Annotated in this window: 54 protein-coding genes and 1 pseudogene (2 of these 55 cut by a window edge); 27 read left to right on the plus strand and 28 right to left on the minus strand. The window is 68.2% G+C overall.

Going from position 1 to position 54,160, the window contains the following annotated elements; all coding sequences use genetic code 11:
- The 5 genes in view from ACTWJ5_RS22625 to ACTWJ5_RS22645 are tightly spaced (at most 44 nt apart) and all read left to right on the plus strand, a layout consistent with a single transcriptional unit that may run on beyond the window.
- Positions 1–544: the 3' portion of a DUF4388 domain-containing protein gene (locus ACTWJ5_RS22625; RefSeq protein WP_249917318.1), read on the plus strand. Its footprint begins 62 nt before the window's first position; only the last 544 of its 606 coding nucleotides appear in the window; its start codon lies off the left edge, out of view; its stop codon occupies positions 542–544.
- Entirely contained in the window at positions 541–1,095 is a 555-nt protein-coding gene (locus tag ACTWJ5_RS22630) for a GTP-binding protein (RefSeq protein ID WP_249917319.1), read from the plus strand. Before ACTWJ5_RS22625 ends, ACTWJ5_RS22630 begins: the two co-directional genes overlap by 4 nt.
- Entirely contained in the window at positions 1,092–1,460 is a 369-nt protein-coding gene (locus tag ACTWJ5_RS22635; RefSeq protein ID WP_074977084.1) for a roadblock/LC7 domain-containing protein, read from the plus strand. Before ACTWJ5_RS22630 ends, ACTWJ5_RS22635 begins: the two co-directional genes overlap by 4 nt.
- 9 nt (positions 1,461–1,469) lie before the next feature.
- A complete protein-coding gene (locus ACTWJ5_RS22640) occupies positions 1,470–2,006 on the plus strand; it encodes a protoglobin domain-containing protein (protein WP_249917320.1) in 537 nt (178 codons plus the stop codon).
- Positions 2,007–2,050: 44 nt separating this feature from the next.
- Complete coding sequence (locus ACTWJ5_RS22645) at positions 2,051–2,425, plus strand: hypothetical protein (protein ID WP_249917321.1); 375 nt, start codon at positions 2,051–2,053, stop codon at positions 2,423–2,425.
- 640 nt (positions 2,426–3,065) lie between these two features.
- Here the strand turns inward: ACTWJ5_RS22645 and ACTWJ5_RS22650 are convergent.
- Positions 3,066–4,628 carry a sigma-54-dependent phenylalanine hydroxylase transcriptional regulator PhhR gene (locus ACTWJ5_RS22650; RefSeq protein ID WP_009621602.1) on the minus strand — a complete coding sequence of 521 codons (1,563 nt, stop codon included), beginning with the start codon at positions 4,626–4,628 and terminating at the stop codon, positions 3,066–3,068.
- A gap of 260 nt (positions 4,629–4,888) precedes the next feature.
- Here ACTWJ5_RS22650 and phhA point away from each other — a divergent pair, with 260 nt between their 5' ends.
- The 3 genes from phhA to ACTWJ5_RS22665 all read left to right on the plus strand — a co-directional run bounded on the left by phhA (position 4,889) and on the right by ACTWJ5_RS22665 (position 7,367).
- Positions 4,889–5,677, plus strand: coding sequence for a phenylalanine 4-monooxygenase (gene phhA / locus ACTWJ5_RS22655; RefSeq protein ID WP_116423591.1), 789 nt, complete (start codon positions 4,889–4,891; stop codon positions 5,675–5,677).
- A gap of 140 nt (positions 5,678–5,817) precedes the next feature.
- Entirely contained in the window at positions 5,818–6,174 is a 357-nt protein-coding gene (locus tag ACTWJ5_RS22660; protein ID WP_009621600.1) for a 4a-hydroxytetrahydrobiopterin dehydratase, read from the plus strand.
- The gene (locus ACTWJ5_RS22665; protein WP_253409908.1) at positions 6,171–7,367 is read left to right on the plus strand and encodes an amino acid aminotransferase; all 1,197 of its coding nucleotides are present in this window, start codon (positions 6,171–6,173) and stop codon (positions 7,365–7,367) included. Before ACTWJ5_RS22660 ends, ACTWJ5_RS22665 begins: the two co-directional genes overlap by 4 nt.
- A 55-nt stretch (positions 7,368–7,422) precedes the next feature.
- Here the strand turns inward: ACTWJ5_RS22665 and ACTWJ5_RS22670 are convergent, their stop codons facing one another.
- A complete protein-coding gene (locus ACTWJ5_RS22670; RefSeq protein WP_253409906.1) occupies positions 7,423–8,454 on the minus strand; it encodes an AraC family transcriptional regulator in 1,032 nt (343 codons plus the stop codon).
- 113 nt (positions 8,455–8,567) lie between these two features.
- On the opposite strand from ACTWJ5_RS22670, the gene ACTWJ5_RS22675 reads away from it, so the two are divergent.
- Positions 8,568–9,461, plus strand: a complete 894-nt coding sequence (locus ACTWJ5_RS22675; protein WP_444436599.1) for a TauD/TfdA dioxygenase family protein — start codon at positions 8,568–8,570, stop codon at positions 9,459–9,461.
- A 323-nt stretch (positions 9,462–9,784) separates the two neighbouring features.
- Here ACTWJ5_RS22675 and ACTWJ5_RS22680 read toward each other — a convergent pair whose 3' ends face one another.
- On the minus strand, positions 9,785–10,687 hold the full coding sequence (locus ACTWJ5_RS22680) for a LysR family transcriptional regulator (protein ID WP_444436600.1): 903 nt from the start codon (positions 10,685–10,687) through the stop codon (positions 9,785–9,787).
- A 108-nt stretch (positions 10,688–10,795) separates the two neighbouring features.
- Here ACTWJ5_RS22680 and ACTWJ5_RS22685 point away from each other — a divergent pair, with 108 nt between their 5' ends.
- Positions 10,796–11,866, plus strand: a complete 1,071-nt coding sequence (locus ACTWJ5_RS22685; RefSeq protein ID WP_074977102.1) for an AbrB family transcriptional regulator — start codon at positions 10,796–10,798, stop codon at positions 11,864–11,866.
- A gap of 39 nt (positions 11,867–11,905) precedes the next feature.
- On the opposite strand, the gene ACTWJ5_RS22690 is transcribed toward ACTWJ5_RS22685, so the two are convergent.
- On the minus strand, positions 11,906–12,460 hold the full coding sequence (locus ACTWJ5_RS22690) for a TetR/AcrR family transcriptional regulator C-terminal ligand-binding domain-containing protein (protein WP_444436601.1): 555 nt from the start codon (positions 12,458–12,460) through the stop codon (positions 11,906–11,908).
- A gap of 88 nt (positions 12,461–12,548) precedes the next feature.
- Here ACTWJ5_RS22690 and ACTWJ5_RS22695 point away from each other — a divergent pair, with 88 nt between their 5' ends.
- Positions 12,549–13,766: an MFS transporter gene (locus tag ACTWJ5_RS22695; protein WP_444436602.1), complete on the plus strand. Its 1,218-nt coding sequence runs from the start codon at positions 12,549–12,551 to the stop codon at positions 13,764–13,766.
- A gap of 78 nt (positions 13,767–13,844) precedes the next feature.
- Here the strand turns inward: ACTWJ5_RS22695 and arfB are convergent, their stop codons facing one another.
- The gene (gene arfB / locus ACTWJ5_RS22700; protein WP_009621591.1) at positions 13,845–14,258 is read right to left on the minus strand and encodes an alternative ribosome rescue aminoacyl-tRNA hydrolase ArfB; all 414 of its coding nucleotides are present in this window, start codon (positions 14,256–14,258) and stop codon (positions 13,845–13,847) included.
- 236 nt (positions 14,259–14,494) lie between these two features.
- Between arfB and ACTWJ5_RS22705 the strand changes: the two genes are divergently transcribed.
- Complete coding sequence (locus ACTWJ5_RS22705; protein ID WP_444436603.1) at positions 14,495–15,418, plus strand: nucleoside-binding protein; 924 nt, start codon at positions 14,495–14,497, stop codon at positions 15,416–15,418.
- 215 nt (positions 15,419–15,633) lie between these two features.
- Here ACTWJ5_RS22705 and ACTWJ5_RS22710 read toward each other — a convergent pair whose 3' ends face one another.
- Entirely contained in the window at positions 15,634–16,011 is a 378-nt protein-coding gene (locus ACTWJ5_RS22710; protein WP_116423583.1) for an MliC family protein, read from the minus strand.
- Positions 16,012–16,113: 102 nt separating this feature from the next.
- Positions 16,114–17,523 carry an amino acid permease gene (locus ACTWJ5_RS22715; RefSeq protein ID WP_116423582.1) on the minus strand — a complete coding sequence of 470 codons (1,410 nt, stop codon included), beginning with the start codon at positions 17,521–17,523 and terminating at the stop codon, positions 16,114–16,116.
- 341 nt (positions 17,524–17,864) lie between these two features.
- Here ACTWJ5_RS22715 and ACTWJ5_RS22720 point away from each other — a divergent pair, with 341 nt between their 5' ends.
- Positions 17,865–18,650, plus strand: coding sequence for an AraC family transcriptional regulator (locus ACTWJ5_RS22720; protein WP_444436604.1), 786 nt, complete (start codon positions 17,865–17,867; stop codon positions 18,648–18,650).
- A 96-nt stretch (positions 18,651–18,746) separates the two neighbouring features.
- On the opposite strand, the gene ACTWJ5_RS22725 is transcribed toward ACTWJ5_RS22720, so the two are convergent.
- Positions 18,747–19,037: a GIY-YIG nuclease family protein gene (locus ACTWJ5_RS22725; RefSeq protein WP_444436605.1), complete on the minus strand. Its 291-nt coding sequence runs from the start codon at positions 19,035–19,037 to the stop codon at positions 18,747–18,749.
- Positions 19,038–19,337: 300 nt separating this feature from the next.
- On the opposite strand from ACTWJ5_RS22725, the gene ACTWJ5_RS22730 reads away from it, so the two are divergent.
- Positions 19,338–19,511, plus strand: a complete 174-nt coding sequence (locus tag ACTWJ5_RS22730) for a DUF1427 family protein (protein ID WP_074977117.1) — start codon at positions 19,338–19,340, stop codon at positions 19,509–19,511.
- Positions 19,512–19,532: 21 nt separating this feature from the next.
- Entirely contained in the window at positions 19,533–20,489 is a 957-nt protein-coding gene (locus ACTWJ5_RS22735) for a quinone oxidoreductase family protein (protein WP_444436606.1), read from the plus strand.
- A gap of 8 nt (positions 20,490–20,497) precedes the next feature.
- Here the strand turns inward: ACTWJ5_RS22735 and ACTWJ5_RS22740 are convergent, their stop codons facing one another.
- The 6 genes from ACTWJ5_RS22740 to ACTWJ5_RS22765 all read right to left on the minus strand — a co-directional run bounded on the left by ACTWJ5_RS22740 (position 20,498) and on the right by ACTWJ5_RS22765 (position 26,890).
- Positions 20,498–21,283 (minus strand): TenA family transcriptional regulator, encoded by a 786-nt coding sequence (locus tag ACTWJ5_RS22740; RefSeq protein ID WP_444436607.1) that lies wholly within the window; start codon positions 21,281–21,283, stop codon positions 20,498–20,500.
- Positions 21,284–21,345: 62 nt separating this feature from the next.
- Positions 21,346–23,802: an EAL domain-containing protein gene (locus ACTWJ5_RS22745; RefSeq protein WP_444436608.1), complete on the minus strand. Its 2,457-nt coding sequence runs from the start codon at positions 23,800–23,802 to the stop codon at positions 21,346–21,348.
- Positions 23,803–24,331: 529 nt separating this feature from the next.
- Positions 24,332–24,934 carry a DsbA family protein gene (locus ACTWJ5_RS22750; protein WP_256515388.1) on the minus strand — a complete coding sequence of 201 codons (603 nt, stop codon included), beginning with the start codon at positions 24,932–24,934 and terminating at the stop codon, positions 24,332–24,334.
- 39 nt (positions 24,935–24,973) lie between these two features.
- Positions 24,974–25,915, minus strand: a complete 942-nt coding sequence (gene trhO / locus ACTWJ5_RS22755) for an oxygen-dependent tRNA uridine(34) hydroxylase TrhO (protein ID WP_444436609.1) — start codon at positions 25,913–25,915, stop codon at positions 24,974–24,976.
- Positions 25,916–26,025: 110 nt separating this feature from the next.
- On the minus strand, positions 26,026–26,331 hold the full coding sequence (locus ACTWJ5_RS22760) for a BolA family protein (RefSeq protein WP_444436610.1): 306 nt from the start codon (positions 26,329–26,331) through the stop codon (positions 26,026–26,028).
- Between the two features lie 13 nt (positions 26,332–26,344).
- Positions 26,345–26,890 (minus strand): DUF2059 domain-containing protein, encoded by a 546-nt coding sequence (locus ACTWJ5_RS22765; RefSeq protein WP_116423574.1) that lies wholly within the window; start codon positions 26,888–26,890, stop codon positions 26,345–26,347.
- A 152-nt stretch (positions 26,891–27,042) separates the two neighbouring features.
- Here ACTWJ5_RS22765 and ACTWJ5_RS22770 point away from each other — a divergent pair, with 152 nt between their 5' ends.
- The 4 genes from ACTWJ5_RS22770 to aqpZ all read left to right on the plus strand — a co-directional run bounded on the left by ACTWJ5_RS22770 (position 27,043) and on the right by aqpZ (position 31,001).
- Positions 27,043–28,056: a DUF2804 domain-containing protein gene (locus tag ACTWJ5_RS22770; protein ID WP_407072403.1), complete on the plus strand. Its 1,014-nt coding sequence runs from the start codon at positions 27,043–27,045 to the stop codon at positions 28,054–28,056.
- A gap of 97 nt (positions 28,057–28,153) precedes the next feature.
- Positions 28,154–29,548, plus strand: coding sequence for a class II fumarate hydratase (locus ACTWJ5_RS22775; RefSeq protein ID WP_444436611.1), 1,395 nt, complete (start codon positions 28,154–28,156; stop codon positions 29,546–29,548).
- Positions 29,541–30,164: an NAD(P)H-dependent oxidoreductase gene (locus ACTWJ5_RS22780; RefSeq protein ID WP_074977135.1), complete on the plus strand. Its 624-nt coding sequence runs from the start codon at positions 29,541–29,543 to the stop codon at positions 30,162–30,164. The genes ACTWJ5_RS22775 and ACTWJ5_RS22780 overlap by 8 nt, the downstream gene beginning before the upstream one ends.
- Before the next feature lie 150 nt (positions 30,165–30,314).
- Positions 30,315–31,001 carry an aquaporin Z gene (aqpZ, locus tag ACTWJ5_RS22785; RefSeq protein ID WP_444436612.1) on the plus strand — a complete coding sequence of 229 codons (687 nt, stop codon included), beginning with the start codon at positions 30,315–30,317 and terminating at the stop codon, positions 30,999–31,001.
- Positions 31,002–31,423: 422 nt separating this feature from the next.
- Here aqpZ and ACTWJ5_RS22790 read toward each other — a convergent pair whose 3' ends face one another.
- From ACTWJ5_RS22790 to ACTWJ5_RS22805, 4 genes are all read right to left on the minus strand, one after another.
- Positions 31,424–33,982 (minus strand): TonB-dependent hemoglobin/transferrin/lactoferrin family receptor, encoded by a 2,559-nt coding sequence (locus tag ACTWJ5_RS22790; RefSeq protein ID WP_444436613.1) that lies wholly within the window; start codon positions 33,980–33,982, stop codon positions 31,424–31,426.
- 110 nt (positions 33,983–34,092) lie between these two features.
- The gene (locus tag ACTWJ5_RS22795) at positions 34,093–35,034 is read right to left on the minus strand and encodes a FecR family protein (RefSeq protein ID WP_444436614.1); all 942 of its coding nucleotides are present in this window, start codon (positions 35,032–35,034) and stop codon (positions 34,093–34,095) included.
- Positions 35,031–35,555: an RNA polymerase sigma factor gene (locus ACTWJ5_RS22800; protein ID WP_444436615.1), complete on the minus strand. Its 525-nt coding sequence runs from the start codon at positions 35,553–35,555 to the stop codon at positions 35,031–35,033. The genes ACTWJ5_RS22795 and ACTWJ5_RS22800 overlap by 4 nt, the downstream gene beginning before the upstream one ends.
- Before the next feature lie 145 nt (positions 35,556–35,700).
- The gene (locus ACTWJ5_RS22805; RefSeq protein WP_253409914.1) at positions 35,701–36,663 is read right to left on the minus strand and encodes a DMT family transporter; all 963 of its coding nucleotides are present in this window, start codon (positions 36,661–36,663) and stop codon (positions 35,701–35,703) included.
- A 221-nt stretch (positions 36,664–36,884) separates the two neighbouring features.
- On the opposite strand from ACTWJ5_RS22805, the gene ACTWJ5_RS22810 reads away from it, so the two are divergent.
- Complete coding sequence (locus ACTWJ5_RS22810) at positions 36,885–37,844, plus strand: threonine dehydratase (protein ID WP_444436616.1); 960 nt, start codon at positions 36,885–36,887, stop codon at positions 37,842–37,844.
- Here ACTWJ5_RS22810 and soxR read toward each other — a convergent pair.
- Positions 37,817–38,299 (minus strand): redox-sensitive transcriptional activator SoxR, encoded by a 483-nt coding sequence (gene soxR, locus ACTWJ5_RS22815; RefSeq protein ID WP_009623517.1) that lies wholly within the window; start codon positions 38,297–38,299, stop codon positions 37,817–37,819. The two genes, ACTWJ5_RS22810 and soxR, sit on opposite strands and share 28 nt — an antisense overlap.
- A gap of 73 nt (positions 38,300–38,372) precedes the next feature.
- On the opposite strand from soxR, the gene ACTWJ5_RS22820 reads away from it, so the two are divergent.
- The gene (locus ACTWJ5_RS22820; protein WP_444436617.1) at positions 38,373–38,741 is read left to right on the plus strand and encodes an antibiotic biosynthesis monooxygenase family protein; all 369 of its coding nucleotides are present in this window, start codon (positions 38,373–38,375) and stop codon (positions 38,739–38,741) included.
- A gap of 283 nt (positions 38,742–39,024) precedes the next feature.
- Here ACTWJ5_RS22820 and ACTWJ5_RS22825 read toward each other — a convergent pair whose 3' ends face one another.
- The 6 genes and pseudogenes from ACTWJ5_RS22825 to ACTWJ5_RS22850 form a co-directional block, all read right to left on the minus strand.
- Entirely contained in the window at positions 39,025–40,632 is a 1,608-nt protein-coding gene (locus tag ACTWJ5_RS22825; RefSeq protein ID WP_444436618.1) for an ABC-F family ATP-binding cassette domain-containing protein, read from the minus strand.
- A gap of 176 nt (positions 40,633–40,808) precedes the next feature.
- Positions 40,809–40,904, minus strand: a pseudogene (locus ACTWJ5_RS22830) (DTW domain-containing protein); the annotation flags it as partial.
- Positions 40,905–41,078: 174 nt separating this feature from the next.
- Entirely contained in the window at positions 41,079–41,708 is a 630-nt protein-coding gene (locus ACTWJ5_RS22835) for a hypothetical protein (protein WP_135499910.1), read from the minus strand.
- A 1,398-nt stretch (positions 41,709–43,106) separates the two neighbouring features.
- Positions 43,107–43,538, minus strand: coding sequence for an acetyltransferase (locus tag ACTWJ5_RS22840; RefSeq protein ID WP_249917343.1), 432 nt, complete (start codon positions 43,536–43,538; stop codon positions 43,107–43,109).
- 108 nt (positions 43,539–43,646) lie between these two features.
- A complete protein-coding gene (locus ACTWJ5_RS22845; RefSeq protein WP_444436619.1) occupies positions 43,647–44,258 on the minus strand; it encodes a tRNA-uridine aminocarboxypropyltransferase in 612 nt (203 codons plus the stop codon).
- Entirely contained in the window at positions 44,255–45,151 is an 897-nt protein-coding gene (locus tag ACTWJ5_RS22850; RefSeq protein ID WP_064583865.1) for a LysR family transcriptional regulator, read from the minus strand. Before ACTWJ5_RS22850 ends, ACTWJ5_RS22845 begins: the two co-directional genes overlap by 4 nt.
- Positions 45,152–45,437: 286 nt before the next feature.
- Between ACTWJ5_RS22850 and speB the strand changes: the two genes are divergently transcribed.
- The 6 genes from speB to ACTWJ5_RS22880 all read left to right on the plus strand — a co-directional run bounded on the left by speB (position 45,438) and on the right by ACTWJ5_RS22880 (position 52,493).
- Entirely contained in the window at positions 45,438–46,397 is a 960-nt protein-coding gene (gene speB, locus ACTWJ5_RS22855) for an agmatinase (protein ID WP_074977157.1), read from the plus strand.
- A 10-nt stretch (positions 46,398–46,407) separates the two neighbouring features.
- On the plus strand, positions 46,408–46,812 hold the full coding sequence (locus ACTWJ5_RS22860) for a YybH family protein (protein WP_009623523.1): 405 nt from the start codon (positions 46,408–46,410) through the stop codon (positions 46,810–46,812).
- Between the two features lie 25 nt (positions 46,813–46,837).
- On the plus strand, positions 46,838–48,352 hold the full coding sequence (locus tag ACTWJ5_RS22865; RefSeq protein WP_444436620.1) for a purine-cytosine permease family protein: 1,515 nt from the start codon (positions 46,838–46,840) through the stop codon (positions 48,350–48,352).
- 139 nt (positions 48,353–48,491) lie between these two features.
- Complete coding sequence (locus ACTWJ5_RS22870; RefSeq protein WP_074977159.1) at positions 48,492–49,871, plus strand: sodium:solute symporter; 1,380 nt, start codon at positions 48,492–48,494, stop codon at positions 49,869–49,871.
- Between the two features lie 93 nt (positions 49,872–49,964).
- Positions 49,965–51,566 (plus strand): 5-guanidino-2-oxopentanoate decarboxylase, encoded by a 1,602-nt coding sequence (locus ACTWJ5_RS22875; protein WP_444436621.1) that lies wholly within the window; start codon positions 49,965–49,967, stop codon positions 51,564–51,566.
- Between the two features lie 201 nt (positions 51,567–51,767).
- A complete protein-coding gene (locus tag ACTWJ5_RS22880; protein WP_261748029.1) occupies positions 51,768–52,493 on the plus strand; it encodes an MBL fold metallo-hydrolase in 726 nt (241 codons plus the stop codon).
- A gap of 69 nt (positions 52,494–52,562) precedes the next feature.
- Here ACTWJ5_RS22880 and ACTWJ5_RS22885 read toward each other — a convergent pair whose 3' ends face one another.
- From ACTWJ5_RS22885 to ACTWJ5_RS22895, 3 genes are all read right to left on the minus strand, one after another.
- Positions 52,563–52,694 (minus strand): PA1414 family protein, encoded by a 132-nt coding sequence (locus ACTWJ5_RS22885; RefSeq protein WP_009623528.1) that lies wholly within the window; start codon positions 52,692–52,694, stop codon positions 52,563–52,565.
- 155 nt (positions 52,695–52,849) lie between these two features.
- Complete coding sequence (locus ACTWJ5_RS22890; RefSeq protein WP_253409865.1) at positions 52,850–53,782, minus strand: DMT family transporter; 933 nt, start codon at positions 53,780–53,782, stop codon at positions 52,850–52,852.
- A 184-nt stretch (positions 53,783–53,966) separates the two neighbouring features.
- Positions 53,967–54,160 carry the end of a polyamine ABC transporter substrate-binding protein gene (locus ACTWJ5_RS22895; protein ID WP_253409863.1) on the minus strand. It continues 907 nt past the right edge of the window, so 194 of the gene's 1,101 nt are visible here — the last part of the coding sequence; its start codon lies off the right edge, out of view; it ends in the stop codon at positions 53,967–53,969.

Genomic DNA, 54,160 nt, shown 5'->3' on the forward strand with positions numbered 1-54,160 from the left:
GCGCGCAGGCCAGCTGACGCTTGAAGAAGCGGACGGCAGGCGGCTCCGCCTGCGGCTGCAGAACGAACAGCTGCTCGGCCTGAGCCTCGAACAGCCGATCGGCGACCCGGGCGAGATCAAGCGCGTCCTGCAGTCGATCGGCAACGCCAGCTTTCACTTCGAACCCACTCCGCCCACGGAAGCGACACCCGGCCGGCATCTGCCCATCGACCAGGTGCTCGCCAGCCTGGCGCCGTCGTCCCGGGCGGAGCCGTCGGTGCATCCGGACACGCGCTTCGTGCTGATCCGCGGGCGCACAGTGACGCTGCCGGCCGAGCTCGACGCCTTCCTGGCCAGGGCCATGCCCCTGCTGACCGAGGGCTGCAGCGCGCGGCAACTGGCCCAGGCGCTGAACCTGGAAGTCCGCGAGACCTGCGCATTCCTGCAGCACCTGCGGGAGATCAAGAAAATCTGGCCGGTGCGCGCCCACGAGGGCGCCGGCGTATCGACCCGGCATGCCAATTCCACCCTCGCCAGCCGTCTGAAGAGGCTCTTCCGCCCATGAACCAGGACAGCGCACATCCGATCAAGGTCGTCGTCTCCGGGCCCGTGGGCTCGGGCAAGACCACCCTGATCCGCAACCTCTCGCAAATCCCCGTCGTCGACACCGAGGTGCCCAGCAGCGAAGCCATCGGCAAGGCGAACACCACGGTGGCGCTGGACTTCGGCCGGATCACCCTGGACGCCACCGACATCCATCTGTTCGGCACGCCCGGCCAGGAGCGCTTCAGCTTCATGTGGGAACTGCTCAGCGAAGGCGCCGACGGCCTGGTGCTGATGCTGGCCGCCGACCACCCGGAACAGTTCGGCCAGGCCCGCAGCATCCTCGAGGCGATCACCAGCGTGCAGCCGGTGCCCTTCATCGTCGCCCTCACCCACTGCGACGCCGACGACCAGGCCTGGGTGCCGGCCGAGGTCGCCGCCTACTTCGACCTGCAACCGCAGCGCGTCATCGCCACGGACGCCCGCGACCGGCAGAGCGCCTGCGATGTCCTGGTACAGCTGCTGGCCAACGACGCCCCATCACCCGACCCCCACCACGGAGAAACCCCATGACCCGACAAGAACGCCTGCAAGCCGAACTCGACCGCCTCCGGCAGTCGGTCCCCAGCATCCGCGGGGTGCTGCTCGGCAGCCTGGACGGCATGCCCATCGTCGACGCCATCAGCGACCATGGCATCGAGCCGGCGCGCATCGCAGCCATGGCCGCCGCCGCCCTGGGCGTGGGCCGGCGCATCGGCGAAACCCTCAAGAGCGGCGCGATGAAGGAGCTGAGCCTGCTGGCGGAGGACGGCCGGGTGTTCATCCACCTGGCCGGCGACAAGGCCTGCCTGGCGATCGTCGCCGCGCGCGACAGCAACGTGGGCCTGATCAACCTCGAAGTGGCGGACAGCCTCGCCACGCTCGACGGCATTCTCTGAGGAGCCCCCATGCACGCAGACCGCCTGTCCTGGGCCACCAAGGACGCCGCCATCGTTCATGAACTGATCGCCCTGCTGAACCTGTCCGACAGGGAATGCGCACTGCTCGCAGGCCTTGCCGAACAGGCGAAGGCCGCCAGCCCGGCGCTGATCGAGGACTTCTACCAACGCCTGCTGAGCCAGGAGGCCACCCGCGAGTTCATCACCGACCAGAAGCGCCTGGGGGAATCCCTGGCCACCTGGTTCTGCGAACTGTTCGGCGGCGTCTACGACGACACCTACGCGCTCAAGCGCCTGAACATCGGCCTGATCCACGTGCGCATCGGCCTGCCGGTGCGCTACCCGCTGGTCATGCTCGACCTGATCGCCCGCTACGGCGAAGAGGTGGCCGGCCAGGCCGGCGCCGAGGCGCTGACGGCCTTCCGCAAGGTCCTGGCGCTGGACGTGGCGACCTTCAACCAGGCCTACGAGAACAACCAGCTGCAGCACCTGGCCGACCTCACCGGCAACGAACGCCTGGCCCGCCGCCTGCTTTCCGGCAGCTGAGCCGGGCGCTACCCTTCGCGGATTCCCCCGACGGACCGCGAGACATGGCCGAGAAAGACCGCGACTGGTACTGGCAGAACCTGAAGAACCCCGGCCAGCCCGGCGAACCACCGCCGCGCCGGCGGCAGTGGCACCTACGCCGGGCGTTCAGGCATTTGCTGCAACTGGCCCTGCTGGTGGCGCTGGCGATCGGCGCCGGCGCCCTCTGGCAGAACCCTGCCAGCCGCCAGTGGGGCGAGGCGCGCTGGCACGCCCTGCTCGGCCGCCTGGGCCTGGAGCGCCCGGCCGACCAGGTCACGGCCCAGCCCATGAAGTACACCGACAGCTCACGGAGCCTGGCCGAGTGCATCAAGCCGGGGAACCTGATCGACGACGAGGTGCGCGCCTGCGTGAAGGGGCAGCGGGTAAAGACCTGGTGACATCATCCACCGGCGGGGGTCTATCGCGGACGAAGTCCGCTCCTACGCGATCCCCATCCACACCATTCCCATGTAGGAGCGCGCCCTGCGCGCGATTCGCGGGCAGGGTCCGCTCCTACAGGGAGGCACGGTGCAAAGAGGCAAACCGAGCGGATCTTATTCGCGATCCGGCTGGCGTGTGTCGGTGATCGCGGACGGAGTCCGCTCCTGCCATACCGGCGGGCACGGCTTCTCGTAGGATGGGTTGAGCTTGCGAAACCCATGCGGTTGTGGCGATGGGTATCGCTTCGCTCAACACCATCCTACGGCGGCACGGGACAACCCGTAGGGCGCACAACGCCTACGGCGTTATCCGCCGTTTGACCGACGTCACGGCCAACGGCGGATAACCGCGAACGGTTATCCGCCCTACGGTCGGGCACGGGTGTAGGAGCGGATTCATCCGCGATCGCGGACATGGCCCGCGACACCATGACGTCGAAGCAAAGGCCTGGATCGCCCTCTCCCCAACCCTCTCCCACAAGCGGGAGAGGGGGCTGTTCGGTGTGGGTGGATAGTCTGGAGTCAGCCGGGAATCCGGGTTCGCGAGCAAGCTCGCTCCTACAGGGGCGGACCCCGGACCAGGCGCGGAGCTCCGATGTCAGGACTCCCCGCCCTGCCCCAACCCATGCTGGCGCAGCTTGTTGGCGATGGTGGTGTGCGACACGCCCAGGCGCTTGCCCAGCAGGCGGCTGCTGGGGTGTTCGCGGTAGAGGCGCTCCAGCACCGCGCGTTCGAAGCGGCCGACGATGGCGTCGAGGCCGCCTTCCAGGGAGAAGTCGCCCAGCGGGTGCGGCGCGCCGTAGTCCGGCAGGCGGATATGCTCGACCTTGATGGTGCCGCCCTCGCACAGCGACACCGCCTGGAACAGCACGTTCTCCAGCTGGCGCACGTTGCCCGGCCAGTGGTAGCGGCCCAGGCGGTCCATGGCCTGGGGCGCCAGCTGCGGCAGCGGGCAGCCGATCTGCCGGCTGGCCTGGTCGAGGAAGTGCTCCACCAGCGGCGTCAGGCCGTCGAGGCATTCGCGCAGCGGCGGGATGTGCAGCGAGAGCACGTTGAGGCGGTGGTACAGGTCCTGGCGGAACTCGCCCTTGGCGCAGAGTTCGGACAGGTCGACCTGGGTGGCGCAGATCACCCGCACGTCCAGGTACACCTCCTCGTCGCTGCCCACCCGGCGGAAGCAGCCGTCCTGCAGGAAGCGCAGCAGCTTGGCCTGCAGGCGCGGGCTCATCTCGCCGACGCCGTCGAGGAACAGGGTGCCGCCGGCGGTCAGCTCCAGCAGGCCGAGCTTGCCTTCCGGGCGCGCGCCCTCGAAGGCGCCGGGGCCGTAGCCGAACAGCTCGGTCTCGGCCATGGATTCCGGCAGCCCGGCGCAGTTCAGCGCCATGAACGGCGCCTGGCCGCGCGGGCTGGCCAGGTGGCAGGCGCGGGCCAGCAGTTCCTTGCCGGTGCCGGTCTCGCCCTCGATCAGCAGCGGCGCGTCCAGCGGCGCCATGCGCCTGGCCTCGCGCACCACCGCGGCCATCACCCGCGAGCTCTGGAAGATGCTGTCGAAACCGCGCAGCTCATGCTTGCGCACGTTGTAGATGCGCTCGCCGACGCGGTCGGCGCGGTGCAGGGTGAGCACGGCGCCGGCCAGGGCCTCGCTTTCGTCGTGCTCGGATTGCAGCGGGGCGATGTCGGCGAGGAACACGTCGCCCTTGATCTTCACCCGCAGGCCGTTGATCCGCGCCTTGTTGGCGCGCACCAGTTCCGGCAGGTCGAGGTCCTCGGCGTAGCGCGCCAGGGGAATGCCCGGCACCTCGTCGACGCGCACCCCGAGCAACTGCGCGGCGGCGCGGTTGCCGGCGACGATCTGCCCGGCCATGTCGATGGACAGCACCGGGAAGTCCAGCGCCGCCAGCAGCGCGTTCAGCTCCAGATGGCGGCGCTCGCTGGGCATCAGGCCGACGCGCTTGACGCCGAACACCCCGGGAATGACCTCCAGCTTGGGCTTGAGCGACTGGAACTGCAGGTTGATCAGGTTCGGGCAGAGCAGGTAGATGGCGTTGCCCTGCTCGCCGCCGACCTCGCCGCGGTTGACGTTGATGCCGTAGTCGACCAGCAGGTTGAGGATGTCGCGCAGGATGCCGACGCGGTTCTGGCAGTGGACTTTGATACGCATGGCGAGCCCGGAGATTGTCGTTGTGCGGGGCGGTACCCGGCCGGATTTCGCCGGCGAGGCGGAAATTTCCGTCAAGAATATGTGACAGCGAACGCCAGCAGCAAGCCGATGACTCGCGATTCGGCGCGATTCGTAATCTTTTCTTTACGGTCGAAGGGGATTTGCAGCGCTCGCCCAAGGCCCATGGGGGCTGCATGGGCACGCCGACGCGGCTATTGATGAGGCATCAAAACAACAAAGGCCTCGAAGCCGGAGGACCCATGAAGACAACGCAGTACGTGGCCCGCCAACCTGACGAAGACGGTTTCATCCACTACCCCGAAACCGAGCACCAGGTCTGGAACACCCTGATCACCCGCCAGCTCAAGGTGATCGAAGGCCGCGCCTGCCAGGAATACCTGGACGGCATCGAGCAGCTCGCCCTGCCCCACGAGCGCATCCCGCAACTGGGCGAGATCAACAAGGTGCTCCAGGCCGCCACCGGCTGGCGCGTGGCCCGCGTCCCGGCGCTGATCCCGTTCCAGACCTTCTTCGCATTGCTGGCCAGCCAGCAGTTCCCGGTGGCCACCTTCATCCGCACACCGGAGGAGCTGGACTACCTGCAGGAGCCGGACATCTTCCACGAAATCTTCGGCCACTGCCCGCTGCTGACCAACCCCTGGTTCGCCGAGTTCACCCACACCTACGGCAAGCTCGGCCTGGCCGCCAGCAAGGAAGAACGCGTGTACCTGGCGCGGCTGTACTGGATGACCATCGAGTTCGGCCTGCTCGACACCCCGCAGGGCCGGCGCATCTACGGCGGCGGCATCCTCTCCTCGCCGAAGGAGACCGTCTACAGCCTCTCCGGCGAGCCCGAGCACCAGGCCTTCGACCCCGTGGAGGCCATGCGCACGCCCTACCGCATCGACATCCTGCAGCCGCTGTACTTCGTGCTGCCGGAACTCAAGCGCCTGTTCGAGTTGGCCCACCAGGACATCATGGCGCTGGTCCGCCAGGCCATGCAGCTGGGCCTGCACGCGCCCAAGTTCCCGCCGAAGCAGGCAGCCTGACCCCTACAGCCTGCCCGTTATCTTTTCGTAGGAGCGAGCTTGCTCGCGAACAAACGCAGTGCCATGCGGTTCGCAAGCAAGCTCGCCTCTACAGTCCTAAGATCAATGTCTTGCGTGACGAACCCTACAAGGAGAACCCCATGACCGCCCTCAACCAAGCCCATTGCGAAGCCTGCCGCGCCGACGCGCCCCACGTCTCCGACGAGGAACTGGCGACCCTGATCAAGCAGATTCCGGACTGGAACATCGAGGTGCGCGACGGCCATATGGAGCTGGAGCGCGTGTACCTGTTCAAGAACTTCCGCCACGCTCTGGCCTTCACCAATGCCGTCGGCGCCATCGCCGAGGAAGAAGGCCACCACCCGGACCTGCTCACCCAGTGGGGCAAGGTCACCGTCACCTGGTGGAGCCACGAGCTCAAGGGCCTGCACCGCAACGACTTCATCATGGCCGCGCGCACCGACGAGCTGGCCAAGGTCGCCGAAGGCCGCAAATGAACCACTTCGCCCCCATCCCGCGCGTGCCGGGCGACCCCATCCTGGGGCTGCTCGACGCCTACCGCGCCGACCCCAACCCGGCCAAGCTGGACCTGGGCGTGGGCGTCTACAAGGACGCCCAGGGCCTGACGCCGATCCCCCGCGCGGTGAAGCTGGCCGAGCAGCGCCTGGTGGAGCACGAGACCACCAAGAGCTACGTCGGCGGCCACGGCGATGCGCTGTTCGCCGCGCGCCTGTGCGAGCTGGTGCTGGGCAGCGACTCGCCGCTGCTGGCCAGCCAGCGCGCCGACGCCAGCCAGACGCCCGGCGGCACCGGCGCCCTGCGCCTGGCCGCGGACTTCATCGCCCGCTGCCTGCCCGGCCGCGGCATCTGGGTGAGCGACCCGACCTGGCCGATCCACGAGACGCTGTTCGCCGCGGCCGGCCTGAAGGTGCACCACTACCCCTACGTCGGCGCCGACAACCACCTCGACGTGGAAGGCATGCTCGCCACCCTGGAAAAGGTGCCCCACGGCGACGTGGTGCTGCTGCACGCCTGCTGCCACAACCCCAGCGGCTTCGACCTGGCCTACAACGACTGGCAGAAGGTGCTGGAAGTGGTGCGCCGCCGCGAGCTGCTGCCGCTGATCGACTTCGCCTACCAGGGCTTCGGCGACGGCCTGGAGGAGGATGCCCGCGCCGTGCGGCTGTTCGCCGAGAGCCTGCCGGAGCTGCTGGTGACCAGCTCCTGCTCGAAGAACTTCGGCCTCTATCGCGACCGCGTCGGTGCGCTGATCGTCTGCGCCGCCAACGCCGAGCAACTGGGCAACGTGCGCAGCCAGCTGGCCAACCTGGCGCGCAACCTCTGGTCCACGCCGCCGGCCCATGGCGCCGAGGTGGTGGCGAGCATCCTCGGCGATCCCGAGCTGAAGCAGGTCTGGCTGGAGGAAGTGACCGCCATGCGGACGCGCATCGCCGGGCTGCGCCTGGGCCTGGTCGAGGCGTTGCAGCCCCACGGCCTGGCCGAGCGCTTCGCGCACATCGCCATCCAGCGCGGCATGTTCTCCTACACCGGCCTGAGCCCGGACCAGGTGCGCCGCCTGCGCGAGGAGCACAGCGTGTACCTGGTCGGCAGCGGCCGCGCCAACGTCGCCGGGCTGGACGCCAACCGCCTGGACGACCTGGCCCGAGCCATCGCCGCGGTCTGCACCTGAAAGCGTTTTCCACCCTCGCTCGACCGGCCGCTGGCCGGTCTTTTTTTGCCCGCGCTCAGCGTGGCGACAGCGGCCCGGCCTGGCGCTTCCAGCGCCCCGGGGTGGTCCCGGTCCAACGCTGGAAGGCCCGGCAGAAGCTGGCCGCCTCGGCATAACCCAGGCACTGGGCGACGCCGTTCAGGTCCATGCGCGACTCCAGCAGCAGGCGCTCGGCCAGGCGCAGGCGGATGCCGTCGCTCAACGGCTGGAAGCGCTGCCCTTCGGCGGCCAGGCGGCGCTGCAGGGTACGTTCGGAAAGCCCCAGGCGCTGCGCCACCTCGCGGCAGCCCGGCAGGCTCGCGGCATCGCGCACCAGCAGGCGCTGCACCGCCCGCGCGGTGGGCGTGGCGGCCAGGGGTAGCGCCAGCTCCTCGCAGAGCTTCTCGCACAGTTGCTCGCCGCTGCTGCGGCTGTCCGGGTTGGCCTGCGGCAGGCTGGCCTCCAGGTCGGCACGGGCGAACAGCAGGGCATTGCGCGGGGCGCCGAAGCGCACCGGATACGGCCAGGCGCGGGCGTAGGCGTCGAGGTCGGCCGGCGCCTCGGCGCGCAGCTCCAGCGCCAGCGGCTGCACCGGGCGTTGCAGCAGTTCGCCGGCCAGTTGCAGGCAACCGGCGATGCCGCGTTCGACCACGAAGGCGCGGGCGTCCAACGGCAGCACCTGGTCGTCGAAGATCATCCAGTGCCCGCGCGGCTCGGCCTCGCGGCTCACCGGGCACAGCGTCAGGGCCAGGCTCTGGTAGCGGCCGAAGGTCTCGAAGGCTTCCCGCAGGCTGCGGCAGGCGAGCATGGTGAAGCCCAGCAGCCCCAGCGAGGTGAGGTGGTAGCGGCGCCCGGCGGCGAAGCCCAGGCCGGGGCGGGCGCCCTGCTGCAGCAGGTTGCGGATCACCGCCAGCTCCTGCCAGGCCTGGATCTGCGCATGGCGCCCGGCTAGCTCGCGCGGCTCGATGGCGCTGCCCACCAGGCAGGCCTCCGCGGCCAGGCCCTCGCTGCGGGCGCAGTCGAGCAGGTGGCGCACGCCGGTGATGTCACGGGTCTGTCGCCAGTCCATGGGGCCTCCTGCAAGTGGCGGGAATCATCAATTTCTGGCGCCGATCATCATGGCGCAAGTATGCCGCGGCGACCATCCTCAACAGGCCGACAACACCAACAAGAGGGCACCCCATGTTCGAGTTCTTCTACGCCTTGCCGAGCCAGAACCGCGCCGCCAGCTACCGCCACTTCCAGATCGTCCCGGCCACCGGCGCCATCGGCGCGGACGTCAGCGGCGTCGACCTGCGCAGCCTGGGCGAGGAAGGCTTCGCCGAACTGCGCCAGGCATTGCTGGCGCACAAGGTGCTGTTCATCCGCGGGCAGTCGCTGGGCGTCGAGGACCTGGAGGCGGTCACCCTGCGCCTCGGCGAATTCGGCCGCGAGCCCTACGTGCAGGGCCTGCCCGACCATCCCCACGTGGTGCGGGTGGTCAAGGAGGCCGACGAGAAGACGCCGGTGGTGTTCGGCGGCGCCTGGCACAGCGACTGGTCGTTCCAGGAACGCCCGCCGGCCTTCACCCTGCTCTACGGCCACGACATCCCGCCGTTCGGCGGCGACACCCTCTTCGCCAACCTGGCGCTGGCCTACGAATGGCTGTCGCCCAAGCTGCGCGCGCAACTGGAGAGCCTGGACGCCATCCACAGCCCGGAACGCGCCTACGGCGCCGAGGCCAAGCACAACGACCTGATGGAGAACATGGCGGTGCGCTACGGCAACGCCGACGGCGAAACCCGCTCGCACCCGCTGGTGACGCGCCACCCGGAGACCGGCAAGAAGATACTCTTCGTCAACCCGGCCTACACCAGCGGCATCAAGGGCCTGCGCCCGGCCGAAGCGCAGCCGCTGCTGGACTACCTCTACGGCATCGCCACCCAGCCGGCCTTCACCTGCCGCATGCGCTGGAGCCAGGGCACCCTGGCGATCTGGGACAACCGCAGCACCTGGCACTACCCGGTGTCGGACTACCACGGGATGCGGCGTGAGATGTATCGGACTACGGTGGTGGGCGAAGTGCCGAGTCGCTAAGAGACGGCTGCTTTGCTGCTTTTCGTAGGAGCGAGCTTGCTCGCGAACAGCGTTTACTGGCGGCAACTGTGTTTCAGATTGACTCCGCTCCCTCTCCCCAGCCCTCTCCCTGAAGGGAGAGGGGGCTTGTCCGTGCCGAGAGGAGGAATGGTTTCAACCGGAAACCTTCGGTGCTGCCGGCTGACTCAGGAATACCCACGCACACCGAACGGTCCCCTCTCCCTTCAGGGAGAGGGTTAGGGAGAGGGAACAGAGGTGGGCCCGGCAGCGGAGTCACCGGGGAGCTTGTTCGCGAGCAAGCTCGCTCCTACGAAAAGCCCAGCTCACTCCCCCGCAAACCTCTGCGCATGCTCCCGCAACATCCCCCGCAACAACTGCGCCGCCGGCGACAGATAGGCCCCCTCCCGCACCGCCAGCCCCATGGTCCGCGTCAAGGTGGTCTCCGCCAGCCTCACCTCGCGCAACTGGCTCATCCCATGCAGCCCGCCGTCCAGCGTTTCGCGGGCAACGAAGCTGAGCAGCCGGGTGCGGGCGATCAGGTTGGGCAGCATGGGAATGGCGTTGGTCTCGATCTGCACCCGCGGCGGCGGCAGGCCGTGGGCCTGGAAGGTGGCGTCCATCCAGCGCCGCGACGACACGCTGGGCGCCGGCAGCACCCAGCGGTAGCGGCACAGGTCGGCGATGGCCAGCGGGCCGTCGAACAGCGGGTGCTCGCGGCTGGCCACCACCACCACCTGGTCCTGCAGCAGCGGCTCGCTGAGCAGGTGCGCGTCGTCGAGGATGCGCGAGCAGATCGCCATGTCCAGGCGCCCGCCGCGCAGGGCCTCGCGCAGCACGTCGTCCTGGCCCAGGGACAGGCTGATGGTCACCTCCGGGGCGCGCCGCAACAGCTCCTCCACCAGCGGCGGCAGCAGGTACTCGGCCATGGTCGCGGCGCAGCCCAGGCGGATGTTGCCCACCAGGCCACTGGCGAAGTCGCGTACCTCGCGGCGCGTCTCCTCGATGTCCTGGCGCAGCTGGCGGGCGCGCTGCAGCATCAGCTCGCCGGCCGGGGTCAGGCGGATGCGCCGGCCCTCGCGCTGGAACAGGCTGGCGCCCAGGGACTGCTCCAGGCGCTGGATGCTCTTGGTCAGCGCCGGCTGGCTGCGCCCCAGGCGGTCCGCCGCGCGGCCCAGGTGGCCGAGCTCGGCGATGGTTTCGAAATAGGCGAGATCGCGCAGGTCCATGGCGGCCACCGATAGATTTCAGGAATGAATTCATGACTATTAGAAAATGGACTTGATGGATTGCGCTATCGATAATTTTCCCCGTTGTCCGCAGTCGGGAGCCTTCGCGTGTCCAGCCCTCAAGCCCAGAGCCTCAGCCGTATCCCCGCCAGCCTGCAGTGGCCGGCCCTGATCCTGGCGGCCGGCGGCGCCGGGCAGCTGCTAGCCTGGCTGGGCATCCCCGCCGCGCTGTTCCTCGGCCCCATGCTGGTGGCCATCGCCTTCGGTGTCGGCGGCGCCGGCATCCGCCTGCCGCGCCAGGCCTTCCGCCTCAGCCAGGGCTGCATCGGCCTGCTGGTGGCCCACGCCATCAACTGGTCGGTGCTGCAAGCCATGGCCGCGTCCTGGCCGCTGATGCTCTGCGCCACCCTGCTCACCCTGTTGCTCAGCGCCCTGGTCAGCTACGCCATGGTGCGCTTCGGCGGCATCCCCGGCAGCACCGCGGCCTGGGGCACCGCGCCCGGCGGCGCGGCGGCCATGGTGGCGATGGCCGAGTCCCACGGCGCCGATCCGCGGGTGGTGGCGACCATGCAGTACGTGCGGGTGGTCTGCGTGGTCATGGCCGGCGCCCTGGTCGGCCGCCTGCTGGGCCTGGAAGGCGGCGGCTCGGCGGCCCACAGCACGCCGCTGAACGACGCCGGCCACCTGCCCGACCTGGTCAACTGCCTGCTGCTGATCTTCGTCGGCGTCAGCCTGGGCGCGCGCCTGCCGGCCGGCCCGCTGCTGGTGCCGCTGGTGGCCGGCGCCACGCTGCAACTGGGCGGGCTGCTGCAGATCGCCCTGCCGCACTGGCTGCTGGTGCTGGCCTACGGGGTGATCGGCTGCTACATCGGCCTGCGCTTCGACCGCGCCAGCCTGGCCTACGTCGGCCGCCACCTGCCGGCCATGCTGGTCAGCGCCCTCGGCCTGATCCTCAGCTGCGCGCTCTTCGCCTGGGCCCTGGCGGCCGTCACCGGCATGGACTTCCTGTCCCTCTACCTGGCCACCAGCCCCGGCGGCCTGGACGCCATGGCGATCATCGCGGTGGATACCCACTCCGACGTCGGCCTGGTGCTGGCCATGCAGACCCTGCGGCTGTTCGTGGTGCTGTTCAGCGGCGTGTCCATCGCCCGCCTGGTGATCCGTCTTAGCCACGCCTGAAGCGCGGCGGTTCATGGCCGTCGCGCTGGAAAGCGCGCGCTAGAGGCCTTCGAGGGTGACGTCCAGCAGACGCTCGAGGTAGTCGGCGCCCAGTTCCTCGCTGGAGAACAGGATGCGGTAGACCAGTGGCGCCATCAGCCGGTCGACGATTCGGTCCACCGCTGGAAGCGCCTCGCCGCGTTTGGCTGCGCGGGCGAGGATGCATTCGAACTGGCCGAGGGCGATCTCCAGGCAGCGGCCGGAGCAGCCGCCGCCGGCGGCCAGCAGGTCGAGCACCACGGCGCGGCCGGGCACCGAGGCGGTTTCTTCCATGTACTGCTCGCCCCAGGCGCGCAGGTCGCCGCGCAGGCTGCCGGTGTCCGCCGGTTCAGCGTCCGGGCGGATGCGCTGCAGGGCGACGTCGCCCAGCAGTTCGTTGAGGTCGCCCCAGCGCCGGTAGATGGTCGAGGGCGTCACCCCGGCGCGGGCGGCTATCAGCGGCACCGTCAGCTCGCCGCGTTCGCGCTCCTCCAGCAGTTCCGTCACCGCCTTGTGCACCGAGGCCTGCACCCTCGCACTGCGGCCCCCCGGCCGCGCGCCCTGATTGATCGCCATAATCACCCTAACGCAAAGAATTTGCTTTTGTGTCGAAACAGGTCCAGCATCTCGCAAAAGCTAAATCTTAGCCTTTGCGAGGCCAACCATGACAGCCACCTTACCCAAAAGCACGAGCGAGCGCCGCCCCGGCCTGTCCCCGCGGGCTGCCAGCGGCCTGCTCGGCGCCATCCTCATGGGCTTTCTCGCCGCCGCCAGCGCACCCACCCCGCTATACGCGCTGTACCGCGAAACCTGGGGCTTCTCGCCCACGCTGCTGACGCTGGTGTTCAGCATCTACGCCGGCGGCCTGCTGCTGGCGCTGCTGGTGTTCGGCTCGCTGTCCGACCACCTCGGCCGCCGCCCGCTGATCCGCGCCGCGCTGCTCATCGAGTTGCTGGCGATGGCAGTGTTCCTGGCCGCGGGCTCGGTCCAGGCGCTGATCCTGGCGCGCCTGCTGCAGGGCTTCGCCACCGGCCTTGCCACCAGCGTGCTGGGCGCCGCCCTGCTGGACTTCGACCGCGAGCGCGGCCCGCTGGTCAACAGCATCGCGCCCATGCTCGGCCTGGCCCTGGGCGCCCTGGGCAGCAGCGCCCTGGTGCAGTTCGCCGGCGAGCCGCTGCACCTGGTGTACCGGGTGCTGTTCGGCCTGTTCGCGCTCGGCCTGGTGCTGCTGTGGCGCCTGCCGGAGAGCGTCAGCCCGCAGCCGGGCGCGCTGGCTTCGCTGCGCCCGCGCATCCGCATCCCGCCCCAGGCGCGCCGCGCCTTCTGGAGCGTGGCGCCGCTCAATGCCAGCCTCTGGGCCCTGGGCGGTTTCTACCTGTCGCTGGGGCCGAGCCTGGCGCGCCAGGTCAGCGGCCTGCAGGCGCCGCTCACCGGCGGCGTGCTGGTGTTCCTGCTGACCGCCTGCGGCGCCCTGGCGATCTTCGCCCTGCGCCACGGCGCGGCGCCGCTCATCCTGCGGCGCGGCGGCCTGGCCCTGGTCGGCGGCCTGCTGCTGACCCTGCTGGGCATCGACAGCGGCAGCGCCTGGCTGTTCTTCCTCGGCACCGCGGTGGCCGGGCTGGGCTTCGGCGGCAGCTTCCTCGGCGCCCTGCGCGCGGTGGTGCCGCTGGCCCATGCCCATGAGCGCGGCGGGTTGATGGCCGGCTTCTACGTGCTCAGCTACCTGGCCTTCAGCCTGCCGGCGGTGCTGGCGGGGGCGGCCACCCAGCGCTACGGCCTGGTCCCCACCACCAACGGCTATGCCGGCGTATTAATCCTGCTGGCCACGCTGGTGCTGCTGTCCAGTTGGCGCAGCGCCAGGGCCACGGCGCCGGTTATGTAGGATGGCGTTGAGCGCAGCGATACCCATCGATGGGAGTCGCTTCGCTCGTCCCATCCTACGCAGAGCCGGCAGCCCCTTTCAGTAATCCACCTTGCCGCGCCCGGCCTTGATCGCCCCGCGCTTGCTCTTGCCCTCCAGGCGGCGGGTCTTGGAGCCGAGGGTCGGCCGCGTCGGCTTGCGCTTCTTCTGCACCGTGGCCGCCGAGCGGATCAGCTCGGCCAGGCGCTCCAGCGCGTCCTCGCGGTTCTGCTCCTGGGTGCGGTACTGCTGGGCCTTGATCACCACCACGCCGTCGCCGCTGATGCGCTGGTCGCTCAGCGCCAGCAGGCGCTCCTTGTAGAAATCCGGCAGCGACGAGGCGCGGATGTCGAAGCGCAGGTGCACCGCGCTGGACACCTTGTTGACGTTCTGCCCGCCGGCGCCCTGGGCGCGGATGGCGCTCAGCTCGATTTCGGCGTCGGGGATCTGCACGGCGTTGGAGATGACGAGCATGGCGGGGAATTCGGACGGAGGGAAAGCACAGCATAACGCGCAATCGCCAGCAGGCACAGAACGCAGCCCGCCGCGGCGCAAGGCCGATTCCTGACTCGCGGATCAATTTTTGAATACACTTGTGTATACAAAAATCACTTGCAATGAATCCAACAGACCTTTAGAACCGTCCCTGTCCGGCCGCGGGCAGTCACGCGGCAACCGGCCCCATAACAACAACAAGATCGAGGTGCAGCATGTTCCGCCCGGTATCATCCGTGCCGGCGCCCAGCGCCGTCCGCCAACACCCGCGTACGTCCCGCCGCCTGAGCACCGGCAGCCGTATCGCCCTGAGCGCCGCCCTGTTGGCCGGCCTCCCCCTGGACGCGGCCTTCGCCGACGACGACCGCTTCTTCGAGTGGACCAGCAACACGCTGGGCTTCCGCTACGGCCAGCAGTTCACCAACCCGAACAACCCGGACAAGTTCGCCAAGCGCATCTACAGCTTCAGCCACGCCGACGGCTACCGCTACGGCAGCAACTTCTTCCACCTGGACGTGTTCCTCTCCGACAGCCGCGACCCGCGCAAGGGCACCGACCACGGTGGCAGCGAGGTCTACGCGGTGTACCGCCACCAGCTGTACGCCTCGCGGGTGTTCGACGTGCCGCTGGGCAAGGGCCTGGTGAAGGACCATGCGCTGACCTTCGGCTTCGACGCCAGCCGCAACAACAACCTGGCCTCGGCGAAGAAGCGCGCCCTGGTGATCGGCCCGACGGTGAAGTTCAACGGCGCCGGCGTGCTCGACCTGAGCCTGATGTACTACCGCGAGAAGAACCACTTCGGCGTGCCCGGCGCAAAGCACCCGGACCACACCTTCGACGGCACCTACATGCTCAACCTGACCTGGCTGAAACCCTTCCAGCTCGGCGACCGCATGGCCAAGTTCCAGGGTTTCCTCAACCACGTCGGCGAGAAGGGCGAGGACTACAACGACAAGGACACCGCCGCCGAGACGCTGGTGCGAACCTCGCTGATGGTGGCTGCCCTGCCCGGCGCCAAGCGCCAGCCGAACCTCTGGCTCGGCGTGGGCTACGAGTACTGGCACAACAAGTTCGGCGTGGACGGCGGCACCGGCAGCCGCACCTCGACGCCGACGGTGAACCTGGAGTTCAGTTTCTGAGGTTCGGTCCTCGGTACGGGTACGGCTTCTCGTAGGAGCGAGCTTGCTCGCGAACACACTCCGCTGCGGGGCCCATTCGCGAGCAAGCTCGCTCCTACGAAGAGCGGAAGAGCAGCCCGGCGCTGCCTGTAGGATGGGTTGAGCGAAGCGATACCCATCAGCTTTCACCCACGAAAAAGCCCGGCACAGGCCGGGCTTTCTTCATCGCGACGAACTCAGCGTTCCTTGCAGGAAACCCCGTCGGCGGGCTCGCCGCCCTTCCAGTCCTTGTACAGGGTGGCTTCCTCGCCCTTGGTCCACCAGATGTACTGGCCGGCGGCGTACTTGGCGCCGGAGGCCGAGATGACGTTGCTGAACACCAGGCTGGCGCTGTCGCTCACCGGCACCACCGCCAGGTGGTTGTCGCCCTTGTTCAGGTACTGGACGCTGAACTTGCGCCCGTCGTCGCACTTGTAGTCGACGCTGCGCGAATCCAGCTTGGCGTCGCCCGGCAGGACCAGCGCGTCCACCGGCGGCGCCTTCTTCTCCTCGCCGCCGCAGGCGACCAGCAGCACGGGAACGGCGGCGGCCAGCAGCCAGAATGCTTTTTTCATGGGTGTCCCTCTGACGAAAAATGGCCGGGACACTCTAGCCAAGGTTCGCCGCCGGCGGCAACGCCGCGCGCCCCGGCGAAAAGTCGGGCGCGCGGCTCGCCCTCATTCGGCCAATGCCAAGACCGGCTGCGCGGCGCGCGAGCGCTTGAGGCGGTAGCAGGCGAACATCACCAGCAGCCACAGCGGGATCACGTACACCGAGACCTGGATGCCCGGGATCATCGCCATCACCCCGAGGATGAACAGCACGAAGGCCAGGCACAGCCAGTTGCCGTAGGGGTAGAAGATGGCGCGGAAGGCGGTGCGCACGCCGTCGCGGTCCATGCGCTGGCGGAACTTCAGGTGCGCGTAGCTGATCATCGCCCAGTTGATCACCAGCGCCGCCACCACCAGCGACATCAGCAGTTCCAGCGCCTGGTGCGGGATCACGTAGTTGACCACCACCGCGAGGAAGGTCACCAGCGCCGACACCAGCAGCGCGCGCACCGGCACGCCACGCTTGTCCACCTTCGCCAGGGCGCGGGGCGCGTCGCCCTGCTCGGCCAGGCCGACCAGCATGCGGCCGTTGCAGTAGGTGCCGCTGTTGTAGACCGACAGCGCCGCGGTGAGCACCACGAAGTTGAGGATGTGCGCGGCGGTGTCGCTGCCGAGCAGCGAGAACACTTTCACGAAGGGGCTGCCGCTGTAGTCGTCGCCGGCCGCGCTGATGCTCTGCAGCAGGCTGTCCCAGGGCGTCAGCGCGAGCAGCACGGCCAGGGCGCCGACGTAGAAGATCAGGATGCGCCAGAGCACCTGGTTGATCGCCTTGGGGATCACCGTTTTCGGCTGGTCGGCCTCGGCGGCGGTGAAGCCGAGCATCTCCAGGCCGCCGAAGGAGAACATGATGAAGGCCATGGCCATCACCAGCCCGCTGGCGCCGTTGGGGAAGAAGCCGCCGTGGCTCCACAGGTTGCTCACGCTCGCCTGCTCGCCGCCGTGGCCGGAGAACAGCAGCCAGCAGCCGAGCAGGATCATGCCGACCACGGCGCTGACCTTGATCATCGCGAACCAGAACTCGGCCTCGCCGAACAGCTTGACGTTGGTCAGGTTGATGAGGTTGACCAGCACGAAGAACACCGCGGCGCTGGCCCAGGTGGGCACGTCCGGCCACCAGTAGTGCACGTACTTGCCCACCGCGGTGAGCTCGGACATGCCGACCAGGATGTACAGCACCCAGCAGTTCCAGCCGGAGAGGAAGCCGGCGAAACCGCCCCAGTACTTGTGGGCGAAGTGGCTGAAGGAGCCGGCCACCGGCTCTTCGACGATCATCTCGCCGAGCTGGCGCATGATCAGGAAGGCGATCACCCCGGCGATGGCGTAGCCGAGCAGCATGGACGGCCCGGCCGACTTGAGCACCCCGGCCGAGCCGAGGAACAGGCCGGTGCCGATGGCGCCGCCGAGGGCGATCAGCTGGATGTGGCGATTCTTCAGGCCGCGCTGCAACTGGCCTGCGTGCTGGGTATCACGCGTCATTGCGTCACCTTTTGTTGTTATCTGTGACGGATCGGGCCCCGCGGTTCGTGGCCGCGCGGCATGCAAGGCGCATCGCGCCGCGGCGAATTGCCGCCGGGCGCGGGGCAGGCGCCATATCAGCCGCTGCGGTCGCTGCGAACAAGCCTGCGAGCCTTGTGGGAAAGCGCCCGGCCAGCGTCGCGGGCGGCAGCTTTTCGTTACAGCCATGGCGGGCTGCGCAGTGCTTCGGCGCCCGCGTAAAACCTTCGTTACACAGCGGTTCACCAGCTTTCCAGGGCAGATGCAAGGCGCCCGCGCCGCCGCTACCATGCGCGGCATCGACCTTCGTTTTCCGGTGAGCCATGGCCCGCGCCGCCCCGCCCGACCTCAGCGATACCCAGGTGCCCCTGCGCGGCCTGGCGCGCAGCTACCCGCGCGGGCTGTACATCGAGCCCCACGAGCACGAGTGGGGCCAGGTGCTCTACGCCATGTCCGGGCTGATGTGGCTGGAAACCCCGCAGGAAGCCCTGCTGCTGCCGCCGCAGCGCGCCGTCTGGCTGCCGCCGGGCGTACCCCACGGCATCCGTGTGGTCAGCGAGCTGCAGATGCGCAACATCTACCTGCGCCCGAGCCTGGCCGGGGTGCTGGAGGAGCGCGTGCAGGTGTTCGAGGTGGGCACCCTGCTGCGCGAGCTGATCCTGCGCCTGGTGGAACAGGAAAGGCAGCCCGACGCCGAGTACTACCGCGCCCTCTCCGACCTCTGCGTGCTGGAACTGCGCCGCGCCCGCAGCAGCCTGCCGCGCATCCCCCTGCCGGAAGACGACGACCGACGCCTGCTAGCCCTGTGCCGGGCGGTGATGGCCAAACCCAGCACGGAAATCTCCGTGGAGCAGCACGCCGCCGACGTCGGCGCCAGCGTGCGCACCCTCGCCCGCCTGTTCCAGAGCAGCCTGGGCATGGGCTTCGCCGCCTGGCGCCGCCAGGTGCAACTGGCCACCGCCGTGGCCGCGCTGGCCGCCGGCACCCCGGTGAACCGCATCGCCCACGAGCTGGGCTACACGCCGGGGGCGTTCAGCGAGATGTTCCGCCGCGAGCTGGGGGTGGCGCCTTCGGAGTGGGGGATGGCGGGAGGGGATGCGTCCGGGTAGATGGCTGTTTATTGGGTTCCCGCGTTCGCGGGAATGACGGGAAAAACACTGTGCCAACCACGTCATTCCCGCGAACGCGGGAACCCAGAAAACCCCTCAGACGATTTCCTCCCAGAGATCACGCCAATCGGGATTGAACGACTCGATCAACTCGATCTTCCACTCCCGCCGCCATTTCTTCAGGCGCTTCTCCCGCGTGATCGCCTCCAGCATCGAGCCGTGCATTTCGTAATAGACCAACCGATGCACGCCGTAACGCGCCGTGAAGCCCGGAACCTGCTCGTTGCGATGTTCCCAGGCACGCTTGGGCAGGTTGCTCGTGGCGCCGATGTAGAGCGTTCCATTGCGGCAGCTGGCGAGGATGTAGACAGCGGGTTCGATGGGCATGGTCGGGCGCGTCCTGTTCCGTGGATTCGCCAACCTAGCGATATCGAAGGCCTGGGTGGCGGTGCGGTGGAGGGTCAGGAAAGGTCTGCGCTTCATAGAGGAAGTCGCTGGGTTCCCGCGTTCGCGGGAATGACGAGGTGGGGGGCGATGTTTCTGTCGTCCCCGTGAGCAGGGCTCCCACACGAAACAGCGTTCGGACGACATCGCCCCAATCTGTCCGAAATTCCGAAGTCCTTGACCGGTACCCGCCCGCCGTCCGCCCTAGACTGCCTCCACCCAGCCGAACGTCCCGGAGGCCCCATGAACTACCTGATATCGCTGGCCATCGGTGTTGCCGTCGGCGTGCTCTACAACCTGCTCGACTTCCGCTCGCCGGCGCCGCCCCTGGTGGCGCTGGTCGGCCTGCTCGGCATGCAGTTGGGCGAGAGCCTGCTGCCGGTCGGCCGCGAGCTGGTGCTGCGCTGGTTCCACTGAAACCCTTCGACGGAGACTCCCATGCAAGCCCTGCAATTCGCCCGTACCGGCGACCTCGACGCGCTCCAGCGGGTCGAACTGGCCGATCCCGTTCCCGCCGCCGACGAGGTGCTGGTGGAGGTCCGCGCCGCCGGCCTCAACCCCAGCGACGTGAAGAACGTGCTCGGCCGCTTCCCCTACACCACCCTGCCCCGGGTGCCCGGCCGCGATTTCGCCGGGGTCGTGGTGAAAGGCCCGCAGGCGCTGCTCGGCCAGGCCGTGTGGGGTACCGGCAAGGAGCTCGGCTTCCTCCGCGACGGCAGCCATGCCGGCCTGCTGGCCCTGCCGGCGCGCGGCGTGGCGTTGATGCCCAAGAGCCTGGACTTCGCCCAGGCCGCCAGTTGCGGGGTGCCCTACACCACAGCCTGGGACGCCCTGGAGCGCAGCGGCGTGAAGGCCGGCACCCGGCTGCTGGTGATCGGCGCCGGCGCGGTCGGCTCGGCCGCGCTGGACCTGGCCCGCGCCCGCGGCGCCGAGGTGCTGGCCGGGGTGCGCCGCGCCGAACAGGCCGCCGAACTGCAGGCCCGCGGCATCGCCAGCCTGCTGCTGGAGCAGCCGGAGCGCCTGGCCGAGCAAGTGAATTCAACATTCCCCGGCGGCGCCGAGGTGATCTTCGACACCACCGGTTTCTGGCTGCCGGCAGCGGTCAGCGCCCTGGCCACCTTCGGCCGCATCGCCATCATCGCCGCGCCGGTGGACGGCCACGTGCAGTTGCCGGCGCTGGCGCTGTACCGCCGCGGCGGTTCGCTGGTGGGGGTCAATTCACTGCTGTATGACAGCATCGCCTGCGCACGCATGCTGGAGCAGTTCGGCCGCGGCTTCGACGAAGGCCGCCTGCCGCTGCCCGGCGGGCTGCGCGAATCGCCGCTGAGCGAGGGCCAGCAGCGCTATCGCGAGGTGAACGAGGGCAGCAGCGACAAGCACATCCTGCTGCCCTGAGGCGGGCTTCAGCCGGCCACGCGCACCTGCAGGCGGCGCGAGGTGCCGGCCAGTTCCCGGGCCAGGCAGTGGTCCAGGAACAGCTCCATGTAGCGGAAGCTCTTGCAGATGGCCGCGCGCAGCTCGTCCCAGCGCCCGGCGGCGATTTCCTGGCCGCACAGGGTGCAGATGATCTCCAGCGCTTCCCAGGGATGGTCATCGTCGTAGTGCGCATGCAGGCGCAGCCACTTCATCGCGCTCTTGCGCAGTTCCGCCGGCAGCGTCTGCTCGTAGGCGTCGCTGGAGCAGACCAGCGCCGACCAGTCGCCGGTCACGCCCTCCACCGCGTAGTTGGTGGCCGCCATGGCCACCGCCAGGTCGTCCGAGGCGCTGCTGTGCCAGCACCAGTGGCCGAGGGCGTGCAGCGCCTCGGGCACCTCCTGCGCGCGCAGCGCCGCCAGGCCCACGCCGTAGGCTTCGGCCCAGCGCAGCCAGTGGTCGGCATGGTTCAGCTCGACGCGGATGTTGCGCATCAGCCAGCGCCGCGCCATGTCTTCGCCGGGGGAACGGCCGAAGCGCGTCTTCAGCAGGTTCTGCGACATGTACAGGGGGAACTGCTCGACCACCGGCCAACCGCCGATGAGGTAGGTGCGCAGGGTCGCGGCGCCAATCTGGCCGTCGCGCAGGCGCCGGTAGAACTCGTGCCCGGAGACCGCGCGGCGGGCGCCTTCGCAGGCGGCCACCAGGTCCTGTGCCCACTGCGGGTAGCTGGTCAGGTCCTTCAGGGACCCGACGCGGAGGAATGCTTCGTTCATGCTGGCCCATCCTTGTGCGTCGATGAAATCGACCGCCAGACTAGATGACGGGCCGCGCACTGTCACCGTCCGGAGGTGGTGTCCGGCTCCACCAGGGCCGGCTCCGCCTGCCCGGAATAGTGACGGTTGAACGGTTGCGGGCGGCCCACGGCGTAACCCTGGGCATAATCGATACCGATCTCCCGCAGCACTTCGAGGATTTCCTGCGACTCGACGAACTCCGCCACCGTGCGCTTGCCCATGACGTGGCCGATCTGGTTGATCACCTGGACCATGGCGCGGTCGATGGGGTCGTCCAGCATATCCTTGATGAAGCTGCCGTCGATCTTCAGGTAGTCCACCGGCAGGTGCTTGAGGTAGACGAAGGACGACATGCCGGCGCAGAAGTCGTCGAGGGAGAAGCGGTAGCCCATGGCCTTGAGTTCGTGGATGAACTGGGTGGCGCTGACCAGGTTGGCGATGGCGCTGGTCTCGGTGACCTCGAAGCAGATGTTCTCCGGCGCCAGGCCGTAGGCCGGCTGCAGCTCGCGGAGCATCTGGATGAAGCTGGCGTCGCCGATGGTGGCCCCGGACAGGTTGATGGCGCAGGTGGTGATCGGCGCGCAGCCGGCCTCGCGGCGTTCGGCGAGGATCTCGAAGGCGCGGTTGGCTACCCAGCGGTCGATCAGCGGCATCAGGCCGTAGCGTTCGGCGGCCGGGATGAAGTCGTTGGGCGGCACCAGGCGGCCGCTCTCGTCCAGCACGCGCAGCAGCAGCTCGACGTGCAGGCCCTCCTCGGCCTGCGGGTCGACCGCGCGGATGGGCTGGGCGAACAGGCGGAAGCGGTCCTCGTCCAGGGCCTGGCGGATGCGCTGGACCCAGGCCATCTCGCCGAAGCGCATGGACAGCTCGCTGTCGTCCGGGCTGAACACCTGGGCGCGGTTGCGGCCCTTTTCCTTGGCCAGGTAGCAGGCCATGTCGGCGCAGCGCAGCGCCTCCTCCACCGACACCAGCATGGCCGAGACGTGCACCACGCCGATGCTGACGGTGATGTTGAAGGGCCGCCGGTCCCAGACGAAGTGCAGGCCCTCGACGCCCTGGCGGAGGTTCTCGGCGATCTGCTCGGCGACCTCCGGCGGGCAGTTCTCCAGCAGCACGCCGAACTCGTCGCCGCCCAGGCGCGCCAGGGTGTCGCCCTCGCGCAGGCAGCGTTCGAGGACGCTGCAGGTCTGGCGCAGCAGCTCGTCGCCGGCGGCATGCCCGCAGGTGTCGTTGACCAGCTTGAACTGGTCCAGGTCGAGGTACATCAGGCTGTGGCGGTCGTTGCGCTGCGCCGAGCGCTCCAGCGCCTGCTCCAGGCGGTACTCGAACTCGCGGCGGTTGCTCAGGCCGGTCAGCGAGTCGTGGGTGGCCTGCCAGGACAGGCTTTCCATGTACTGCCGCTCGCGGGTCATATCGTGCAGCACCAGCGCCGCGCCGACGATGCGGCCGCCGACGCGGATCGGCGTGCCCACCAGGGTCACCACCACGCCGCTGCCGTCCAGGCGCTGCAGCAGCTTGCTGACCTCGCTGCCAGCCTCTACCTCGCCGCGCAGGACCTGCCCGACCAGGGCCAGGTCCTCTTCCTCGGAGGTCTCGTCGAGCATGCGCAGCAGCGACTTCAGCGGCAGGCCCACGGCCATCTCGCTGTCCCAGCCGATCATGCGTTCGGCGGCCGGGTTGAGGTAGGCGATGTGGGCGTTCTCGTCGATGGTGATGACCGCGTCGCCGATCGCCGCCAGGGTCGTCTGGGCCTTCTCGCGCTCGCTGTCCAGGGCGCTCTGGAAGGCGCGCTGGGCCAGCAGCAGTTTGCGCGTGCGCCAGGCCGCCAGGAGGATCAGGGCCAGGCCGCTGACGATGTTGGCCACCAGCAGCAGGCGCATCACCGCCCGCGAGCCCTGGGCGAGCGCGGCGCTGAAGGCCACGGAGGCGGGGGTCACGCCTTCGTTGATGGCCTGGATGCGCTGGTCCCAGTAGCTGATGTCGCCGGGGCCGACCTGGCCGGCCTGGATGCGCTGGTGCATCTCCTCGGCGATGGCCTGGAGCTGGTCGAGGTAGCGGTCGCCCTCCTTCCAGTAGCGCACCGCCTCGTTGAAGTAGCTGAAGTCGTGGAAATAGCGGTAGAGGGTGATGATGGCGCCGACGTCGTCGGGATGGTTGCCGCCGGCGAGGATGCCTTTGCGCGCCAGTTCGTAGTCCGGCTGCGGGCTGTCCAGGGCGGTGCGCAGCAGGCGGTCGCCGAGGGGGATGGCGATGGCTTCCTGGTAGCGCCGGTAGTCGTCGGCGTCACGCGTCTCGCCGTAGCGCTGCAGGTAGTGGATGGCGTCCTTCTGGCCCTTGGACCAGAGGCTCTCGCCGCCGACGTAGGCGCGCGCCCCCGAAATCAGGTAAAGGCTGCCTACGCCAAGCAATCCCTGCAGCAGGACCACGGCGATGAACGGCCATACCAGCTTCCACAGCCGGGAGTCATGGCGAATACGGCTCTGCCCAGTTGCACCCATGGATATTGTCGGATTCCTTTCGTGTCCTTACCGCTGCGGCAGCCCGCCGTAGCCGGACTGGAGCGCAACGGCCCCTCCTTACTCTTAGCGCATGGTAGCCATTCCACAAGGCGGGGGTACAGGGCCTGGGCCGAGGAAAATCTCAAAATTGTCCGACAAAATGCCGCCGGCCGCCGCCTGCGTCGTTGCCAACCCCTGCGCCAGGGCCTTCGGCCAGCCGATGGGCGACAGTGGTGCACTTCGTCGGTGGTGGGCGTGTCGGCGCTGCAGGGCAATTCCGTTCGCGAATGCGAAGCGCAGCGATGCGGATTCAGGGTGACGCCGAGCGATCAGACCTCACCCCAGCCCTCTTCCGCTTGCGGGAGAGGGCTGGGGTGAGGGGGAGGGGTTCGCCGGTGTGTCGTTGCCGCCGGGGAGTGCCGTTCGCGAGCAAGCTCGCTCCTACATTCATTCTCCGGCATACACCACGCCCGTAGGATGGCGTTGAGCGAAGCGATACCCATCACCACCACCAACGGCGCAACAGGAGTCAGCCCTGGCGGCCGCGCTCCAGCCAGCGCTCGAGCATCGGCGCCAGTTCTTCCAGCGGCTGGTAGCCATTGGTCAGCAGGGCCAGTTGGCCGTTGCGCTCGGCCAGCAGGGTGGGGAAGCCGGCAATGCCCAGGTCGCGGGCCCAGGAGAAGTCGGCCTGGGTCGTCAGGTGGTTTTCCTGGCTGTCGAACAGCTCGGCGAACTCGATGCGCGGCAGGCCGACGCTTTCGGCCAGCTGCGCCAGGGTCGCGGCCTCGGTGACGTCACGCCCCTCGACGTAGAAGGCCTGCTGGATGGCCTTGACCAGCGCCCAGGCGGCCTCCTCGTCCAGGCGCCGGGCGGCGACCACCGCGCGACAGGCCGGCTCGGTGTCGTAGACGAAGCCTTCGGGCAGCGCGCCCTCGAAGCGGAACGGCTGGCCGGTGGCCTGCTGCACCGCCTGCCAGTGCTCGAGGATGTAGCGCCGGGTGGCCGGCTCCAGGGCCGCGCCGTGGCCGGTGCGCAATCCGCCCATGACCAGCGCCAGCGGTACGCCGGCGGCGCCCGCCTGCTCAATCAGCGCCTGGGCCACCGGGGCGAAGCCCCAGCACCAGGAGCACATGGGGTCCATCACGTAGAGCAGGCGGGCGTTGGCCAAGGGTCAGTCCTCCAGGACGGCCTGCCGCGGGTCGCGGCCGATGGGGTGGGGCTGGTTGCGCAGCTTCGCCAGCTCGATCTGCTTCTGCCGCTCGCGGGCGCTGGCGCGGGTCTTCTCGCTCAGCGTGTCCCAGCAGTGCGGGCAGCTGATGCCCGGGGCATAGTGCTCGCTGGCGCGGTCCAGGGCCGAGATCGGGTTGCGGCAAGCGTGGCACTGGTCGTAGTCGCCCTCGGTGAGGTCATGGCGCACCGTCACCCGGTTGTCGAACACGAAGCAGTCGCCGCGCCACAGGCTCTGTGCCTCGGGCACTTCCTCCAGGTACTTGAGGATGCCGCCCTTGAGGTGGAAGACCTCTTCGAAGCCCTCGCCGAGCATGTAGCTGGAGGCCTTCTCGCAACGGATGCCGCCGGTGCAGAACATGGCGACCTTCTTGTGCCTGGCCGGGTCGTAGTGGGCCTTCACGTAGTCGGGGAACTCGCGGAACGACTGGGTCCTGGGATCGACCGCGCCTTCGAAGGTGCCGATGGCCACCTCGTAGTCGTTGCGGGTGTCGATCAGCAGCACCTCGGGGTCGCTGATCAGCGCGTTCCAGTCCTGCGGCTCGACGTAGGTGCCGACGCGGCGGTTGGGATCGACGCCGGGCACGCCCAGGGTGACGATCTCTTTCTTCAGCTTGACCTTGGTGCGGTAGAACGGCTGCTCGTCGCAGTAGGATTCCTTGTGGTCGACGTCGGCCAGGCGCGGGTCCCGGCGCAGCCAGGCGAGCAAGCCGTCGATGCCCTCGCGGGTACCGGACACGGTGCCGTTGATGCCTTCCTCGGCGAGCAGCAGGGTGCCCTTGATGCCGTTGTCCAGCAGGGTCTGCAGCAGGGGTTCGCGCAGCGCGACGTAGTCCGGCAGGGAAACGAACTTGTACAGCGCCGCCACGACGATGGAGCGGGTCATGGGGTACATCCTCCAGTGGTCGCCCGCGTAAAGGGCGGACCGGGTCAGAAAAGACAACGCCGGCATCGGTTGCCGGCGTTGGCGCATTCTACCGCAACGATCAGGCAGCGTCAGTGGTCGTGCTTGCTGCCGCCGCGGCAGGTCGGCGAGTCGGGCGCGGCGCCCTGCTCGGCCCATTCCTCGGGGGTGTAGGTGTGCAGCGCGAGGGCGTGGAACTCGCCCATCAGCTCGCCGAGGGTGGCGTAGACCTTCTGGTGCCGCTTGACCGCGTTCAGCCCGGCGAACACCGGGCTGACGATCACCGCCTTGTAGTGCGTTTCCTGGCCGCGGCTGTGCATGTGGCTCTCGTCCAGCACCTGCAGGTGCTGCGGTTCGAGGCCGGCCAGGGCGGACTGGATACGTTCCTGCATGCTCATGTCGCTGTTTCCGTCACTTCTTCGCCGGGGCCTTCACGCCCAGTTCCTTGTCCATGTCGGCCAGCAGCTTGTTCACCGGGTCGACCGCGGTCTGCAGCTTGGCCTGGGTCAGCTGGGCGGACTGCGCGGTCAGGCGCGGCATCTTCTGCAGCACTTTCTGGCCTAGGGGCGAGGCGTAGAAGTCGTTCAGCTGCTTGAGCTCGGACTCGGTGAAGTTGTCGGTGTAGAGCTTGACCAGCTCCGGCTTGATCTTCTCCCAGCCCACCGCGCGGTCCAGCTCGGCGTTGGCCTTGGCCTGGTAGCGGTCGAGCACCGCTTTCTTGCTGTCCGGCGCCTTCGCCTGGGCGAAGTGCTGGGAGAACATCTGCTGCACCTGGGCGTAGACCGGCACCGTGAGCTTGTCGGCGTGGACCTGCTTGAGGAATTTCTCGGCCTCGGCGGCGGAATCGGCCAGGGCCATGGTGCTGAAACCAACGAGGAGTGCAGCGGTGCAAATCTTGCGAAGGGCGGTCATGGGCAGTCCTTGAGTCTGTCTGGTGTGTCCCTTGGGACCCGCCATTCTGCGCCTAAGTTCTGAAAGCCCTCAAGCGGGAGCCGAGCAACGGCGTTTATGCCAGCCCAGTGGCAGAAATGGCTGAAAGTTGCTGCCTACCCTTGTTCTGTCAGCGGCGAATCGGCATGCTGGGTCAGATTGTCACATGGATGTGTTCGATGACCTCCCAGGCCCGCCTCACGCTGCCTCCCGCCCTACCGATGCTGTGCGATGCACGGGGCCACCTGGACCCGGGCGCCATCGGCTGGTCGTCGCGGCCGCTGCTGGATTGCGCCCTGCCCGGCCAGCGCGGCCGGCGCAAGCGCTGGAACCACTGGTGCCTGATCAGCCCGGGCTGGATGCTCTCGCTGACCATCGCCGACCTCGACTACCTCGGCTACGGCGCCCTCTACTTCCTCGACCTGAACACCGGCAAGGCCTATTCCCGCACCCAGATCTGCCCGCTGGGCCTGTGCTGCGAGTTGCCCGACCACCCCAACCAGAACCACGCCTTCCGCCACGAACGCCTCAACCTGGGCTTCGACGACCAGGGCGCGCGCCTGCGCATCCACGCCGACGCCGGCGACCTGGGCGGCCTGCCGCTGTCCCTGGCGCTGGACGTGCAGCGCCCGGCGCACCTGGACTCGGTCAACCTGGTGGTGCCCATGGGCGGCAACCACTTCCACGCCTGCAGCCGGCAGATGGGCCTGCCCTTCACCGGCGCCCTGCAACTGGGCGAGGAAACCTACCAGGCCCAGGCCGGGCAGAGCTTCGCCGCGCTGGACTTCGGCCGTGGCGTGTGGCCCTTCCGCAGCTTCTGGACGCGCGCCGCCTTCGCCGCGCCCGGCGGCATCGCCGGCAACTTCGGCTCGGGCTGGACCGACCACAGCGAACACAAGGAAAACGCCCTGTGGTTCGGCGGCGAGCTGCAGCGCCTGCGCGGCGAGGTGGACATCCGCCAGGCGCCCAACGACCCGCTCGCCCCCTGGCGCCTGAGCACCGCCGACCAGCGCGTCGACCTCGCCTTCACCCCGCTCAAGCTGCACGAGGCCTCGCCGCGCCTGGGCCTGCTCTATGCCCACACCAGCCAGTGGTTCGGCCACTACGACGGCTTCCTGCGCAGCGCCGCCGGCGAGCAGGTGCCGGTCAAGCGCGCCCTGGGCTGGATAGGCGCCACCCACGCACGCTGGTAGGCCCGCCGGCAAGCTATAAGCGCCATTGACGCAGCGCGGAACCCGAAAGCCGGCACAAGGCCTAAACTCCCTCAGATCATTCCGGGAGGACGCCTTCATGAAACGGACCGAAACCGACAGCCTGGGGCCCATCGAGGTCGACGAGCAGGCCTACTGGGGCGCGCAGACGCAGCGCTCGCTGGAGAACTTCGCCATCGGTGGGCAGCGCATGCCGCTGGCCGTGGTCTATGGCCTGACGCTGGTCAAGAAGGCCGCCGCGCGCGTCAACGTGCGCCTGGGCGAGCTGCCGGCGGAGATCGGCCAGTTGATCGAGCAGGCCGCCGACGAGATCCTCGCCGGCCAGCATGACGACCAGTTCCCGCTGGTGGTCTGGCAGACCGGCAGCGGTACCCAGAGCAACATGAACGTCAACGAGGTGATCGCCGGCCGCGCCAACGAACTGGCCGGCAACGCCCGCGGCGGCAAGGCCCCGGTGCACCCCAACGACCACGTCAACCGCGCGCAGAGTTCCAACGACAGCTTCCCCACCGCCATGCACCTGGCCGCCGCCCAGGCCGTGCACCAGGAGCTGCTGCCGGCCATCGCCGAGCTGGTCGGCGGCATAGCCGCGCAGTCGGCGCGCCACGCCGACCTGGTGAAGACCGGGCGCACCCACCTGATGGACGCCACGCCCATCACCTTCGGCCAGGAGCTGTCGGCCTTCGTCGCCCAGCTCGACTACGCCGAGCGCGCCATCCGCGCCGCGCTGCCGGCGGTCTACGAACTGGCCCAGGGCGGCACCGCGGTGGGCACCGGGCTGAACGCCCCGGCGGGCTTCGCCGAGGACATCGCCGCGGAACTGGCCGGCCTCACCGGCCTGCCCTTCGTCTCGGCGCCGAACAAGTTCGCCGCCCTCGCCGGCCACGAGCCGCTGGTGACGCTCGCCGGCGCCCTGAAGACCCTCGCCGTGGCGCTGATGAAGATCGCCAACGACCTGCGCCTGCTCGGCTCCGGACCCCGCGCGGGCATCGCCGAGGTACGCCTGCCGGCCAACGAGCCGGGCAGCTCGATCATGCCCGGCAAGGTCAACCCGACGCAGTGCGAGGCGCTGTCGATGCTGGCCTGCCAGGTCATGGGCAACGACGCCGCCCTGACCTTCGCCGCCAGCCAGGGCCACCTGCAGCTGAACGTGTTCAAGCCGGTGATCATCCACAACCTGCTGGAGTCCATCCGCCTGCTGGCCGACGGCTGCCGCAACTTCAACAGCCACTGCATCGCCGGCCTGCAGCCGGACGCCGAGCGCATGGCCGAGCACCTGGAGCGCGGCCTGATGCTGGTCACCGCGCTGAACACCCACATCGGCTACGACAAGGCCGCGGAGATCGCCAAGAAGGCCTACAAGGAAGGCACCTCGCTGCGCGAGGCGGCGCTGGAGCTGGGCTACCTGACGGACCAGCAGTTCGACGAATGGGTCCGTCCGCAGGACATGCTGGAGGCCGGGCAGCATGGTTGAATCCGGCAAATCCGGCGCCACGCCCCTGGAGGGCGACGGCAAGCGCATCCTGGTGATCCTCGGCACGCCCAAGGCCGACGGCTTCTGCCACGCCCTGGCCGACGCCTACCAGCACGGCGCGCGCAGCCAGGACCACGTGGTGCGCACCCTCAAGCTCGGCGAACTGCGCTTCGACCCGGTGCTGCGCGGCGGCTACGAGCGCAGCCAGGACCTGGAGCCGGACCTGCTCGAAGCCCAGCGCCAGGTGCACTGGGCCCAGCACCTGGCGTTCGTCTACCCGATCTGGTGGGGCGGCCTGCCGGCGCTGCTGCAGGGCTTCTTCGACCGGGTGTTCCTGCCCGGCTTCGCCTTCCGCTACCGCACCCCGCAGGACCGCGAGTGGGAGCCGCTGCTGGGCGGGCGCAGCGCCGACCTGCTGGTGACCCACGACCAGACGCACTGGCGCTACCGCCTGCGCCAGGGCGCCCCGGCGCACCGCCAGATGGTGCGCTGCATCCTCGGCCCATGCGGCATCGCCACCCGCCACCTGGAGGAGTTCAGCCCCATGCGCGGCGCCAGCGAGGAACAGCGCCAGGCCTGGCTCAAGCGCGCCGAGCAGTTGGGCACGCAGGTGTGAGCACCGGGCGGGCCGATGGCCCGCCCAGCATCCTTCCTCCGGGAGCCGGGGCTTTTCCAGACGTTCCCTAAAGCCCCCTCCCACCCTCCTCGCCTAGCATCCCGGCCCTTGCCGCCATTCCGGCGGCCCTTGGGTTCCTGGGAGGGAAACATGTTTCGCAAACTCGGTGCCGAACTCGTCGGCACCTTCTGGCTGGTCTTCGGCGGCTGCGGCAGCGCCGTGCTGGCCGCGCAATTCGGCAATGTCGGCATCGGCCTGCTCGGTGTATCGCTGGCCTTCGGCCTGACCGTGGTGACCATGGCCTACGCCGTGGGCCCGATCTCCGGCGGCCACTTCAACCCGGCGGTGAGCCTGGGGCTGTGCGTCGGCGGGCGCTTCCCCACCCACCAGTTGCTGCCCTACGTGCTGGCCCAAGTGGCCGGCGGCCTGCTCGCCGGCGCCGCGCTCTACTGCATCGCCAGCGGCGCCGCCGGCTTCGACCCGTCGAAGGGCTTCGCCGCCAACGGCTACGCCGAGCACTCGCCGGGCGGCTACAGCCTGCAGGCGGTGCTGCTGTGCGAAGTACTGATGAGCGCAGTCTTCCTGTTCATCATCATGGGCGCCACCGACCGCGACGCCCCGTCCGGCTTCGCGCCGCTGGCCATCGGCCTGGCCCTGGCGCTGATCCACCTGGTCAGCATCCCGGTCAGCAACACCTCTGTGAACCCGGCGCGCAGCCTGGGCGTGGCGCCCTTCACCGATCCCTGGGCGCTGCAGCAGCTGTGGGCATTCTGGGTCGCGCCGCTGGCCGGCGGGGTGCTCGGCGCCCTGGCCTGGCGGGTTATTCGCGGGCGTTGAGTGATTCGCGGATGGGGTCCGCTCGTTCAGAGGAATGACGTCGGCGCGCGGGCTTTCCCCTTACCCCAACCCTCTCCCGGAGGGAGAGGGGGCTAGTCCGTGCCGAGAGGAGGCCTGGTTTCAGCCGGCAATCCCTGTGCTAGCCGGCTAACGCCGCCACACCAACGCACTCCGAACGGTCCCCTCTCCCTCCGGGAGAGGGTTAGGGTGAGGGGGCCGCAGGCCTGCTCGCTCGATTCCGTTCCCCACACGCTCCATGAGGCCATGCACTTGTAGGAGCGGGCCCTGCCCGCGATTCGCGCGCAGGGCGCGCTCCTACAGGGGAATGACATCGGCGCTCGGGCTTTCCCCTCACCTCCCCCACCAAACACACCGCCCCGCAGGATGGGTGAAGCGAAGCGATACCCATCACCACCGCAACCTCAGAAGTACTGAGTCACACTGAACTTCGCATTGCGCCCCTGGCTGTACACGTTGTCGCCCGACAGCGCCGGGTGGTAGTCGCGGTTGAACAGGTTATCCACCGTGAGGTTCAGCTCAGTGTTCTCCAGGCCCAGGCGCCGCGGCTTCCAGCTGGCGAAGACGCGCTGGGTGTCGTAGCTGTCGTTGGTCGTCTGGTCCCAATAGCTATCGCCCGCCACGGTGCCCATGCCGCCGACGTACTTGTCGCTGGGCAGGCGGTCGGTCTGGCGGACGAACTCGCCCTGCCAGCCCATCTGCGCGTCCCAGTCGGGGAATTTCACGCCGAGGGTCGCCACCCACTTCGCCGGCGGCACGTCGCGGGCCCAGACGTTGGGGCCCCAGGGGTTGCTGTAGGCGCCGTCGTGCTTGCCTTCCACCCAGCTGTACGACAGCCCGGCGAACAGCCGCTCGCTGTCGTAGAAGCTCTCGATCTCGAAGCCCTTGTAGGTCGCCCCGGGCAGGTTGCGGTAATTGCTCAGCGGCAGCATGCCGGCGCAGCTGCCGCCGATGCTGCCGTCGTCGATGGACTGTTGCTCGCAGGCCACGCTGCGGGTGCGGAAGATTTCGTCCTTGATCCTGTTCTGGAACAGCGTGGTGCGCACCTGCAGGTTGTCGCCGGCGACGAACAGGTCCGGCAGGTTGACGATGTTGCCCAGGCGCAGGGCGTGGATGCGCTCGGCGTCCAGGTCGCGGCTGGTGGCACTGATGGTGCTGCTGTTCTGCACCTCGTACTGCTCGTCGATCACCGGCGCGCGCCAGGTGCGCGAGTAGTCGGCGAAGAAGGCCACGCGTTCGGTGGCGGTCCAGAACAGCGACAGGCGCGGCGACCAGCCGCTGTAGGTCTGCGAGCTGTAGTCGTGGCCCTGGGCCGGGTTGTCGTAGAGCGGCGCATCGTTGGCCTTGCCGGCGTTGCGCACCTGGTCGAAGCGCAGCGACGGGGTGACGGTCACGCTGCCCCAGGTCAGCGCGTCCTGCACGTAGGCGCTGCGGGTGAGCTGCTTGCCGCTGGGCATGAAGGCCGGCTGGAAGTGCCCGTAGTTGTAGCGCGCGGTGTCGTAGGTGGAACCGGGGATGTACATCTGCGTGTCGCGGGTGTGCTTGTGCAACTGCGCGCCGACGGTGAACGCGTGTTGCAGCGGGCCGGTGTCGAACAGGCTGGTGTTGCGCAGCTCCAGCACCTTGTCGCGGTAGTCGGTGTCCATCTTCTGCCCGCCGGTGGCGACCTGGAAGAAGGCGTCAGGGTTGCGCTCGTCGGTCTGCTCGACGTGGGACTCGGAATACTGCAGCAGCAGGTCGAGCAGCGGGTTGTCGATAGGGTGGTACTGGTACTTGCCGGACCAGGTGGTGTCGGTGGTGTCGCGGTGCGCCAGCAGGCGCTTGAGCGCGGCCTCGTAGCCGTATTTGTCGATGCTCGACTGGGTCGGCGGGGTCGGGTAGCTGGCCGAGGAAAACGGCGTCCAGCGCGTGCTTTCCGAACGGCTGTAGGAGAAGCCCAGGTCGTTGTCCGGGTTCGGGTGCAGGTTCAGCTTGAACAGCCCGGCGTCCAGGTCCTGGGCGCTGTTGGGCAGGCGCTGCGGGTTGATCGGGTAGCGCCCTTCCGGGTCGGGGATGTGCCCGGCCAGCTTGATGTCGCGGCCATCGCGCGCGGTGAGATAGGCCAGGGCGTCGACCTTGCGGTCCTCGCTGCGGCCGTAGACGGCGCCGCTGTAGATCTTCTGCTGGTCGTTGGAGTGGTAGCCGTACTTGAGCATGGCGCCGACGTCCTTGCCGTCGCGCAGCAGGTCGCCGGCGTCCTTGGTCTCCATGTGCACGGTGCCGCCGAAGCCGCCGTTGCCGTTGAACACCGAGTGCGGGCCCTTCTCCACCTCGATGCGCTTGATCAGCTCCGGCTCGATGAACACGGTGCCCTGCTGGTAGCGCTCGAAGCCGCTCTTGGGCGCGCCGTCGAGGGTGAAGGGCACGTCCTCGGCGTCGCCCAGGCCCCAGATGTTGACGGTCTGCCCGCCGGGCTTGGGCGAGCCGCCCATGCTCACCCCAGGCAGTGTGTCGAGCAGGCTGGGGATGTTGTCGGCCTGGATGCGCTCGATGTCCTTGCGCGTCAGGGTCGAGCGCCCGACGCTGCTGGCGTCCACCGAGTCGCCGGTGCCGACGATGGTTTGCGAGTCCAGTTGCAGGGTGTTGTCCTGGAAGGCGTCGACCTTGCCGCGGCGGCGCACCACGAAGCCCTCGCCGGCCTCCACCAGTTCCAGCGAGGTGCCCTGCAGCAGGCGCTCCAGGGCTTCGCGCACGCCGTAGCGGCCCTGCACCGCCGGCGCCTGCAGGCCCTGCAACTGGGCCTCGTCGAACAGCACCTGGACCTGCGCCTGCTCGGCCAGTTGGCCCAGCGCCGCGCTCAGCGGTTGCGCCGGCAGCGCCAGCTGCAGGTCGGCGCCGCGGCTGTATTCGGCCAGCAGCAGGCCGCCGAGCAGCGCCGCGCAGGCCAGCGGGCGGGAAAGCGGAAGGGTGAAGCGAGACAACATGGCGAGTCCTCCCCGGGGACGATAGGGCCGCAAGATCGCGGCGAACGACGGGGAAGACGCGCAAACGCGAAAAACCCACACCTGCGAATGAAAATATTTCTTCTTTGGCGTCAGCGCGGCAGGATCAGCGCGCTGCCATCGGCCTGCCGGCGCACCCGCACGTCCGCCAGCGCCGGCAAGGCGGCGAGGAAGTCGTCCAGGCGGGCGATGCGCACGCTACCGGACAACTGCCGCCGGGCCAGGCGCGGGTCGCCCAGGCGGATGGGCGCGCTGCGGTAGCGCGAGAGTTCCTCGACCAGTTCACCCAGCGGCCGCTCGCGGAAGCGCAGCAGGCCGTCGCGCCAGTCGGCCACCCGGGCCGGGTCGATGCGTTCGACTTGCAGCGCGCCGTCGGCGGCCACCCGCGCCAGGTCGCCGCGCACCAGGGGTTGTTCCTGCGCGCGGTCCAGCCGCGGTTGCAGGGCCACCTTCCCGTCGTTGACCGCCACTTGCAGGCCATCCTCCGCCAGGCGCAGGTCGAAGCGCGTGCCCACCACGCGCACGCGGCTGTCGCCGGCGCGCACGCGGAACGGCCGGGCGCTGTCGTGGGCCACCTCGAAATAGGCTTCGCCGCGCAGCAGCCGCACCTCGCGGTAGGCGCCGCTGAAATCCACCCGCACCGCGGAGTCGCCGGCCAGGAACAGCCGCGAACCGTCGGCCAGGCGCAGCTCGCGCTGTTCGCCGGGGGCGCTGGCCTGGCTCAGTTGCGGGTCCACCAGCGGCTGCCCCCAGGGCATGGCGCCGAGCACCACGGCAGCCAGCACCGCCGCGGCAATCGCCAGGCCGCGCCAGTGCGGCATACGGCGGGCCGGCGCCAGGGCCGGGCGCGGCAGCAGGTCGAAGTCGTCCCACAGGCTTTCGATGGCGCGGTAGGCGCGCTCGTGCGCCGCGTCCTCGGCCAGCCACTGGCGCCAGGCCTGGCGCTCGCGCTCGTCGGCGCCGGCGCGCAGGCGGCTGAACCACTTGGCGGCCAGCTCGTCGATGATCCTTTGTCGCTCCTGCTGCGGGCTCATGCCTCGTTCTCTCCTTGCATCTGCCGCTTGCAATGCAGCAGGGCGGCGGCCACGTGCTTCTCCACCATGCTCAGGGATATCCCCATGCGCTGCGCCACCTCGGCCTGGGACAGGCCGTCGAACTTGTGCAGCACGAAGGCCTCGCGGCGGCGCGGCGGCAGGCTGTCCAGGGCCGCGGCCAGGTGGCGCAGGTAGCGCTGGCGTTCCAGTTGCAGCATGGGTTCGCGGCCCTCGCTGGCCGGCTCGGCGCTTTCCCGGGCCTCGCCCTCGGCGGCGGACGGGCGCCGGCCGTCCTGGCGGCGCCAATGGTCGCGCAGCAGGTTACGGGCGATCTGGAAGAGGAAGGCGCGCGGCTGCCGCACCTGCTGGCGCGAGGCGGATTTCAGCCACTGGGCGAAGGTGTCCTGGGCCAGGTCCGCGGCATCGGCCGAACTGCCCAGGTTGCGGTGCAGGAAGCGCAGCAGCTCGCCGTGGAAAGCCTGGTAGGCCTGCGCCACCGAGTGGCGGAAGCCCTCATCCACGACCCCGTCCCCGCTGCCTTGCGGCCCCGCCGGCCGCCCTTCCCGCATTCACGATAACGTCCCCGCACCGGCTTCATCCGCGCCGGACCACTGCTGTAATTCCTCAAATGATAATACATATCATTCGCGAAATTAAAGGGACGGTTCAGGACGACAGCGCCGCCCTCGCCCGCCGCGCCCGGTAGCTGCGCAGCAGCGACGGCGCCAGCGCGGTCAGCGCCGAACCGCACACCACCAGCAGCGCTCCCAGGTAGGCCAGGCCGTCGAGGCTTTCCGGCTGCAGGTGCTCGGGCCACAGGCTGGCCGCCACGGCCACGCTGGCGATGGTCACCAGGGGCGTCAGCGCCAGGGTCGCGCTGACCCGCGAGGCTTCCCAATGGGCCAGGGCCTCGGCGAAGGCGCCGTAGGCCACCAGGGTGTTCAGGCAGCAGGCCAGCAGCAGCCAGGCCTGCACGCCATCGAGCAGCAGCACCTGCTGCGGATGCGCCCAGGGACTGAGCAGCAGCGCGCAGCCCAGGTAGATCACCATCATCACCTGCAGCGAGTTCCACTGCGTGAGCAACTGCTTCTGCGCCAGCCCGTAGAAGGTCCAGACGAAAGCCGCCAGCAGGACGATGAGCACGCCCAGGGTGTAGTCGCCCAGCGAGCCGAACAGCTCCCCGAGACGCTGGTTGAAGAACAGCGCGAAGCCGCCCAGCAGCACCAGCAGGCCCAGCCCCTGGCCAAGGCTGAAGCTCTCCTTGAAGACGAACAGGCTGCCGAGCAGCAGCAGGATGGGCGCGATCTGGATCACCAGCTGGGTGGTGCCCGGGGTGAGCATGCGCAGGCCGACCAGGTAGAACACGTAGTTGCCGGTCAGCCCCAGCACCGCCAGCAGCACCAGGCCGCCGCCACGCCGGCCCAGCGGGCGGAAGCGCGGCAGTTGGCCGCGCACGGCCAGCCAGACGAACAGCACGCCACCGGCCACCACCAGGCGATACCAGGTGACGGTGACCGGGTCCATCACCTTCAGGACTTCCTTCAGCTTGATCGGCAGGATGCCCCAGAGCACGGCGGTGACCAGGGAGAGGAACAGGCCGAATTGCCAGCGGCCGGAGGAAACGTGCATGGAGGACAGCCCTTCGCGTGTGCGGTCAGCCATGCTAAGCCAGCGTCGGTGGCGCTCGACAGGAACAGTTCGGCGATACAACTGTACCGGTCCGACGGCACACTCGGGCGCAGGCGCTCGGAAGCGCTACTGGAGCGCTACGAAAAATCCTCTTCCCAGCTGTACCTGTCGCATTCCCGGCGCAGCGTCCTAGACTGCCCTCTCCCCATAGGAGAACCCCCATGCCGCTCAGCCTGCCCGCCCTCGAAGCCGCTGCCGCCATCGTCCACCGCAGCCTGCCGCCCACCCCGCAGATCCGCTGGCCCCTGCTGGTGGAAGCCCTGGGCTGCGAAGCCTGGGTCAAGCACGAGAACCACTCGCCGGTGGGCGCCTTCAAGCTGCGCGGCGGGCTGGTCTACTTCCACCACCTGGCGGCCCAGGCGCCCTGCCCGGCCGGGGTGATCAGCGCCACTCGCGGCAACCACGGCCAGTCCATCGCCTTCGCCGCGGCGCGCCTGGGCATGCCGGCGACCATAGTCGTGCCCCACGGCAACAGCCGCGAGAAGAACGCCGCCATGCGCGCCCTGGGCGCCAACCTGATCGAGCACGGCGAGGACTTCCAGGCCTCCCGCGAATACGCAGGCGAACTAGCCGAGCGCGAGGGCCTGCACCTGATTCCCTCCTTCCACCCCTGGCTGGTGGCCGGCGTGGCCAGCTACAGCCTGGAACTGCTGCGCGCCCACCCCGACCTGGACGTGTGCTACGTGCCGGTGGGCATGGGCTCGGGCATCTGCGGGATGATCGCCGCGCGCGACGCCCTGGGCCTGAAGACGCGCATCGTCGGGGTGGTCTCCAGCCATGCGCCGGCCTATGCGCTGTCCTTCGCCGCCGGGAAGCCGGTGTTCCATGCCACCAGCACGCAACTGGCCGATGGCATGGCCTGCACCACCCCGGAGCCGAATGCGGTGGCAATGATCCGCGCCGGCGCCGACCATTTCGTCCAGGTCAGCGATGCGGAAATCGGCGCGGCCATGCGCCTGCTGTTCACCGCCACCCACAACGTCGCCGAGGGCGCCGGCGCCGCGGCGCTGGCCGCCGCCCTGCAGGAGCGCGAGGCGCTGCGCGGGCTGAAGGTGGGCCTGGTGCTCAGCGGCGGCAACGTCGACCGCGAGCTCTACGCCCGCGAGCTGTCCGGCGGCTGACCGTCCCAGTGCGCGCCCGGCCCCTGCTCCGCCAGCCTGTCGCCGGGGTTGCGCAGCGGGCAGGTCTCTAGCGACAGGCAGCCGCAGCCGATGCAGCCGTTGAGCTGGTCGCGCAGCAGCACCAGCTTGGCGATGCGCTCGTCCAGATCGTCGCGCCAGCGCGCTGAAAGCCGCGCCCAGTCGGCGGCCATGGGCGAACGCCCGCTGGGCAGGCTGGCCAGGGCCTCGGCGATCTCGTTCAGTGGAATGCCGACGCGCTGCGCCACCTTGATCACCGCCACCCGGCGCAGCACGTCGCGCGGGTAGCGGCGCTGGTTGCCGGCATTGCGGGTGCTGTGGATCAGCCCCTTGGCCTCGTAGAAATGCAGCGCGGACACGGCCACGCCGGCGCGCCTGGCGAGTTCGCCGACGCTCAGTTCATGGGGTACGTGCAGGGCCTGGTGTTTTTTCGGCATGGCGGGCTTGACCTCAAGTTAAGTTGAGGTTTTACCCTCGCCAGCGTCTGCCTTCAAGCCCAGGAGCCCACCCATGATCATTCCCAGCGCCTACTGCAGCACCGACGCCGACCAGGCCGGAACCCCGGCGCATTTCGCCCTGCTGATCGACATCGAGGTGGCGCCGGCGCAACAGCCCGACATCGCCGAGCGCCTGGGGCGCTACCTGGAGCAACTGCGCGAACTGTTCCACCAGGCGCCGGGCTACCTGGGCGCGGAACTGCGCGCCAGCGAAGACGGCCAGCACCTGCTCGGCTGCGTGCACTGGCGCAGCCGCGAGGACTGGGAAACCACCTGGGACTGCGGCGCCACGCGCAGCGAACTGTTCAGCGACAGCCTGCTGCGGCTGGGGGCCAGGAGCATTCACTTCGACAGTTTCCTGGTGGCGGAGCGGTTGGCCTGAGGGCCGGGGTCCGTCCTACGCCGAGCTGCTTTTCGTAGGATGGGTTGAGTCTTGGCGAACCCCATGCGGCCATGGCGTTTCCCCTGTGGCGTATGCGGCCCATGGCCGCGAATCGCACGCAGGGCGCGCTCCTACAGGTGGATCCGGAGGTGCTCTTCGTAGGAGCGAGCTTGCTCGCGAATGAGCCCCGCAGCGGAGTCTGTTCGCGAGCAAGCTCGCTCCTACGAGAAGCGGTGCTCGCCTGCAAGGTACGCGAGCTGGCCACAGCGACCGGGTAGAGCCGCTAGGGCACCGCCCAGCACCAACCCTCGGCACCGGCCTGCAGTCGGCCGTCCAGTTCCAGGGCGGCGAGGAAGGCCTCGTCGTGGGAGACCACCAGCAACGCGCCACGGTACTGCCGCAGCAACGCTTCCAGAGCCTCCAGGGCCGGGAGATCGAGGTGGTTGTCCGGCTCGTCGAGCAGCAGCAATTGCGCCGGCTGTTCGGCGTACAGCTCGCAGGCCAGCGCCGCCTTGACCCGCTCGCCGCCGCTGAGCAGTGCCGTGGGCAGTTCGATGCGCGCGGCGCCCAGGCCCATCCGGGCCAGGCGCGTGCGCAGGTCGGAAGGCGCCATGCGGCGGTTGCGCTCCAGCAATGACTGCAACACCGAGCTATCCGCGCGCAGGCTGTGCAGATGCTGATCCAGATAGGCCGTGCGCACCGTCGTCTCGCAGTAGCCGGCGAGCGGCGCCAGGTGGCCGGCCAAGACCTTGAGCAGGGTCGACTTGCCGCAGCCATTCGCCCCGGTCAGGGCCAGCCGGCGAGGCCCGCAGAGCTGCAGGTCGAGCGGGGCACGGCAGGTGCCGAAGGGCAGGCGCAGCCCTTCCAGCACGAGCACCCCGCGTTGTGCCGGCAGCTCGCAGTCCGGTGCGTCCAGCAGCACCTCTGCATCCTGGCGCACCCGGGCGAAGGCTTCGCGAACCTCGTCGTCGAGTCGCTCGCGGCGCTCGCCGTGCTGGCTATGCAGCCTGGCGATGCTGGCCTGGCTTCGCTCCTTCTGTCGGTCCACCAGGATGGCCGCCTGGTTGACCTCGCGGGCCTGATGCCGGCCCCTGGCCTGGCGGTGCTCCTGGCGCTCGCGCTGGGCCTGCATGGCGCGTTGCTGGCGTTCGCGCTCCAGCTTGCGCCGCTGCAATTCGCGCAGCGCGCCATCCCGCTCCAGGCGGTGCGCCTCGCGATAGGCGGAATAGCCTCCGGCGTAACTGCGCAGCCCATCCGCCGACAGTTCCAGGATGCGCTGCATGCCCTCCAGCAGCAGGCGGTCATGGCTGACCAGCAACAGGCCGCCGCGCCAGCGCTGCAACTGTTCGTGCAGGGCCTCGCGGGCGGGCCGGTCGAGGTGGTTGCTGGGTTCGTCGAGGATCAGGCAGTCGGCCCCGCTGAGCCAGGCACCGAGCAGCGCCACCCGCGTGGCTTCGCCACCGCTCAGGCGCGCCGCCGGGGTTTCCGCCTCCAGGTGGCCGAGGCCGCAGGCGGTCAGCTCCGCCTCCAGGCGCTGGCGAACGTCCCAGCGGCCGTCGAGCAGTTCGTAGTCCACCGCGTCCACACCACCGGCCTCGATACGCGCCAGGGCCTGCAAGGGAGCCGCCACGCCGGCAAGCTCCGCCACGCTGGCGGCGCCCACCGGGTGCTGCGCCAGGTAGTGCACGCGCCCCTGGCGCAGGCAACGCCCGGCGCTGGGCGCCAGCTCGCCGGCGAGGATGCGCGCGAGCAGCGACTTGCCCACGCCGTTGCGCCCCACCAGGCCGGTGCGGCGTTCGTCGAGGCTTTCGTCAATATCGCGGAAGAGGATTTCGCCAGTGGGCAACTGGCAGGTGACGCCTTGCAGCGCCAGGGTGAAGGGGCTCGTCATACCGACTCCAATTGGATGCCATGAATCCCCCAGGGCACACAGCCTGGGACGGAAACGGGCCGTGCGGGCACGGCAGCATCAATTGCGCATCGGACGAACACCTCGCGAAAGGAAATGAAGCGCGCACTATAAAGAGCGGCAGCCACGGCTGTCAGCCCCCGGCGAGACGAACGGAATCAGTGTGGGCGCTGGTGATTGCGCCTGAAGGTCTCCTCCCCCATCGCCGCGATGTGCCCGTCGATCAGTGCCTCGAATGGCCGCAGCAGCTCGGCGCGGAACTGCGCGCCAGCGATGAGGGCCGCTACCGGCTACGTGTGCTGGCGCAGCCGCGAGGACTGGGAAGCCACCTGGAACTGCGGCGCCACCCGCAGCCAGATGTCCAGCAGAACCGGGTTGTCCGCAGCGGAGCTGCTGGCGAATGAGCATGGGATCCCCCTGAAGATAGATCACAAGTCAGAAGACAATGCGTTCCTGACAATATTCTCCGACAAGCTCTCTGCCACCGTTTCTAGCCACGCAACACTTTTCTCATCTATTCGATTCATTTGGAGCAACACGGTCCTATCGGGCTCAACCCATAGGATACTGGTAATCTGCGAGCTACCTGACCCAACTGTCTTCCTGGCACTTTTTCCATTGACGTTGAAGTTCACCAATTCTCTGTAAAGAACCGAAGAACCACCTTGTTCCTTCAACGTTATCCCCCCTTGCTCCGCACACTGATAAACTCTGAGCAGACCATCCAACCCTTCGGCTCGACGAACCCCCACCGCCTGTGAAGAAATTTCTTTGCAAGCCTTCAGCGGCGACTCGGACACTCGAACAGCATTCATTGAGGTTTTCAAATCTCGCCCGGTGACATCCTCCCTATACCTATCAAGCCGACTCATTCTAGATGCTTCTGAAAAACCAGAATCCTTCCCTCGCCCCTCACCTTTTGCCGCATCTTCTATTATTTGCAAAAAACCCTGCGGCAACTTTGAGTCTTGAACAGAAGGAGCATCTGCCAACGCCCACTCGCCCTGCAGCAGGCCTGTTAGAAAAAAACCTATGAATAACGCAACAGAAAACCTCATTCACGCCCCCTAGAAACTACAATTCGTCGTTATCGTCTCACCGCAAAAGTCTATCTCGGGAGTCCCTGAACAAACGATATTGTTTCCCTGCATAGCCTGACAGTGTCTCTCGATATCCTCACAATCTTGGGAGGCATTAGCCGTAGTCACACCATGCAACCCATGGACTATCCAATCCCCCGTAATACCGCACCCCCAGCATATTGCCGCCGATCGCCAAGTAACCTCGGCAGGCGACTCTATATGCACGCTTTCGCCAGTGGTGTAGTTATATTGCATGGATTGCGTCTGCAGAAACCATTGATTCGGATTCGAAACATTCCAGGTAAACGACAAAGATTCATTATTCACACAATTCGCCCGAGATACCATTTCCAGATCCCAGCTCAATGCATGAGATAGAGGAACTCCGCAAAAAATCGACCAGAACAATGTAGCCAACCTCCACATAAGACCTCCTATCGATACCTATCTGGTTCGCCCCCTACAACACCCAACTAAGCTACCAGACACCCCAGTCGAAAACACCGCGATAGAAACGCATAAGCTCATCCATACCAAACCTCGCTCGCAAACCTATACCCCTGAGAAAAAAAGAAAAATCAACCAAGGATAAGCGAAGACCTCAAACATACGCCCAGGAGCAAAGGAAAACGCCTACAACCCAAGGAGAAAAAGCGCAATACAAACCACGCGAGCATCAACGAGACACGCTCAACCCATGAAAACAAAATTCACGATCCAACCTTCGGAATATGAAAACTCCTAAACAAACATAAAATTCAAGAATCGATAGGAAAGACTCGTGCTCTTATACACCCAGCCACCCAGACTATTAGTCAAGGTGTTTCGTTGCTGTTCCCGCTGCGGTCTACGGGACTATGCATTACGAGTCTCCGCCGCCCCTTGGAAATGCCCTAGCGAGACACCCACCACCAACTAGTAGTTGCTCCTGAAAGTCTCCGCCCCATCGTCGTGATCTGCCCGTCGATCAGCACCTCACACGGGTGCAGCAGCTCGGCGCGGACAGCCGCCATCTGCTCGGCTACGTGTGCTGGCGCAGCCGCAAGGACTGGGAAGCCACCTGAGACTGCGGCGCCACCCGCGGCGAGCTGTTCAGCGACATCCTGCTGCGGCTGGGGCCAACAGCATTCACTTCGACAGTTTCCTGGTGGCGGAGCGGCCGGCCTGACTGTTGGACCAATCACAGACGGAGCCCTACAAAGAGCACCTCGGCGCAGCCTTTAAGGCAGTTGCTCCAAGGTGCAGGAAAATGCCGCCGTAGGATGGGTAGAGCGGAGCGAAACCCATCACCCCGCCCACAAGCTGTCGTGAGAAATGGCGCCTCCCCGTAGGAACGGACTCCGTCCGCGATCCGGCCGCCAGGCCGGCTTCTCTCTACAGGCTCATGTGCAGCAGCGGAAACGGCCGGTCCTGGCCATCGGTCTCAGAGCGGCCGATGTCGTGGAACCCATAGCACCGGTAGAACCCTACCGCCTGCGAGTTCTGTTCGTTGACGTCGACGCTAAGCCGCCCGCGCAGTTCGCGCGCGTAGTCAAGCAAGCGCGTGCCTATGCCTTGCCCCCGCAATTCGGGGGCGATGAAGAGCATTTCCACGTGTGCCTGGTCCAGGCCGATGAAGCCCTGCGGGCGATCCTCATCATCGACGGCGACCCACACTTCCACCGCCGGCAGGTAGAGGTCGCGCACCTGGGGCAGCAGTTCGGCGATGTCGGCTTCGCTGATGAAGTCGTGGGTGGCGCGCACGGAGCGTAGCCAGATGTCCAGCAGGATCGGGTTGTCCGCGGCGAAGCGCTGGCGAATAAGCATGATTGCATCCTGTCTTGTAGGGCGCATAACACCTAAGGCGTTATCCGCCGTTTTCGTCGGGCTTCGGTGTATTGGCCGACGGCGGATAACCGCGAACGGTTATGCGCCCTACGATTCGTGCCGAGGCTTCAACTCGCGCTGGTGATTGCGCTGGAAAGTCTCCTCCCCCATCGCCGCGATCTGCCCGTCGATCAGCGCCTCGAACGGCCGCAGCAGCGCGTCGAAGGACTGCGGTGCATCCAGCGCGTTCAACGCATGCACCACCGCCTCGATGGTCGACAGCGCGCCCTCGGCCGGCGCCTTGCGCAGGCGGTAGCGCGAGGTCAGGCCCTCGGGCAGCACCACCCGCGGCAGGGCCGCCAGGTTGGGGTTGAGGTGCAGCAGCTTGCGCGCCTTGCGCCAGGTGCCGTCGGGTACCACCAGCAGGCGTGGCCGGGTGGCCGGGCGGGTGGCCAGTTCGGCGAGGGGGATGGCGTTTTCGCCGGGGAACAGCAGCCAGGCGCCCTCGCCGCTCAGGTCGAGGTCGCGGAAGTCCTCGCCCACCCGCAGTTCGGCGTTGGCCAGGCCGAGGGCCGCCAGGCGGGCGGTGTTCAGGGCGTGGCCGGCTTCGCTGGGGTGTTGCAGCAGGAGCACGCGGGTGCGGTTGTCCAGGCGCGGGATCAGCGCGCACAGGCAATGGCCGGCCGGGCGCAGGCAGCGTTCGCAGCGGGCGCGGCTCATGGCTTGCCCGGCTGCGTGCGCAGCAGGTCGCGGAAGTTCTGGATCAGCGGCTCGCGGGAGCGGCCGCGGCGCAGGATCAGCGAGAACGGCGCCTGGTAGCCGAAGGTGGCCGGCAGCAGCGCGCGCAGCCTGCCCTGCTCCACCCAGGGATGGGCGTAGTGTTCCGGCAGGTAGCCGATGTAGCCGCCGGAAAGGATGAGGATCAGCTGCGCCTCCATGCTCTCCACCGTCGCCGCGCTGTGCTTGAAGCCATGGCGCGCCAGCTCCGCCTGGCTCCAGTAGCCGCGGCCGACCATGCGCTGCTGGGTGATCAGCTCGGCGGGGATGCGCCGGCCGTCGAACAGTGGGTGGCGGTCGCTGCAGTACAGCCAGTGCTGCTCGCGGTACAGCGGCTGGTAGACCAGGCCGTTCATGCGGCTGAAGAACGAGCCGATGGCCAGGTCCAGGCGGTTGTCCAGCACCGCCAGTTGCAGTTCGTAGGGGCTTTGTACCTGCAAGTGCAGGTGCACCGCCGGGTGCAGGCTGCTGAAGGAGCCGATGACGTCGGCCAGCGGCAGCGCCGGGTCGCTCACCGTGGAGTCGAGCACGCCGAGGTTGAGGGTGCCGCGCAGTTCGCCCTTCAGGGTCGCCGCGTAGCGCTCGAAGCCTTCCAGTTCGCCGAGGATGCGCAGGGTTTCCTGGTGGAACAGCTCGCCCTTGCTGGTCAGGCCGAAGCCGCCGCGGCCGCGGTGGCAGAGCACGATGCCCAACTGGTTTTCCAACTGGCTCATGTAGGTGCTGATGGCTGAAGTCGACAGATTCAACTCCTGCTGCGCCGAGGCGAAGCCCTGGTTGCGCACCACGCAGGCGAAAATCCGCAGAAGCTTGACGTCGGGCAGGGCGCTGGCGCTCATGAAGGGCTCCGCAATTCGAGGTGGAGGGGCTCCAGTTCAGCAGTCACTGGACTGGCAATCGGCCAGACCGTCCGTCGCCACCCGGCCTGCAAGGCACATACGACGGGGCTGGCGCCGCGGGGGCTGCGACAGGGCAACGCAGTCTAGCCGTGGAAATAAGTTTAGAAAACTCTGAACTGATTATTTGTAGCCAGCGATTCTTCCCACTACCGGGCATGACCAGAATCCGGCCTCAGTATCAACAAGCCTGTTTCCACGAAAACAGCGAATCCCGTGAGGCCTACCCATGGACAAGAAACTCCACCAGCCCCTGGGCGGAAACGAAATGCCGCGCTTCGGCGGCATCGCCACCATGATGCGCCTGCCGCATATCCAGTCTCCGGAAGAGCTCAACGAGCTCGATGCCGCCTTCGTCGGCGTGCCCCTGGACATCGGCACCTCCCTGCGCTCCGGCACCCGTTTCGGGCCGCGCGAGATCCGCGCCGAGTCGGTGATGATCCGCCCGTACAACATGGCCACCGGCGCCGCCCCGTTCGATTCGCTGAACATCGCCGACATCGGTGACGTGGCGATCAACACCTTCAACCTGCTGGAGGCCGTGCGCATCATCGAGGAGGCCTACGACAAGATCCTCGACCACGGCATCGTCCCGCTGACCCTCGGCGGCGACCACACCATCACCCTGCCGATCCTGCGCGCCATCCACAAGAAGCACGGCAAGGTCGGCCTGGTGCACATCGACGCCCACGCCGACGTCAACGACCACATGTTCGGCGAGAAGATCGCCCACGGCACCACCTTCCGCCGCGCCGTGGAAGAAGGCCTGCTGGATTGCGACCGCGTGGTGCAGATCGGCCTGCGCGCCCAGGGCTACACCGCCGAGGACTTCAACTGGAGCCGCAAGCAGGGCTTCCGCGTGGTCCAGGCCGAGGAGTGCTGGCACCAGTCGCTGGCGCCGCTGATGGCCGAAGTGCGCGAGAAGGTCGGCGGCGGCCCGGTGTACCTGTCGTTCGACATCGACGGCATCGACCCGGCCTGGGCGCCGGGCACCGGCACCCCGGAAATCGGCGGCCTGACCACCATCCAGGCGATGGAGATCGTGCGCGGCTGCCAGGGCCTGGACATCATCGGCTGCGACCTGGTCGAGGTCTCCCCGCCCTACGACACCACCGGCAACACCTCGTTGCTCGGCGCCAACCTGCTGTACGAAATGCTCTGCATCCTCCCGGGCGTACAGCGCCGCTGAGTGACCCCAAATGCATAACGACGCCTGCGTAGCACAGGTGCTGGAGGCTGCCCGCGCGCTCGTGGCAGCCTTCGCGCGCACCGACACCGAGGCCTACTTCGCGGCCTTCAGCGAAGACGCCAGCTTCATCTTCCACAACTGGCCGCAGCCGCTGCGCACCCGCGCGGCCTACCGCGAGGTGTGGGAGAGCTGGTTGCGTGACGACGGCTTCGAGGTCCTCGACTGCCAGTCCAGCAACACCTTCGTCAGCCTGCAGGGCGAGGACGTGGCGATCTTCAGCCACGACGTCGCCACGCGGCTGCGCATCCAGGGAACGGAGAGCCTGAACCACGAGCGGGAGACCATCGTCTTCCGCCGTGAACAACAACAAGGCCGCTGGCTGGCCGTCCACGAGCACCTGTCGCCCACGCCCTGAGACAGGACTTTCCCGGGAGGAAGTCATGGATAACAAGAACAACCAACACGCAATCACCACCATCGAGACATTCGGCGTCGAGCAGATTCCCGACGCCGAGCGCAACGCCACGCCCACCGACCTGTTCCGCATGATCTTCGGCGGCGCCAACACCTTCGCCACCGCCGTGCTCGGCAGCTTCCCGGTGCTCTTCGGGCTGTCGTTCCAGGCCGGCGCCTGGGCCATCGTCCTGGGCGTGCTGGTCGGCGCGCTGATCCTCGCGCCCATGGGCCTGTTCGGCCCGATCAACGGCACCAACAACGCGGTCTCCTCCGGCGCGCACTTCGGCGTGCACGGGCGGATCGTCGGCTCCTTCCTGTCGCTGCTCACCGCCATCGCCTTCTTCTCGCTGTCGGTGTGGAGCTCGGGCGACGCGCTGGTCGGCGGCGCCAAGCGCCTGTTCGGCCTGCCGGAAACCGACCTCACCCTGGGCCTGGCCTACGGCCTGTTCGCGGTGCTGGTGCTGGTGGTGTGCATCTACGGCTTCCGCTTCATGCTGCTGGTCAACAAGATCGCCGTGTGGGCCGCCAGCCTGCTGTTCCTGCTGGGCGTGTTCGCCTTCGCCGGCCCCTTCGACGCCGGCTACGCCGGTAGCGTGCAGCTGGGCAGCGCGGGCTTCTGGGCCGCCTTCATCGGCGCCACCCTGCTGGCCATGAGCAACCCGGTGTCGTTCGGCGCCTTCCTCGGCGACTGGGCCCGCTACATCCCGCGCGAAACCTCGAAGCAGCGCATCATGCTGGCGGTGCTGCTGTCGCAGCTGGCCACGCTGATCCCGTTCTTCTTCGGCCTGGTCACCGCCACCATCGTCGCCGTGAAAGCGCCGGACTACATCGCCGCGAACAACTACGTCGGCGGCCTGCTGGCCATCTCGCCGAGCTGGTTCTTCCTGCCGGTGTGCCTGATCGCCACCATCGGCGGCATGTCCACCGGCACCACCTCGCTGTACGGCACCGGCCTGGACATGTCCAGCGTGTTCCCGCGCCTGCTCAACCGCGTGCAGGCCACCCTGTTCATCGGCCTGCTGTCGATCGCCTTCATCTTCATCGGCCGCTTCGCCGCCAACCTGGTGCAGAGCGTGTCCACCTTCGCCGTGCTGATCATCACCTGCACCAGCCCCTGGATGGTGATCATGATCCTCGGCCTGATCGTGCGCCGCGGCTTCTACCACGCCGACGACCTGCAGGTGTTCACCCGTGGCCAGCAAGGCGGCGCCTACTGGTTCCACCACGGCTGGAACTGGCGCGGCATGGGCGCCTGGATCCCCAGCGCGCTGGCCGGCCTGTGCTTCGTCAACCTGCCGGGCCAGTTCGTCGGCCCCCTGGGCGAGCTGGCCGGCGGCATCGACATCAGCCTGCCGGTGACCCTCGGCCTGGCCGCCCTGCTCTACCTGACGCTGCTGCGCACCTTCCCGGAATCCGCCGGGGTGTACGGCCCGCAAGGCCCGCGCTGGGTCGCCAGCCACGACCGCCCGGTGCTCGGCATCAACGAGCCGGCGGCCTGAATCCGCGCTTCCTGCCTGGAGCGCAGCGCCAACCGCAGTACCTGTGAGACGCCGACGGGCCGGTTACCACCGGTCCGCCGGCCTACCGCCCGCCAGCCGCGGGCGGCAACAATGACAATTCGAGTGTGAGGAGCCGATCATGGCCTTGGATATAATCGTCGTTCTGATCTATGCCGCCGGCATGCTGGTACTGGGCTGGTACGGCATGCGCCGGGCGAAGACCCACGAGGACTTCCTGGTGGCGGGACGCAACCTGGGTCCGTCGTTCTACATGGGCACCATGGCCGCCACCGTGCTCGGCGGCGCCTCCACCGTCGGCACCGTGCGCCTGGGCTACGTCCACGGCATCTCCGGCTTCTGGCTGTGCGCCGCGCTGGGCGCCGGCATCATCGCGCTGAACCTGTTCCTGGCCAAGCCGCTGCTGAAGCTGCGCATCTTCACCGTCACCCAGGTCCTGGAGCGCCGCTACAACCCCATGGCGCGCCAGGCCAGCGCGGTGATCATGTTCGCCTACGCGCTGATGATCGGCACCGTCTCCACCCTGGCCATCGGCACCGTGATGCAGGTGCTGTTCGGCCTGCCGTTCTGGATCTCGGTGCTGCTCGGCGGCGGCGTGGTGGTGGTCTACTCGACCATCGGCGGCATGTGGTCGCTGACCCTCACCGACATCGTCCAGTTCATCATCAAGACCGTCGGCCTGATGTTCCTGCTGCTGCCGATCTGCCTGTACCGCGTGGGCGGCTGGGACGAGCTGGTGGCCAAGCTGCCGGCCAGCGCCTTCAGCTTCCACACCATCGGCTACGACACCATCATCACCTACTTCCTGATCTACTTCTTCGGCATCCTCATCGGCCAGGACATCTGGCAGCGCGTGTTCACCGCGCGCAGCGAGGGCGTGGCCAAGTACGCCGGCACCGCCGCCGGCGTGTACTGCGTGATCTACGGCCTGGTCGGCGCGCTGATCGGCATGTGCGCCAAGGTCCTGCTGCCCGACCTGGACAACGTCAACAACGCCTTCGCCGCCATCGTCCAGGCCTCGCTGCCGGACGGCATCCGCGGCCTGGTGATCGCCGCAGCCCTGGCCGCGATGATGTCCACCGCCAGCGCCGGCCTGCTCGCCGCCTCCACCACCCTGACCGAGGACCTGCTGCCGAAACTGCGCGGCGGCAAGACTTCCAGCCTGGGCATCAACCGCCTGTTCACCGCCCTCACCGGCCTGGTGGTGCTGGCCATCGCCCTGGTGGTGAACGACGTGATCAGCGCCCTGACCCTGGCCTACAACCTGCTGGTGGGCGGCATGCTGATCCCGCTGATCGGCGCCATCTACTGGAAGCGCGCCACCACCGCCGGCGCCATCACCAGCATGACTCTGGGCTTCATCACCGCCCTGGTGTTCATGCTCAAGGATGGCTTCGACGCCAACACCCCGATCTACTACAGCCTGGCCATCGGCCTGGTCAGCTTCGTCGTGGTCAGCCTGCTGTCGCGCCGCCCGCAGGCGGCCGCCAGCGTCGCCTGACGCGTACGCTGCGATGAACAAGGGCGCGGCGAGTCGATCTCCGCGCCCTCTTCGTTTGAGAAACTTCCTCACCCACGAACAAAAGGAACTGCCATGACCACCTGCGGCGAATTCCTCGTCAAGCAACTCGAAGCCTGGGGCGTGGACACTGTCTTCGGCATCCCCGGCGTGCACACCGTCGAGCTGTACCGCGGCCTGCCGGGCAGCGCCATCCGCCACGTCACCCCGCGCCACGAGCAGGGCGCCGGCTTCATGGCCGACGGCTACGCGCGCGTCACCGGCAAGCCGGGCGTGTGCTTCATCATCACCGGCCCGGGCATGACCAACATCCTCACCGCCATGGGCCAGGCCTACGCCGACTCCATCCCGATGCTGGTGATCAGCAGCGTCAACGAGCGCTCGCGCCTGGCCCACGGCAACGGCTACCTGCACGAGCTGCCCGACCAGCGCGCCATGACCGCCGGGGTGACCGCCTTCAGCCACACGCTGATGAGCGTCGAGGAACTGCCGGCGGTGCTGGCCCGCGCCTTCGCCGTGTTCGACAGCGAGCGCCCGCGCCCGGTGCACATCGAGTTGCCGCTGGACATCATCACCGCCCCGGCCGAGCACATGCAGGTACGCCCGCGCGTGCAACTGGCGCGCCCGGCCCCGGCGCGCTCGCCGCTGCACGAAGCGGCGGCCAAGCTGGCCAAGGCGCAGAAGCCGCTGCTGCTGCTCGGCGGCGGTTGCGTCGCGGCGCAAGCCGAAGCCCGCGCCCTGGCCACCGCGCTGGACGCCCCCACCGCGCTGACCGTCAACGCCAAGGGCCTGCTGCAGCCGGAGCACCCGCTGCTGGTCGGCAGCAACCAGTCGCTGGTGCCGGTCCGTGAACTGGCGCTGGAGGCCGACGTGGTCCTGGCCATCGGCACCGAGCTGGGCGAGACCGACTACGACGTGGTGTTCGACGGCAACTTCCGCATCGGCGGCGAGCTGATCCGCATCGACATCGACCCGCAGCAGCTGATGCGCAACCAAGTCCCGAGCGTCGCCATCCAGGCCGACGCCCGCACCGCCATGCGCGCCCTGCTGGAACTGCTGCCGGCCCGCCAGGCCAGCGCCGCCAGCCCCGGCGCCCAGCGCGCGGCCAAGGTGCGCGCGCAGCTGGCCGAGGACTTCAGCGGCTGGGCGCACTATCGCACGCTGTTCGGCAAGATCCTCGAAGCGCTGCCGGACGCCCGTTTCGTCGGCGACTCCACCCAGACCGTGTACAGCGGCAACCACCTGGTGGAACTGGACGGCGGCCGCCGCTGGTTCAACTCCGCCAGCGGCTACGGCACCCTCGGCTACGGCCTGCCCGCGGCCATCGGCGCCAAGCTCGGCGAACCGGGCCGCCCGGTGATCAGCCTGATGGGCGACGGCGGCCTGCAGTTCACCCTGCCGGAGCTGGCCAGCGCCGTGGAGGCCAGGGTGGGCATCATCGTGCTGCTGTGGAACAACCACGGCTACGGCGAGATCAAGCGCTACATGGAGCGCCGCGACATCACCCCGCTGGGTGTGGATATCTACACGCCGGACTTCCTCGCCATCGCCCGCGGCTTCGGCTGCGAAGCGGAGCGGGCGCGGGATTACGAGCACCTGCAGGCGTTGCTGCGTAACGCGCCGAGCGATCGGCCGTTGATCGTGGAAGTGATGGAGGCGGCGCCGTTCGCGCCTTGAGGTGATGGAGTGAAGCTCGGCAACCCTCTCCCCCCGCCCTCGGCTGCGCGCCCCGCCCTGAAGGGAGAGGGTTAGGGAGAGGGAAAGGCCCCCACCCGGCACCGCCCTCACAGGCATGCCACCCTGTAGGAGCGGGCCCTGCCCGCGAAATCGCGCGCAGGGCGCGCTCCTACACAAAACACAAAGACACCAGGCCCCACCATGAAAATCGTCACCCGCGACCGCTGGTTCGAAGTCCGCCACTGCTACGACGGCGTCAGCCTGATCCACGAGCCCTGGGTGCGGCCCTTCTACCGCTGCAACATGTGGCACATCCAGGGCCGCGAGCGCGACCTGCTGGTGGACAGCGGCTCCGGCCTGGTCAGCCTGCGCGAGCAGTTGCCCTGGCTCACCGAGCGGCCGCTGCTGGCGGTGGCCAGCCATACCCACTTCGACCATATCGCCGGCCACCACGAATTCGCCGAGCGCCTGTGCCACCCGGCCGAGGCCGACATCCTCGCCAGCCCCGACGGCGAGCGCACCCTGGCCACGGCCTTCGTCGGCGACGAGATGTTCGAAGCGCACCCGGACTGCCCGCTGTGCTACGCCGAGTACCGGGTGAAGGCGGCGCCGGCCACGCGCACCATCGACGAGGGCGATGTGCTCGACCTGGGCGACCGCGTGCTGGAGGTGCTGCATACCCCCGGCCATTCACCGGGCGGCATCAGCCTGTGGGAAGCGCGGACGCAGACGCTGTTCTCCGGCGACATCGTCTACGACGGCCCGCTGATCGAGGATGCCTACCACTCCAACCTGGACGACTACGCGCGCAGCCTGGAACGCCTGCGCCAACTGCCGGTGCGCACCGTGCACGGCGGGCACTTCCCGAGTTTTTCCGGGGAGCGCTTGCGGCAGATCATCGACGAGTGGTTCGCGGCCCACGGCTGAAATACCGGGGCCCAACGCAATCTGCCCGCGTGAGCGGGCAGAAGGTGTGTCCAGCAGGTGCTTCAGGAGTCAGCGTCGGCGTTGCTGTGCGTAGCGCCGTTGCTCATCGCTTGGAATGGGAATGGGTTGCAGGCGCGGAGGCTCGATGAGGCCGAGCGTGACACCCAGTTTCCATGCCAGGGTTTGCAGCCAGAGTTTCATGGGATGCCTCCTTTGCGGTGGAAGGGTCGGGCGGCCCGCTTCCGGGCCGCCCTAAGAGTAGAGTAGCCCGGCGTCCCACTCTCCGCCCGTGCCACTCACTCCTTGCAACAAAGACTACGCGTCGGCCGGCCGCGATCCGCTGACCTGGATCAAGTTCAGGCACGCTTGCCGCGCAATGCCCGGCGCACCCACGCCTCGCCGCTGACCAGGGAAATCCCCGCCAGCACCAGCGCCGCCCCAGCGACGAAGTTCCAGGCCAGCGGCTCGTGCAGCAGCAGCACGCCGAAGGCGATGCCGAACAGCGGCGTCATGAAGGAGAACACCGCCAGGTTCGAGGCCAGGTAACGGCGCAGCAGCCAGAACCAGGCGAAATAGCTGAAGAAGGACACCACCACGCCCTGGAACAGCACGCTGCCCACGCCCAGCGCGGTGAAGCGCACATTACCGAACTCGCCCAGGGCCAGGGCGATGAAGGGCAGCAGCAGCGCGGCGGCGAACAGCTGGTAGAACAGCGTCAGGCTGGTCGGCGCCTCCGACAGCCGCGTGCTGCGCACCACCACCGTGGTAGCGCCCCAGGAGGCCCCGGCGAGCACGCCGAAGAAATCCCCCAGCAGCATGCGGCTGTCCATGTGCTGCAGGTCGAAGCCGCCGCCGAAGCACAGGGCGATGCCGCCGAAGCACACCGCGATGCCCAGCCACTGCAGCGGTCGCAGGCGTTCGCTGGGCAGCAGGAAGTGCAGGCCCAGGGCGGAGAAGATCGGCGCCGTGTAGATGAACACCGCCATGTGCGAAGCGCTGGTGTACACCAGGCCCTGGGCGATGAACAGGAACTCCATGGCGAACAGCAGCCCGGCCAGCGCGCCGCCGGCCAGGGTGCCGCCCGCGGCCTTCCAGTCGCCGCGCCAGAGCACCAGCAAGCCCACCAGCGTGGCGGCCAGCAGGTTGCGACCGAAGGCCTGCATGATCGGCGCTATGTCGCCGGCGGCGAGCTTCACCGCCACCTGCTGCACGCCCCAGATCAGGCACAGCAGCAGCATCGCTTGCAGGGCGAAGGCGTCGGCGCCTTTGCGCGGGGGTAGCGGCGTCATGCGCACCTCCGCGATCCGGACGAAGGGAGGGGGCAACGACAGCAAGGCAGTTTCATGGCAAGGCTCGGCAGTGAGCGGGCACCAAGACGTGAAAACGGCGGTACCCCAAGGGTGTACCGCCGATTATTCCAGCCAAACGACGAACGGCACCAGTGCCAATCCGACACCGCCGGCCGCCAGGGCGTCACTGCCCGGTCTTGACCTTGCTCCAGGTGCGGGTGCGGATGCGCTCCAGCTTCGGCGGCAGCATCTCCACCGAGTACAGCCTGGCCTGCACCTCGGCCGGCGGGTAGACGTTGGGGTTGTCGCGCAGGTCGGCGGAAATCAGCTTGTCTGCCGCCTGGTTGGGGTTGGCGTAGGCCACGTAGTCGGAGATCG

Origin of the sequence: Pseudomonas sp. A6, assembly GCF_052367875.1 — a bacterium.
GTDB lineage: Bacteria > Pseudomonadota > Gammaproteobacteria > Pseudomonadales > Pseudomonadaceae > Pseudomonas > Pseudomonas citronellolis.

Bases quoted from the DNA above. Each gene is read 5' to 3' on its own strand.
- ACTWJ5_RS22710 (WP_116423583.1), bottom strand. From the start codon at position 16,011: ATGAAAAAAGCATTCTGGCTGCTGGCCGCCGCCGTTCCCGTGCTGCTG.
- ACTWJ5_RS22720 (WP_444436604.1), top strand. From the start codon at position 17,865: ATGGCCCGCGCCGCCCCGCCCGACCTCAGCGATACCCAGGTGCCCCTG.
- ACTWJ5_RS22750 (WP_256515388.1), bottom strand. From the start codon at position 24,934: ATGTGCTCCTGGTGCTGGGGCTTCGCCCCGGTGGCCCAGGCGCTGATT.
- ACTWJ5_RS22715 (WP_116423582.1), bottom strand. From the start codon at position 17,523: ATGACGCGTGATACCCAGCACGCAGGCCAGTTGCAGCGCGGCCTGAAG.
- trhO (WP_444436609.1), bottom strand. From the start codon at position 25,915: ATGACCCGCTCCATCGTCGTGGCGGCGCTGTACAAGTTCGTTTCCCTG.
- ACTWJ5_RS22850 (WP_064583865.1), bottom strand. From the start codon at position 45,151: ATGAGCGCCAGCGCCCTGCCCGACGTCAAGCTTCTGCGGATTTTCGCC.
- ACTWJ5_RS22795 (WP_444436614.1), bottom strand. From the start codon at position 35,034: ATGAGCCCGCAGCAGGAGCGACAAAGGATCATCGACGAGCTGGCCGCC.
- ACTWJ5_RS22880 (WP_261748029.1), top strand. From the start codon at position 51,768: ATGAAAATCGTCACCCGCGACCGCTGGTTCGAAGTCCGCCACTGCTAC.
- ACTWJ5_RS22780 (WP_074977135.1), top strand. From the start codon at position 29,541: ATGGTTGAATCCGGCAAATCCGGCGCCACGCCCCTGGAGGGCGACGGC.
- ACTWJ5_RS22845 (WP_444436619.1), bottom strand. From the start codon at position 44,258: ATGAGCCGCGCCCGCTGCGAACGCTGCCTGCGCCCGGCCGGCCATTGC.
- ACTWJ5_RS22860 (WP_009623523.1), top strand. From the start codon at position 46,408: ATGCATAACGACGCCTGCGTAGCACAGGTGCTGGAGGCTGCCCGCGCG.
- ACTWJ5_RS22650 (WP_009621602.1), bottom strand. From the start codon at position 4,628: ATGCGTATCAAAGTCCACTGCCAGAACCGCGTCGGCATCCTGCGCGAC.
- ACTWJ5_RS22725 (WP_444436605.1), bottom strand. From the start codon at position 19,037: ATGCCCATCGAACCCGCTGTCTACATCCTCGCCAGCTGCCGCAATGGA.
- ACTWJ5_RS22810 (WP_444436616.1), top strand. From the start codon at position 36,885: ATGCCGCTCAGCCTGCCCGCCCTCGAAGCCGCTGCCGCCATCGTCCAC.
- ACTWJ5_RS22675 (WP_444436599.1), top strand. From the start codon at position 8,568: ATGTTCGAGTTCTTCTACGCCTTGCCGAGCCAGAACCGCGCCGCCAGC.
- ACTWJ5_RS22745 (WP_444436608.1), bottom strand. From the start codon at position 23,802: ATGGGTGCAACTGGGCAGAGCCGTATTCGCCATGACTCCCGGCTGTGG.
- ACTWJ5_RS22630 (WP_249917319.1), top strand. From the start codon at position 541: ATGAACCAGGACAGCGCACATCCGATCAAGGTCGTCGTCTCCGGGCCC.
- ACTWJ5_RS22890 (WP_253409865.1), bottom strand. From the start codon at position 53,782: ATGACGCCGCTACCCCCGCGCAAAGGCGCCGACGCCTTCGCCCTGCAA.
- ACTWJ5_RS22865 (WP_444436620.1), top strand. From the start codon at position 46,838: ATGGATAACAAGAACAACCAACACGCAATCACCACCATCGAGACATTC.
- ACTWJ5_RS22670 (WP_253409906.1), bottom strand. From the start codon at position 8,454: ATGGACTGGCGACAGACCCGTGACATCACCGGCGTGCGCCACCTGCTC.
- ACTWJ5_RS22770 (WP_407072403.1), top strand. From the start codon at position 27,043: ATGACCTCCCAGGCCCGCCTCACGCTGCCTCCCGCCCTACCGATGCTG.
- ACTWJ5_RS22805 (WP_253409914.1), bottom strand. From the start codon at position 36,663: ATGCACGTTTCCTCCGGCCGCTGGCAATTCGGCCTGTTCCTCTCCCTG.
- ACTWJ5_RS22660 (WP_009621600.1), top strand. From the start codon at position 5,818: ATGACCGCCCTCAACCAAGCCCATTGCGAAGCCTGCCGCGCCGACGCG.
- ACTWJ5_RS22835 (WP_135499910.1), bottom strand. From the start codon at position 41,708: ATGAGGTTTTCTGTTGCGTTATTCATAGGTTTTTTTCTAACAGGCCTG.
- ACTWJ5_RS22790 (WP_444436613.1), bottom strand. From the start codon at position 33,982: ATGTTGTCTCGCTTCACCCTTCCGCTTTCCCGCCCGCTGGCCTGCGCG.
- ACTWJ5_RS22775 (WP_444436611.1), top strand. From the start codon at position 28,154: ATGAAACGGACCGAAACCGACAGCCTGGGGCCCATCGAGGTCGACGAG.
- aqpZ (WP_444436612.1), top strand. From the start codon at position 30,315: ATGTTTCGCAAACTCGGTGCCGAACTCGTCGGCACCTTCTGGCTGGTC.
- ACTWJ5_RS22840 (WP_249917343.1), bottom strand. From the start codon at position 43,538: ATGCTTATTCGCCAGCGCTTCGCCGCGGACAACCCGATCCTGCTGGAC.
- ACTWJ5_RS22825 (WP_444436618.1), bottom strand. From the start codon at position 40,632: ATGACGAGCCCCTTCACCCTGGCGCTGCAAGGCGTCACCTGCCAGTTG.
- ACTWJ5_RS22730 (WP_074977117.1), top strand. From the start codon at position 19,338: ATGAACTACCTGATATCGCTGGCCATCGGTGTTGCCGTCGGCGTGCTC.
- soxR (WP_009623517.1), bottom strand. From the start codon at position 38,299: ATGCCGAAAAAACACCAGGCCCTGCACGTACCCCATGAACTGAGCGTC.
- ACTWJ5_RS22690 (WP_444436601.1), bottom strand. From the start codon at position 12,460: ATGGCGATCAATCAGGGCGCGCGGCCGGGGGGCCGCAGTGCGAGGGTG.
- ACTWJ5_RS22820 (WP_444436617.1), top strand. From the start codon at position 38,373: ATGATCATTCCCAGCGCCTACTGCAGCACCGACGCCGACCAGGCCGGA.
- ACTWJ5_RS22705 (WP_444436603.1), top strand. From the start codon at position 14,495: ATGTTCCGCCCGGTATCATCCGTGCCGGCGCCCAGCGCCGTCCGCCAA.
- arfB (WP_009621591.1), bottom strand. From the start codon at position 14,258: ATGCTCGTCATCTCCAACGCCGTGCAGATCCCCGACGCCGAAATCGAG.
- ACTWJ5_RS22740 (WP_444436607.1), bottom strand. From the start codon at position 21,283: ATGAACGAAGCATTCCTCCGCGTCGGGTCCCTGAAGGACCTGACCAGC.
- speB (WP_074977157.1), top strand. From the start codon at position 45,438: ATGGACAAGAAACTCCACCAGCCCCTGGGCGGAAACGAAATGCCGCGC.
- ACTWJ5_RS22885 (WP_009623528.1), bottom strand. From the start codon at position 52,694: ATGAAACTCTGGCTGCAAACCCTGGCATGGAAACTGGGTGTCACGCTC.
- ACTWJ5_RS22765 (WP_116423574.1), bottom strand. From the start codon at position 26,890: ATGGCGGGTCCCAAGGGACACACCAGACAGACTCAAGGACTGCCCATG.
- phhA (WP_116423591.1), top strand. From the start codon at position 4,889: ATGAAGACAACGCAGTACGTGGCCCGCCAACCTGACGAAGACGGTTTC.
- ACTWJ5_RS22695 (WP_444436602.1), top strand. From the start codon at position 12,549: ATGACAGCCACCTTACCCAAAAGCACGAGCGAGCGCCGCCCCGGCCTG.
- ACTWJ5_RS22680 (WP_444436600.1), bottom strand. From the start codon at position 10,687: ATGGACCTGCGCGATCTCGCCTATTTCGAAACCATCGCCGAGCTCGGC.
- ACTWJ5_RS22760 (WP_444436610.1), bottom strand. From the start codon at position 26,331: ATGAGCATGCAGGAACGTATCCAGTCCGCCCTGGCCGGCCTCGAACCG.
- ACTWJ5_RS22665 (WP_253409908.1), top strand. From the start codon at position 6,171: ATGAACCACTTCGCCCCCATCCCGCGCGTGCCGGGCGACCCCATCCTG.
- ACTWJ5_RS22640 (WP_249917320.1), top strand. From the start codon at position 1,470: ATGCACGCAGACCGCCTGTCCTGGGCCACCAAGGACGCCGCCATCGTT.
- ACTWJ5_RS22735 (WP_444436606.1), top strand. From the start codon at position 19,533: ATGCAAGCCCTGCAATTCGCCCGTACCGGCGACCTCGACGCGCTCCAG.
- ACTWJ5_RS22870 (WP_074977159.1), top strand. From the start codon at position 48,492: ATGGCCTTGGATATAATCGTCGTTCTGATCTATGCCGCCGGCATGCTG.
- ACTWJ5_RS22645 (WP_249917321.1), top strand. From the start codon at position 2,051: ATGGCCGAGAAAGACCGCGACTGGTACTGGCAGAACCTGAAGAACCCC.
- ACTWJ5_RS22635 (WP_074977084.1), top strand. From the start codon at position 1,092: ATGACCCGACAAGAACGCCTGCAAGCCGAACTCGACCGCCTCCGGCAG.
- ACTWJ5_RS22875 (WP_444436621.1), top strand. From the start codon at position 49,965: ATGACCACCTGCGGCGAATTCCTCGTCAAGCAACTCGAAGCCTGGGGC.